At 72.4% G+C, this 55,328-nt stretch carries 49 protein-coding genes and 1 rRNA gene; 18 read left to right on the top strand and 32 right to left on the bottom strand.

The genetic code is table 11. The annotated features are described in order from the left end of the window. Nucleotides 1-61: ribosomal RNA gene (locus ACTYVM_RS16845) — 16S ribosomal RNA — on the bottom strand; the annotation flags it as partial. Between the two features lie 830 nt (nt 62-891). Here ACTYVM_RS16845 and trpS point away from each other — a divergent pair. After that, nucleotides 892-1,893 (top strand): tryptophan--tRNA ligase, encoded by a 1,002-nt coding sequence (trpS, locus tag ACTYVM_RS16840; RefSeq protein WP_445526655.1) that lies wholly within the window; start codon nt 892-894, stop codon nt 1,891-1,893. A gap of 47 nt (nt 1,894-1,940) precedes the next feature. On the opposite strand, the gene proC is transcribed toward trpS, so the two are convergent. The 6 genes from proC to ACTYVM_RS16810 all read right to left on the bottom strand — a co-directional run bounded on the left by proC (nt 1,941) and on the right by ACTYVM_RS16810 (nt 6,240). Beyond that, nucleotides 1,941-2,750, bottom strand: a complete 810-nt coding sequence (gene proC / locus ACTYVM_RS16835) for a pyrroline-5-carboxylate reductase (protein ID WP_445526654.1) — start codon at nt 2,748-2,750, stop codon at nt 1,941-1,943. An 89-nt stretch (nt 2,751-2,839) separates the two neighbouring features. Continuing rightward, nucleotides 2,840-3,613 (bottom strand): ABC transporter permease, encoded by a 774-nt coding sequence (locus ACTYVM_RS16830; protein WP_445526653.1) that lies wholly within the window; start codon nt 3,611-3,613, stop codon nt 2,840-2,842. Next, a complete protein-coding gene (locus ACTYVM_RS16825; protein ID WP_445526652.1) occupies nt 3,610-4,422 on the bottom strand; it encodes an ABC transporter ATP-binding protein in 813 nt (270 codons plus the stop codon). The genes ACTYVM_RS16830 and ACTYVM_RS16825 overlap by 4 nt, the downstream gene beginning before the upstream one ends. Before the next feature lie 58 nt (nt 4,423-4,480). Beyond that, on the bottom strand, nt 4,481-5,257 hold the full coding sequence (locus ACTYVM_RS16820) for a class I SAM-dependent methyltransferase (RefSeq protein WP_445526651.1): 777 nt from the start codon (nt 5,255-5,257) through the stop codon (nt 4,481-4,483). Between the two features lie 86 nt (nt 5,258-5,343). Continuing rightward, nucleotides 5,344-5,847, bottom strand: a complete 504-nt coding sequence (locus ACTYVM_RS16815) for an EamA/RhaT family transporter (RefSeq protein ID WP_445526650.1) — start codon at nt 5,845-5,847, stop codon at nt 5,344-5,346. Between the two features lie 42 nt (nt 5,848-5,889). After that, entirely contained in the window at nt 5,890-6,240 is a 351-nt protein-coding gene (locus ACTYVM_RS16810) for an SH3 domain-containing protein (protein ID WP_445526649.1), read from the bottom strand. A 181-nt stretch (nt 6,241-6,421) separates the two neighbouring features. Here ACTYVM_RS16810 and ACTYVM_RS16805 point away from each other — a divergent pair, with 181 nt between their 5' ends. Next, nucleotides 6,422-8,638, top strand: coding sequence for a serine/threonine-protein kinase (locus tag ACTYVM_RS16805; RefSeq protein WP_445526648.1), 2,217 nt, complete (start codon nt 6,422-6,424; stop codon nt 8,636-8,638). Between the two features lie 59 nt (nt 8,639-8,697). On the opposite strand, the gene ilvD is transcribed toward ACTYVM_RS16805, so the two are convergent. The 4 genes from ilvD to ACTYVM_RS16785 all read right to left on the bottom strand — a co-directional run bounded on the left by ilvD (nt 8,698) and on the right by ACTYVM_RS16785 (nt 13,177). Then, nucleotides 8,698-10,551: a dihydroxy-acid dehydratase gene (ilvD, locus tag ACTYVM_RS16800; RefSeq protein ID WP_445526647.1), complete on the bottom strand. Its 1,854-nt coding sequence runs from the start codon at nt 10,549-10,551 to the stop codon at nt 8,698-8,700. A gap of 206 nt (nt 10,552-10,757) precedes the next feature. Next, nucleotides 10,758-11,363, bottom strand: coding sequence for a TetR/AcrR family transcriptional regulator (locus ACTYVM_RS16795; RefSeq protein WP_445526646.1), 606 nt, complete (start codon nt 11,361-11,363; stop codon nt 10,758-10,760). Further along, entirely contained in the window at nt 11,360-12,187 is an 828-nt protein-coding gene (locus ACTYVM_RS16790) for a sugar phosphate isomerase/epimerase family protein (RefSeq protein ID WP_445526645.1), read from the bottom strand. The genes ACTYVM_RS16795 and ACTYVM_RS16790 overlap by 4 nt, the downstream gene beginning before the upstream one ends. A gap of 63 nt (nt 12,188-12,250) precedes the next feature. Then, nucleotides 12,251-13,177, bottom strand: coding sequence for a Ppx/GppA family phosphatase (locus ACTYVM_RS16785; RefSeq protein ID WP_445526644.1), 927 nt, complete (start codon nt 13,175-13,177; stop codon nt 12,251-12,253). A 107-nt stretch (nt 13,178-13,284) separates the two neighbouring features. Here ACTYVM_RS16785 and ACTYVM_RS16780 point away from each other — a divergent pair, with 107 nt between their 5' ends. Next, on the top strand, nt 13,285-14,115 hold the full coding sequence (locus tag ACTYVM_RS16780) for a DUF3109 family protein (protein ID WP_445526643.1): 831 nt from the start codon (nt 13,285-13,287) through the stop codon (nt 14,113-14,115). 99 nt (nt 14,116-14,214) lie between these two features. On the opposite strand, the gene ACTYVM_RS16775 is transcribed toward ACTYVM_RS16780, so the two are convergent. Beyond that, nucleotides 14,215-16,041, bottom strand: a complete 1,827-nt coding sequence (locus tag ACTYVM_RS16775; protein WP_445526642.1) for a hypothetical protein — start codon at nt 16,039-16,041, stop codon at nt 14,215-14,217. 221 nt (nt 16,042-16,262) lie between these two features. Between ACTYVM_RS16775 and radA the strand changes: the two genes are divergently transcribed. Both radA and disA read left to right on the top strand, forming a co-directional pair. Further along, nucleotides 16,263-17,672: a DNA repair protein RadA gene (gene radA, locus ACTYVM_RS16770; protein ID WP_445526641.1), complete on the top strand. Its 1,410-nt coding sequence runs from the start codon at nt 16,263-16,265 to the stop codon at nt 17,670-17,672. A gap of 82 nt (nt 17,673-17,754) precedes the next feature. Further along, complete coding sequence (gene disA / locus ACTYVM_RS16765; protein WP_445526640.1) at nt 17,755-18,879, top strand: DNA integrity scanning diadenylate cyclase DisA; 1,125 nt, start codon at nt 17,755-17,757, stop codon at nt 18,877-18,879. Between the two features lie 203 nt (nt 18,880-19,082). On the opposite strand, the gene ACTYVM_RS16760 is transcribed toward disA, so the two are convergent. Further along, nucleotides 19,083-19,955 (bottom strand): hypothetical protein, encoded by an 873-nt coding sequence (locus ACTYVM_RS16760; RefSeq protein ID WP_445526639.1) that lies wholly within the window; start codon nt 19,953-19,955, stop codon nt 19,083-19,085. Nucleotides 19,956-20,157: 202 nt separating this feature from the next. On the opposite strand from ACTYVM_RS16760, the gene ACTYVM_RS16755 reads away from it, so the two are divergent. From ACTYVM_RS16755 to cseC, 5 genes are all read left to right on the top strand, one after another. Then, nucleotides 20,158-21,144, top strand: a complete 987-nt coding sequence (locus ACTYVM_RS16755; protein ID WP_445526638.1) for an HhH-GPD family protein — start codon at nt 20,158-20,160, stop codon at nt 21,142-21,144. A gap of 402 nt (nt 21,145-21,546) precedes the next feature. Continuing rightward, nucleotides 21,547-22,086, top strand: a complete 540-nt coding sequence (locus tag ACTYVM_RS16750; RefSeq protein WP_445526637.1) for a SigE family RNA polymerase sigma factor — start codon at nt 21,547-21,549, stop codon at nt 22,084-22,086. Then, the gene (locus tag ACTYVM_RS16745) at nt 22,074-22,739 is read left to right on the top strand and encodes a hypothetical protein (RefSeq protein ID WP_445526636.1); all 666 of its coding nucleotides are present in this window, start codon (nt 22,074-22,076) and stop codon (nt 22,737-22,739) included. The genes ACTYVM_RS16750 and ACTYVM_RS16745 overlap by 13 nt, the downstream gene beginning before the upstream one ends. Before the next feature lie 183 nt (nt 22,740-22,922). Continuing rightward, nucleotides 22,923-23,624: a two-component system response regulator CseB gene (cseB, locus tag ACTYVM_RS16740; RefSeq protein ID WP_445526635.1), complete on the top strand. Its 702-nt coding sequence runs from the start codon at nt 22,923-22,925 to the stop codon at nt 23,622-23,624. Between the two features lie 11 nt (nt 23,625-23,635). Continuing rightward, on the top strand, nt 23,636-24,985 hold the full coding sequence (gene cseC / locus ACTYVM_RS16735; protein WP_445526634.1) for a two-component system sensor histidine kinase CseC: 1,350 nt from the start codon (nt 23,636-23,638) through the stop codon (nt 24,983-24,985). A gap of 175 nt (nt 24,986-25,160) precedes the next feature. On the opposite strand, the gene ACTYVM_RS16730 is transcribed toward cseC, so the two are convergent. Then, nucleotides 25,161-26,723, bottom strand: a complete 1,563-nt coding sequence (locus tag ACTYVM_RS16730) for an MDR family MFS transporter (protein WP_445526633.1) — start codon at nt 26,721-26,723, stop codon at nt 25,161-25,163. A 150-nt stretch (nt 26,724-26,873) separates the two neighbouring features. Here ACTYVM_RS16730 and ACTYVM_RS16725 point away from each other — a divergent pair, with 150 nt between their 5' ends. Then, a complete protein-coding gene (locus tag ACTYVM_RS16725) occupies nt 26,874-27,470 on the top strand; it encodes a TetR/AcrR family transcriptional regulator (RefSeq protein WP_400037267.1) in 597 nt (198 codons plus the stop codon). Between the two features lie 59 nt (nt 27,471-27,529). Here the strand turns inward: ACTYVM_RS16725 and ACTYVM_RS16720 are convergent, their stop codons facing one another. Both ACTYVM_RS16720 and ACTYVM_RS16715 read right to left on the bottom strand, forming a co-directional pair. Next, nucleotides 27,530-28,108, bottom strand: a complete 579-nt coding sequence (locus ACTYVM_RS16720) for a M23 family metallopeptidase (RefSeq protein ID WP_445526632.1) — start codon at nt 28,106-28,108, stop codon at nt 27,530-27,532. A 434-nt stretch (nt 28,109-28,542) separates the two neighbouring features. Further along, nucleotides 28,543-31,068, bottom strand: a complete 2,526-nt coding sequence (locus tag ACTYVM_RS16715; protein ID WP_445526631.1) for an ATP-dependent Clp protease ATP-binding subunit — start codon at nt 31,066-31,068, stop codon at nt 28,543-28,545. A 452-nt stretch (nt 31,069-31,520) separates the two neighbouring features. Between ACTYVM_RS16715 and ACTYVM_RS16710 the strand changes: the two genes are divergently transcribed. Further along, complete coding sequence (locus ACTYVM_RS16710) at nt 31,521-32,243, top strand: SCO3374 family protein (RefSeq protein ID WP_445526630.1); 723 nt, start codon at nt 31,521-31,523, stop codon at nt 32,241-32,243. Here the strand turns inward: ACTYVM_RS16710 and ACTYVM_RS16705 are convergent. The 10 genes from ACTYVM_RS16705 to ACTYVM_RS16660 all read right to left on the bottom strand — a co-directional run bounded on the left by ACTYVM_RS16705 (nt 32,222) and on the right by ACTYVM_RS16660 (nt 40,578). Next, entirely contained in the window at nt 32,222-32,557 is a 336-nt protein-coding gene (locus tag ACTYVM_RS16705; RefSeq protein ID WP_390833760.1) for a histone-like nucleoid-structuring protein Lsr2, read from the bottom strand. The genes ACTYVM_RS16710 and ACTYVM_RS16705 overlap by 22 nt on opposite strands. 217 nt (nt 32,558-32,774) lie before the next feature. Next, the gene (locus tag ACTYVM_RS16700) at nt 32,775-33,308 is read right to left on the bottom strand and encodes an amino-acid N-acetyltransferase (protein ID WP_400037276.1); all 534 of its coding nucleotides are present in this window, start codon (nt 33,306-33,308) and stop codon (nt 32,775-32,777) included. A 9-nt stretch (nt 33,309-33,317) separates the two neighbouring features. Then, nucleotides 33,318-33,770, bottom strand: coding sequence for a BlaI/MecI/CopY family transcriptional regulator (locus ACTYVM_RS16695; protein WP_445526659.1), 453 nt, complete (start codon nt 33,768-33,770; stop codon nt 33,318-33,320). Nucleotides 33,771-33,939: 169 nt separating this feature from the next. Beyond that, nucleotides 33,940-34,128: a hypothetical protein gene (locus ACTYVM_RS16690; RefSeq protein ID WP_445526629.1), complete on the bottom strand. Its 189-nt coding sequence runs from the start codon at nt 34,126-34,128 to the stop codon at nt 33,940-33,942. A gap of 54 nt (nt 34,129-34,182) precedes the next feature. Beyond that, on the bottom strand, nt 34,183-35,028 hold the full coding sequence (locus ACTYVM_RS16685; protein WP_445526628.1) for a hypothetical protein: 846 nt from the start codon (nt 35,026-35,028) through the stop codon (nt 34,183-34,185). Nucleotides 35,029-35,104: 76 nt separating this feature from the next. Then, nucleotides 35,105-35,902, bottom strand: a complete 798-nt coding sequence (locus ACTYVM_RS16680) for a type III pantothenate kinase (RefSeq protein WP_400037283.1) — start codon at nt 35,900-35,902, stop codon at nt 35,105-35,107. 5 nt (nt 35,903-35,907) lie between these two features. After that, the gene (gene nadC / locus ACTYVM_RS16675; RefSeq protein ID WP_445526627.1) at nt 35,908-36,885 is read right to left on the bottom strand and encodes a carboxylating nicotinate-nucleotide diphosphorylase; all 978 of its coding nucleotides are present in this window, start codon (nt 36,883-36,885) and stop codon (nt 35,908-35,910) included. Between the two features lie 5 nt (nt 36,886-36,890). Continuing rightward, nucleotides 36,891-38,621, bottom strand: a complete 1,731-nt coding sequence (locus ACTYVM_RS16670; RefSeq protein ID WP_445526626.1) for an L-aspartate oxidase — start codon at nt 38,619-38,621, stop codon at nt 36,891-36,893. Then, complete coding sequence (gene panC / locus ACTYVM_RS16665) at nt 38,618-39,628, bottom strand: pantoate--beta-alanine ligase (RefSeq protein WP_445526658.1); 1,011 nt, start codon at nt 39,626-39,628, stop codon at nt 38,618-38,620. Before panC ends, ACTYVM_RS16670 begins: the two co-directional genes overlap by 4 nt. An 8-nt stretch (nt 39,629-39,636) precedes the next feature. Beyond that, entirely contained in the window at nt 39,637-40,578 is a 942-nt protein-coding gene (locus ACTYVM_RS16660) for a Rossmann-like and DUF2520 domain-containing protein (protein WP_400037292.1), read from the bottom strand. Nucleotides 40,579-40,781: 203 nt separating this feature from the next. Here ACTYVM_RS16660 and ACTYVM_RS16655 point away from each other — a divergent pair, with 203 nt between their 5' ends. Together ACTYVM_RS16655 and ACTYVM_RS16650 are read left to right on the top strand one after the other, a co-directional pair. Then, nucleotides 40,782-42,062, top strand: coding sequence for a threonine aldolase family protein (locus ACTYVM_RS16655; protein ID WP_445526625.1), 1,281 nt, complete (start codon nt 40,782-40,784; stop codon nt 42,060-42,062). Between the two features lie 341 nt (nt 42,063-42,403). Then, the gene (locus ACTYVM_RS16650) at nt 42,404-43,510 is read left to right on the top strand and encodes a DUF5937 family protein (RefSeq protein ID WP_400037296.1); all 1,107 of its coding nucleotides are present in this window, start codon (nt 42,404-42,406) and stop codon (nt 43,508-43,510) included. Here the strand turns inward: ACTYVM_RS16650 and ACTYVM_RS16645 are convergent. From ACTYVM_RS16645 to ACTYVM_RS16635, 3 genes are all read right to left on the bottom strand, one after another. Then, nucleotides 43,507-44,190, bottom strand: a complete 684-nt coding sequence (locus ACTYVM_RS16645) for an AAA family ATPase (RefSeq protein ID WP_445526624.1) — start codon at nt 44,188-44,190, stop codon at nt 43,507-43,509. The two genes, ACTYVM_RS16650 and ACTYVM_RS16645, sit on opposite strands and share 4 nt — an antisense overlap. A 32-nt stretch (nt 44,191-44,222) precedes the next feature. Continuing rightward, the gene (locus tag ACTYVM_RS16640) at nt 44,223-44,894 is read right to left on the bottom strand and encodes a response regulator transcription factor (RefSeq protein ID WP_445526623.1); all 672 of its coding nucleotides are present in this window, start codon (nt 44,892-44,894) and stop codon (nt 44,223-44,225) included. Between the two features lie 74 nt (nt 44,895-44,968). Next, nucleotides 44,969-46,174 carry a sensor histidine kinase gene (locus ACTYVM_RS16635; RefSeq protein ID WP_445526622.1) on the bottom strand — a complete coding sequence of 402 codons (1,206 nt, stop codon included), beginning with the start codon at nt 46,172-46,174 and terminating at the stop codon, nt 44,969-44,971. A gap of 243 nt (nt 46,175-46,417) precedes the next feature. Between ACTYVM_RS16635 and ACTYVM_RS16630 the strand changes: the two genes are divergently transcribed. Then, a complete protein-coding gene (locus ACTYVM_RS16630; protein ID WP_445526657.1) occupies nt 46,418-47,398 on the top strand; it encodes an SAM-dependent methyltransferase in 981 nt (326 codons plus the stop codon). On the opposite strand, the gene ACTYVM_RS16625 is transcribed toward ACTYVM_RS16630, so the two are convergent. Further along, nucleotides 47,363-48,514, bottom strand: coding sequence for an NADH-quinone oxidoreductase subunit D (locus ACTYVM_RS16625; protein ID WP_445526621.1), 1,152 nt, complete (start codon nt 48,512-48,514; stop codon nt 47,363-47,365). The two genes, ACTYVM_RS16630 and ACTYVM_RS16625, sit on opposite strands and share 36 nt — an antisense overlap. 31 nt (nt 48,515-48,545) lie before the next feature. Here ACTYVM_RS16625 and ACTYVM_RS16620 point away from each other — a divergent pair, with 31 nt between their 5' ends. Next, nucleotides 48,546-49,052: a PH domain-containing protein gene (locus ACTYVM_RS16620; RefSeq protein ID WP_400037306.1), complete on the top strand. Its 507-nt coding sequence runs from the start codon at nt 48,546-48,548 to the stop codon at nt 49,050-49,052. 68 nt (nt 49,053-49,120) lie between these two features. Continuing rightward, a complete protein-coding gene (locus tag ACTYVM_RS16615) occupies nt 49,121-50,443 on the top strand; it encodes a PH domain-containing protein (RefSeq protein ID WP_445526656.1) in 1,323 nt (440 codons plus the stop codon). 89 nt (nt 50,444-50,532) lie between these two features. On the opposite strand, the gene ACTYVM_RS16610 is transcribed toward ACTYVM_RS16615, so the two are convergent. Together ACTYVM_RS16610 and ACTYVM_RS16605 are read right to left on the bottom strand one after the other, a co-directional pair. After that, on the bottom strand, nt 50,533-51,924 hold the full coding sequence (locus ACTYVM_RS16610) for a hypothetical protein (protein WP_445526620.1): 1,392 nt from the start codon (nt 51,922-51,924) through the stop codon (nt 50,533-50,535). Between the two features lie 161 nt (nt 51,925-52,085). Continuing rightward, on the bottom strand, nt 52,086-53,213 hold the full coding sequence (locus ACTYVM_RS16605; protein WP_445526619.1) for an alpha/beta hydrolase: 1,128 nt from the start codon (nt 53,211-53,213) through the stop codon (nt 52,086-52,088). A 228-nt stretch (nt 53,214-53,441) separates the two neighbouring features. On the opposite strand from ACTYVM_RS16605, the gene ACTYVM_RS16600 reads away from it, so the two are divergent. After that, nucleotides 53,442-55,253 (top strand): phosphatidylglycerol lysyltransferase domain-containing protein, encoded by a 1,812-nt coding sequence (locus tag ACTYVM_RS16600; RefSeq protein ID WP_445526618.1) that lies wholly within the window; start codon nt 53,442-53,444, stop codon nt 55,251-55,253. The last annotated feature ends 75 nt before the right edge of the window (nt 55,254-55,328 follow it).

Below are 55,328 nucleotides of genomic sequence, written 5' to 3'. Positions count from 1 at the left end.
CTTGCATGTGTTAAGCACGCCGCCAGCGTTCGTCCTGAGCCAGGATCAAACTCTCCGTGAATGTTTTCCCGTGATCGGGATGAACACCACGAGAGCGGAACCGGGAGGAGGAATAGTCCTCTCGGTTCACAGCGTCCTCGCTGTGTTTTTCAAAGGAACCTCGTCCCAGCAGATGCTGGAGACGGGGTATCAACTAATCTGGCGTTGATTTTTGGCACGCTGTTGAGTTCTCAAGGAACGGACGCTTCCTTCGTACTCACCCTCTCGGGCTTTCCTCCGGGCGCTTCCCTTCGGTGTTTCCGACTCTATCAGATCTTTCCGATCCGATTTCCTCGGTGCTTTCCAGGTTTCCGCTCTCGCGTTTCCCTTTCCGGCGGTTCCGACTCTATCAGATCTTTTTCTCGACCTGACCCCCAGTCAGCGGGGTCCGTCTTCCCGGCCGTTGGGCCGTTCCGACGAGTGAGACTTTAGCGGATTCCCTGCTCCCGTGCGAATCGGGGGCTGCGCCCTTTCGGGCGCGGATTCCTCATTCCATGAATACGCACACCGATGACACGACAACAGACAGACTGCACGACTGTCGTCGATGAAAGGGTGGTACTCAGGAAAGGCCGCCCGGGGACCGACCGGAGTCGGGCTCTCACGTCGGGCAACTCGGAGAACACTACGTATGCAGGTGAGGTGTGTCAACTCACGGACAGACGGCACCGCGGAGCCCTATCCTGGGCACATGACTACGCGTACGTGCACCCGTCTGTGGTGGGCCGCCTGACGGCGGCCGTACTCACGTATGCATCCACGGCCGCCGCCTCGGCGGCCGTTCTCGTATCTCCCTCCAGGACTCCGGGGGCCGGCCGGCCGGGGACGGCGGCCTCGACCAGGAGGTGGAGTGTGGAGAGGACTCGGGTCTTCAGCGGGGTCAAGCCGACCGGACACCTGACGCTGGGGAACTACCTGGGCGCCATGCGGCAGTGGGCCGAGGTGGACCAGCACCGGTCGGAGGCGCTGTTCTGCGTCGTCGACCTTCACGCGCTGACCGTGGACCACGACCCGGCGCGGGTACGCAGACTCAGCCGTCAGGCGGCGACGCTGCTGTTGGCGGCGGGCCTCGATCCGGAGCTGTGCACCCTGTTCGTACAGAGCCATGTGGACGAACACGCCCGGCTGTCGTACCTGCTGGAGTGCGTGGCCACGGACGGCGAGATGCGGCGGATGATCCAGTACAAGGAGAAGGCCGCGCGCGAGCAGCAGCGGGGCGGGAGCGTGCGGCTGTCGCTGCTGACGTATCCGGTGCTGATGGCTGCGGACATCCTGGCGTACGGAACGCACGAGGTGCCGGTCGGTGACGACCAGACACAGCACGTGGAGCTGACCCGTGATCTGGCGGTGCGGTTCAACCAGCGGTACGGGCACACGTTCGTGGTGCCGAAGGCGACGCCTCCGAAGGTGGCGGCGCGGGTGATGAACCTCCAGGACCCGTCGTCGAAGATGGGGAAGTCGGACGACTCCGGTCCGGGCATCGTCTATCTGCTCGACGAGCCGGAGGTCGTGCGGAGGAAGCTCATGCGGGCGGTGACCGACAGTGGGCAGGACGTGGTCTACGACCCGCAGGAGCGGCCCGGGGTGGCGAACCTGCTGGAGATCCTGGCCGCTTGTCAGGGTGGGAACCCGGAGACCCTGGGCGGTGTATACGAGTCGTACGGCGCCTTGAAGAAGGACACCGCGGAGGCCGTGGTCGAACTCCTCAGGCCGGTACAGGCACGGCACAGGGAGCTGTGCGCGGATCCCGCTTATGTGGAAGGGGTGTTGCGCGGGGGTGCGGAGAAGGCCAGGGAGATGGCGCGGCCGAGAGTGGACGCGGCGTACCGGGCGATCGGGTTGCTGCCGGCCTGAAGTCGGGGCCGCGGGGCGGGCGGCCCGTCGGCCGCCCGGTGCCGGGGTCAGCTGTTGCCGGAGGCCAGCTCGCGGCTGCGGTCGCGGGCGGCTTCCAGCGCGGCGATCAGCGCGGCGCGCACGCCGTGGTTCTCCAGTTCGCGGATGGCGTTGATCGTCGTACCAGCCGGCGAGGTGACGTTCTCACGGAGTTTCACGGGGGGCTCCCCGCTGTCGCGGAGCATCACCGCGGCGCCGATCGCGGACTGGACGATCAGGTCGTGGGCCTTGTCCCGGGGCAGGCCGAGGAGGATGCCCGCGTCGGTCATGGCCTCGACCAGGTAGAAGAAGTAGGCAGGGCCCGAGCCGGAGAGGGCGGTGCAGGCGTCCTGCTGGGCCTCCGGGACGCGGAGCGTCTTCCCCACGGCGCCGAAGATCTCCTCGGCGTGGGCGAGGTGCTCGGTCGTGGCGTGGGTGCCGGCGGAGATGACGGACATGGCCTCGTCGACGAGGGCGGGGGTGTTCGTCATGACGCGGACCACCGGGGTGCCGGAGGCCAGGCGCTCCTCGAAGAAGGAGGTGGGGATGCCCGCGGCACCGCTGATGACCAGGCGGTCGGCGGGGACGTGCGGGACGAGTTCGTCGAGGAGGGTGCCCATGTCCTGGGGCTTGACGGTGAGGATCAGGGTGTCGGCGGTCTTCGCTGCTTCCGCGTTGGTGACCGGGGTGACTCCGTGTCGGGCGCGGAGTTCTTCGGCACGTTCCGGACGGCGGGCGGTGACCAGCAGGTCGGCGGGTGTCCAGCCGCCTCGGATCATTCCGCTGAGCAGGGCTTCGCCGATCTTTCCGGTGCCGAGAACTGCGACTTTCTGGCTCATGGGATTCATCCTCGCACCGGTGGTCAGGGGTACGGGTGCTCTGTCCGGCTGGCGGGACACCCTCCGGTCCCCTGGGGCTGTGCGGTGCGCTATGCGGTGCGCCGCCTGAGGGTGGCCGCCCCCAGGCCGAGGACGAGCAGGGCGCAGCCCGCGACGACCAGAACGTCGCGTACGAACGTCGTCGTGACCTCGGTGTGGCGCAGGACCTCGTTCATGGCGTCGACCGCGTAGGACATCGGGAGGACGTCGGAGACCGCTTCCAGGGCGGGGTGCATGTCGGACCGGGGAGTGAACAGGCCGCAGAGGAGGAGCTGGGGGAAGATCACCGCCGGCATGAACTGGACCGCCTGGAACTCGGAGGCGGCGAAGGCGGAGACGAAGAGGCCGAGGGCGGTGCCGAGCAGGGCGTCGAGGAGGGCGACCAGCAGGAGCAGCCAGGGCGAGCCGGTGACGTCCAGGCCGAGGATCCAGACGGCCAGTCCCGTGGCCAGCGCGGACTGGATGATCGCGAGGGCGCCGAAGGCGAGGGCGTAGCCGGCGATGAGGTCGCCCTTGCCGAGCGGCATGGCGAGGAGTCGTTCGAGGGTGCCGGAGGTGCGTTCGCGCAGGGTGGCGATCGAGGTGACCAGGAACATGGTGATCAGCGGGAAGATGCCGAGGAGCGAGGCGCCGATGGTGTCGAAGGTGCGCGGGCTGCCGTCGAAGACGTAGCGCAGCAGGAGCAGCATCACGCAGGGGACCAGCAGCATCAGCGCGATGGTGCGCGGGTCGTGGCGGAGCTGGCGCAGGACCCGGGCAGCGGTGGCGGTGGTCCGGGCGCTGCTCAGAGCGCGGGGGGCGTGAGGTGCGGTGGTCGCGCTCATCGTGCTGTCTCCTTGGTGCGGCCCGCGGCGGCCGCCTCGTCGACCAGGTGCAGGAAGGCCGCCTCGACGGTCTCGGCGCCGGTGCGGGCCCGGAGTGCTTCGGGAGTGTCGTCGGCGAGGATTCGGCCCTCGCGCATGAGGAGGAGGTGGTGGCACCGCTCCGCCTCGTCCGTGACGTGGGAGGAGACGAGGAGGGTGGCGCCTCGGGTGGCGGCGATGTCGTGGAAGAGGTTCCACAGGTCGCGGCGCAGTACGGGGTCGAGGCCGACGGTCGGTTCGTCGAGGACGAGCAGTTCGGGGGTGCCGAGGAGGGCGACCGCGAGGGAGACGCGGCTGCGCTGGCCGCCGGAGAGGTTGCCGGCCAGGGCGTCGGCGTGGCCGGTGAGGTCGACGTCGGCGATGGCCCGGCTGACGTTGTCGCGGCGTCGTTCGGCCGCCGCGCGGCCGGGGTCGAGGATCGCGGCGAAGTAGTCGAGGTTCTGGCGGACGGTCAGGTCGTCGTAGACGGACGGGGCTTGGGTGACGTAGCCGATGCGGTTGCGGAGGGTGGCGTGGCCGGCGGGCAGGCCGAGGATCTCCAGGGTGCCGCCGACCTTGGCCTGGGTGCCGACGACGGCGCGCATGAGGGTGGACTTGCCGCAGCCGGAGGGGCCGAGGAGGCCGGTGATGCGGCCGCGCGGGACGGTGAAGCCGAGGCCCCGCAGGACGGTGCGGGGGCCTCGGGCGACGGTGAGGGCTTCGGCTCGGACGGCAGCGGTCTCGGCACCGGTTTCGGGGTGGGGTGGTGGCCCCGAAGCAATATTCATCATGTGATGATTAATGCGCGCCGAAGGGGGCGCCGTCAAGTGAGGTGGGGGATGAGCCGCGTCAGGGTGCGGTGGCGACGAGGAGGAACACGTCGTAGGTCTCCTCGACCATGCCGTCCGGGAAGGTCCGCAGCAGGTGCTCGCGCTCCTCGGCGAGGAAGGCGGCCCGGCTCTCCTCGGGGCAGACCAGGAAGAACGAGTGGCTGCCGAGGTTGGCGAGGTGGGTGTCGACCGTGACCCGCCGGCTCCAGCGGACGTCGCGGCGGGTGAAGCGGAGGCGTCCGCTCGGGTCCGCCTTCGAGCGGTCGGCGGCCGCCGCCTTCTCGGCCCCGGAGTCGACGCGGAAGAAGTGGCGGGCGCGGTCGTTCTCCCTCGCGATCCACTCGATGTCGACGGCGTCCGTGTTCCACCACAGCGCCAGGGATCCGCCCGGACGCAGGACGCGCAGGGCCTCGGGGACCGACTGGGCCGGATCGGTCCAGTGCCAGGCCTGGGCGTAGGTGAGGAAATCGGCGCAGGAGTCGGCGAGAGGGAGGGCGTTGCCGCTGCCCCGCACGAGGGGGATGTCCGGGAGGCCGCGGCGGAACTGGGCCGCCATGCCTTCGCCCGGCTCCACGGCGAGTACGTCGGCGCCGCGCTCGTGCAGCAGGGCGGTCGAGATGCCGGTACCGGCACCGACGTCCGCGACGCGGGCACCGGCGAGGGGGCGGCCGGCGAGTTCCTCCAGCGCGTCGAAGAGGGCGGACGGGTAGGAGGGGCGGTTCGCCGCGTACTGGGCGGCGGCGGCGTTGAAGGAGTGGGCCCGGTCGGCGTCGGCAGGCGGCTGGAATGCGGTCATACGGCCATCCTGGGACCGCACGACCGGTCCGGGACAGGGGGTTTTCGGCGGCGCGGACCGGATCGCGGACCGCGCTCCCTCTGCGGTCAGGAGCGGCGGCGCTTCTTGGACGGGTTGCCCGAACGCCGGGTGGCCCGGCGTTCGAACTGTTCGCGGGCCTGCCGGTACTCCTGGCGGTGCAGCTTCTCGCCGGGGGCCTCGCTGAGCGAGCGGAAGAAGTAGGCGAGGAGGGAGCCGATGAATCCGATGGCGAGCAGGCCGCGCAGGGAGGCCTGGCGGTCGGGGTCGGGGCGCTTGCGAAAGCCTTCCCAGGCGTGGCCGAAGGCGAGCGCGCTGCACACCGCGAACATCACCACGACCAGGAGTTCCACGAAGGCGCCCGAGCCGGCGATCTGGAGTCCCTGGTAGGCGAAGCGGAGCACGAAGCAGGAGGCGGCGGCCGCGGCCAGTGAGCCGGCGGCGACCCCGACACGGCGGGCGGTGTAGCCGTTGTCGTGGTTCACCCAGGTGGTGCCGAAGAAGCGCAGGGGCTCGGGGCGGGGCCCTGCGGAGCCCGCGGGGGTGTCCGGGGTGCCGTTGTCATCGCTCACAGGTCGATTATGGCTCCGGGGCGCCCGCGGGCTCCGTCGGGATCAGCCGCAGCGTGCGGTGACGTAGCCGTCGCTGCCCGTCTTCACGTAGGTGTCCGAGACGTACTGGCCGCTCGCGATGTTGTTCCAGATGTTCGACGTGCCGTAGTAACCCGAAACCGTCGTACCCGGCGTCTGGCAGTAGATCGGCACCTGCGCGCCCACACTCAGCGTGCGGACGATGCCGTATCCGGTGCCGGGACCGCTGCGGACGTTGAGCTGGACACCCGGCGCGACCGGGTAGTAGTTCACGGCTGCCGCGGTCGCGACGGCCGTGGCCGCCTCGCCGCCGGTCTGCTCGACCTGGTCCCCGGCCCTCTCCCCGACACGTTCCTCGGCACGGTCGACAGACATGTGAAACCTCCCCCGCTGCACCCCATGACTGCCATGGGCCTCATGTGATTCCCCGTTGACGCGTTGCGAAACACTGCACGTGAATCGCACAGGGAGAACCGCAAGCCGCCTCGGTCCGGTTCGGGTCATCGACTAGGCTCCGTGCGTCGCACGCGCGAACGAGCAGCACGGGGGGCGGTCCATGACGGCAGAGCACCGCACCGGTGCGGGCGCGGGAGCGGAACTTCCGGAGTACGCCGGTCACTACCGCCTCGAGTCGTGGCTGGGCTCCGGCGGCATGGGCGACGTGCATCTGGCCCGCAGCACCTCCGGGCTGAGGCTCGCGGTGAAGGTCGTCCACGCCCAGTACGCCTGGGACCCCGAGTTCAGAGGGCGGTTCCGGCAGGAGGTGGCGGCGGCCCGACGCGTCAGCGGCGCCTTCACCGCACCCGTCGTCGACGCCGACCCGGAGGCCGAACGGCCCTGGATGGCCACCCTGTTCATTCCCGGGCCCACGCTCTCGGACGAGGTGAAGCGGAACGGGCCGCTGCCTCCCGCCCAGTTGCGGCGGCTGATGGCGGGACTCGCCGAGGCGCTGCGCGACATCCACCGGGTGGGTGTCGTCCACCGCGATCTCAAGCCGAGCAATGTGCTGCTCGCCGAGGACGGGCCGAAGGTCATCGACTTCGGCATCTCCCGTCCAAAGGACAGCGAACTGCGCACTGAGACCGGCAAGTTGATCGGTACTCCGCCGTTCATGGCACCCGAGCAGTTCCGCAGGCCGCGGGAGGTCGGGCCGGCGGCGGACATCTTCGCGCTCGGCTCCGTGCTGGTCCACGCGGCGACCGGGCGGGGGCCGTTCGACTCCGACAGCCCGTACATCGTCGCCTACCAGGTCGTGCACGACGAGCCCGATCTGACCGGCGTGCCGGAGGACCTGGTGCCGCTCGTGCTGCGCTGTCTGGCCAAGGAGCCCGAGGACCGGCCCACCCCGGACGAGATGATGCGGGAACTGCGCTCGGCGGCCGCCTCGTACGACACACGGGCGTTCGTACCGGAGCGGCCGACGCCTGAGTCCGGTACACACTCCGAAACCGGTGGGAGGGACTCGGGGACCAATGGGACGGACGCGGCCAGTGACCGCGGCGGTGAGGTGTCCACCGACAAGTCCCGTCCCCGGAAAGCCGAGAAGGAACCGCGGGGCCGTACGGGACGGGGGTCCGGGCGGCTGACGGGGATCCTGTCCGGGCGGCACCCGCGCTCACGGCGGCTCGCCATGGCCGCCGGGGCGCTCGGACTGGTCGTCGGCGTCGGACTCACCACGGTCCAGCTCCTCGACGTCGGAGTGTTTCCGCACAGCACACTGCCCGGAGCCGCTTCGGCCGCGTTCTCCGAGTGGGTGGCCAAGCCCGTGGCCGGCGAGGGCACCCCCCAGTGCTCGTACGGAGCCGGAAAGCTGATCTGCGCGCGGCCCGGAGTGGTCTACGCCCTCGATCCGGCGGACGGAAACCTGCTGTGGCGGCACTCCGTGCCCAAGATGCTCACCGGCATGTCGCCGGTCGTCGCGGGGGGCCTGGTGCAGCCGATGGCGGACCACGGCCGGCACCTGGAGGCGCTGGACCCAGACTCGGGCAGGCCGAGCTGGCAGTCGGACGTTCCGGCGTACAGCGGAGTGCAGTGCGCCGGCGGCATGGTGCTGCTCACCGGCACCGACGGGCTGGTGCGGGCGGTCGACGCCGCCTCGGGTGAGACCAAGTGGAGCCGGCCGGTGCCCGGTATCCCGCTGCCGCACTTCTCCGCGTTCGCCGGGGATCCGCTGGCGTACGCGGTGACCACCTCGGCCGACGGGGCGGACACCCGGGTCCTCGCGGTGGACCCGGTGACCGGCGACGTGCGGTGGGAGGCCCGGCTTTCCGGAACGCTGACGCCCGTCGGCAGCCGGAACGGCTCCCTCGTCCTGCTCTCCTCCGATCCGGTCTTCGGGCGGACCGACGCCGTGATCCGCTACACGCCGCGGACCAGGACGTCAGTCCGGGTCGCGCTGTCCGTGCCCCGCGACTCGGCGCAGGCGAGCGTGCACGGCGACGTGGTGCACCTGCTGGGCGGCGGTGGCTCACTGGACGCGGTCGACCTGGCGGCACGGAAGGTGCGGTGGCGGCTGGAGACGGCCGTGAGCCGGGGTTCGGCGCCGATCGCCGACGCCGATCACGTGTACCTCCTCGCCGGGGACGGACGGCTGCTGGCGGTCGGGGCCCGCAACGGGCAGATCGTCGGCCAGACCCGGCCGCGGCTCGGCACGCGCTCGGACCGGGTCGTGGCGGACCTGCCCACGCCCGTGATCGTCAAGGGCCGTGTCTACGTCGGCGCCCCCGACGGCACCGTCTTCGCCGTGGACGGTCACGACCTGTCGTCCTGGTGACCTGACGAAGGGGCCGCCTCGAAGGAGGCGGCCCCGCGGGTCCTCATGGGTCGGTGGGATCAGCCCAGCTTCGACACGTCCCGCACGGCGCCCTTGTCGGCGCTGGTGGCCATGGCGGCGTAGGCCCGCAGCGCCGCCGACACCTTCCGGTCGCGGCCCCTGGGGGCGTACGCGCCGTTCACGGCCTGCTCACGGCGGGACAGCTCCGCGTCGTCGACGAGCAGCTCGATCGAGCGGTTCGGGATGTCGATGCGGATACGGTCGCCGTCCTCGACGAGCGCGATCGTGCCACCGGAGGCCGCCTCGGGCGAGGCGTGGCCGATGGACAGGCCCGAGGTGCCGCCGGAGAAGCGGCCGTCCGTGATCAGCGCGCAGCTCTTGCCCAGGCCGCGGCCCTTCAGGTACGAGGTCGGGTAGAGCATCTCCTGCATGCCGGGGCCGCCCTTGGGGCCCTCGTAGCGGATGACGACGACGTCGCCCTCCTTGATCTGCTGGGTGAGGATCTTCTGGACGGCCTCCTCCTGCGACTCGCAGACGACGGCCGGGCCCTCGAAGGTCCAGATCGACTCGTCGACGCCCGCGGTCTTCACCACGCAGCCGTCCACGGCCAGGTTGCCCTTCAGCACCGCCAGACCGCCGTCCTTGGAGTAGGCGTGCTCGGCGGAGCGGATGCAGCCGTCGGCGGCGTCGGTGTCCAGGGCCTCCCAGCGCTCGGACTGGGAGAACGCCTCCGCCGACCGCACGCAGCCGGGGGCCGCGTGCCACAGCTCGACCGCCTGAGGGGACGGGGAGCCGCCGCGCACGTCCCAGGTCTTGAGCCAGTCCGCCAGGGAGGGGCTGTGCACCGCGTGCACGTCCTCGTTCAGCAGGCCGGCCCGGTGCAGTTCGCCGAGCAGGGCGGGGATGCCGCCGGCGCGGTGCACGTCCTCCATGTAGTACGTGCGGTCCTTGGCGACGTTCGGCGCCACCTTGGCCAGGCACGGCACCCTGCGGGAGACGGCGTCGATCTGCTCCAGGCCGAAGTCGACACCGGCCTCCTGGGCCGCCGCCAGCAGGTGCAGGATCGTGTTGGTGGAGCCACCCATCGCGATGTCCAGGGCCATCGCGTTCTCGAAGGCCGCGAAGGTGGCGATGTTGCGGGGCAGGACCGTCTCGTCGTCCTGCTCGTAGTGGCGGCGGGTGATGTCCATGACCGTGCGGGCCGCGTCCTCGTACAGGGCGCGGCGGGCGGTGTGGGTGGCGAGGACCGAGCCGTTGCCCGGCAGGGACAGGCCGATCGCCTCGGTCAGGCAGTTCATCGAGTTGGCGGTGAACATGCCGGAGCAGGAGCCGCAGGTCGGACAGGCGTTCTCCTCGATGCGGAGGATGTCCGCGTCGGAGACGTTGTCGTTGGCGGCGTCCGCGATCGCGTCGATCAGGTCGAGCGTGCGGACGGTTCCGTCGACCAGCGTGGCGCGGCCGGCCTCCATGGGGCCGCCGGAGACGAAGACCGTGGGGATGTTCAGGCGCAGGGCCGCCATCAGCATGCCCGGGGTGATCTTGTCGCAGTTGGAGATGCAGATCAGGGCGTCGGCGCAGTGCGCCTCGACCATGTACTCGACGCTGTCCGCGATCAGGTCGCGCGAGGGCAGCGAGTAGAGCATGCCGCCGTGGCCCATCGCGATGCCGTCGTCGACCGCGATGGTGTTGAACTCGCGCGGGATGCCGCCCGCCTCCCGGACCGCGTCGCTGACGATCCGGCCGACCGGCTGGAGGTGGGTGTGGCCGGGCACGAACTCCGTGAAGCTGTTGGCGACCGCGATGATCGGCTTCCGGCCGATGTCCGCACCGGGTACACCGGAGGCGCGCATCAGGGCGCGGGCGCCCGCCATGTTGCGGCCGTGGGTGACTGTGCGGGACCTCAGCTCGGGCATCGTCGCTCGCTCCTTCGGGATGTTCCGCCGGGCAGCAGGGAGTCCCGGCAGAGTTCTGGCTCAGTCGAGCGTACGCCGGTCATCCAGGGATCGGGACGCGCTGTCCGGAATACGGGACGCGTGTCTCGATGCGGAGGGGACGCGTGCCTCGACGCGACGCAACGCCTGGCTCGATGCCGCGGGACGCCGGGGAGGCCGTCCGGGCGTCACTCCCCCGTGAGATGCCGCTGCACCATCGGTGCCACCCGGGCGATGACCTGCTCCACGTCCGCCGTCGCCAGCGGCTCCACCTTGATCACGTATCGCAGGATCGCGCACCCCACCAGCTGCGCGGCCGCCAGTTCGGCGCGCAGCTCCGCGTCGGGCAGGTCGAACCGGCCGGCGATGCGCCGCAGCAACTGCGAGACGATCAGGCGGCGGAAGACGGCGGCCGCGGCGTCGTTGCTCAGCGCGGAGCGGACGATCGCCAGCAGGGGCGTACGGGTGGCCGGTCTCTCCCAGACGCCGAAGAAGAACCGGGCGAACCGCTCTCCGACGCCGTCGAGCGGGCCCTCGACCAGTGCCTCCGGCGCGCTCAGCGCGGGCGCGAAGACGACCTCGATCGCCGCCTCGAACACCTGCTCCTTGGTGCCGAAGTAGTGGTGGACCAGGGCCGAGTCCACCCCGGCGGCCTTGGCGATACCGCGTACCGACGTCTTCTCGTAGCCGCGCTCGGAGAACTCCTCGCGGGCCGCGGTCAGGATCCGGTCGCGGGTGTCGGCGGCCTCCTCGCGGCGGGGGCGGCCGCGGCGGCGGGCGGTGGTACCGGTCATCGCCGCGGCACCTTCACCGCGGAGGCCAGGTGCAGCCGGGTGAAGGCCAGGGCCTCGGCGAGGTCGGCCTCGCGCTCGGCGGTGGACATGGCCCGGCGGGTGTTGACCTCGATGACGACATGGCCGTCGAATCCTCTGGTGGCGAGACGTTCCAGCAGCTCGGCGCAGGGCTGGGAGCCGCGGCCCGGCACCAGGTGCTCGTCCTTCGCCGAGCCCCTGCCGTCGGCGAGGTGCACATGGCCGAGCCGGGCGCCCATCCGGTCGACCATCTGGAGGGCGTCGGTGCGGGCCGTCGCGGCGTGGCTGAGATCGATCGTGAAGTGGCGGTAGTCGTCCTTGGTGACGTCCCAGCCGGGGGCGTACGCGAGCATCTCGCGGTCGCGGTAGCGCCAGGGGTACATGTTCTCCACCGCGAAGCGCACGTCCGACTCGCTCGCCATCCGCCAGACACCGGCGACGAAGTCGCGGGCGTACTGGCGCTGCCAGCGGAAGGGCGGGTGGACCACGACCGTGCTCGCGCCGAGCTTCTCCGCGGCCGCCCTGGCGCGCTGGAGCTTGGTCCAGGGATCGGTGGACCACACCCGCTGGGTGATCAGCAGGCAGGGAGCGTGCACGGCGAGGATCGGGATGCGGTGGTAGTCGCTGAGTCTGCGCAGCGCCTCGATGTCCTGGCTGACCGGGTCGGTCCACACCATGACCTCGACGCCGTCGTATCCGAGGCGTGCGGCGATCTCGAAGGCCGTCGCCGTCGACTCCGGATAGACGGAGGCCGTCGAGAGAGCGACCTTCGCATCCGGGATGCGTACGGGTTCGGGTTCCACCACGAGGGACAGGTTACGGGGTGCGGCAGGTGGGGGCGGGGCCCGCGGACGCCGTTGTGGCCTTCGTCATCCCATGTGGTCGAGGCGCCGCAGGATCACGCCCTCCCTGAGGGCCCAGGGGCAGATCTCCAGGCTTTCCACGCCGAAGAGGTCCATGGCCCCCTCCGCGACCATGGCGCCCGCCAGGAGCTGTCCGGCGCGGCCGGCGGAGACGCCGGGGAGCTCGGAGCGCTCGCCGGACGTCATGCCGGACAGCCGCGGCACCCATGACTCCAGGGACTCCCGCTTCAGCTCGCGCTGGACGTAGAGCCCCTCAGCGGAGCGGGGGGCGCCGGCCAGCCGTGCGAGCTGCTTGAAGGTCTTGGAGGTGGCGACGACGTGGTCGGGGGCGCCGAACCGGCTGAACTCGCCGACCGTCCGCGCGATCTCGGTGCGGACATGACGGCGCAGCTCCCTGACGTCGTCCGGGGTGGGCGGGTCGCCGGGCAGCCAGCCGGCGGTGAGCCGGCCCGCGCCGAGCGGCAGCGACACGGCCGCGTCGGGCTCCTCGTCGATGCCGTAGGCGATCTCCAGTGAGCCGCCGCCGATGTCCAGGACCAGCAGTTTCCCGGCCGACCAGCCGAACCAGCGGCGGACGGCGAGGAAGGTGAGACGGGCCTCCTCCGCGCCGCTGAGCACCTGGAGCCTGACCCCGGTCTCCTCCTGCACGCGCGCGAGGACGTCGTCGGCGTTGCCCGCCTCCCGCACGGCGGAGGTGGCGAACGGCAGCAGGTCCTCGACGCCCTTGTCCTCGGCGGCGCGGAGCGCTTCACGGACCACGGCGACGAGTCGGTCGACGCCGTCGGAGCCGATCGCGCCGCTCGTGTCGAGAAGCTGCGCGAGCCGCAGTTCGGCCTTGTGGGAGTGCGCGGGCAGCGGGCGCGCGCCGGGGTGCGCGTCGACCACCAGCAGATGCACCGTGTTCGAGCCCACGTCGAGGACACCGAGTCTCATGTACGGAACGCTACTGCCACCTGGAACGCCGTCCGTCCGCGGCGCCCCGCGCGAGGCACCGCTCGGGAGGGTCCCGGCACGGATGCCCGGCGACTTACCCTGGACGGGTGCCAAAGACGAAAAAGGCGAAGACCGATAAATCGGCGAACCCGGCGAAAGCAGTGAAGCCGAAGAAGCGGGGCGCGGAATCCGACGAGAAGGGGCTCGACTTCGCGCGCGCGTGGGTGGAGTTCCCGGATCCGGCGGACGACGAGCAGGTCTTCCGCTGTGATCTGACATGGCTGACCTCTCGTTGGACCTGTGTCTTCGGAAGCGGCTGCCAGGGCATCCAGGCGGGCCGCGCGGACGACGGGTGCTGCACCCTGGGCGCCCACTTCTCCGACGAGGACGACGAGAAGCGGGTCGCCGAGCACGTGGCGAGGCTCACACCGGACATCTGGCAGAACCATGCCGAGGGCACGGCGAACGGCTGGGTGTCCGAGGACGACGAGGGCTCCCGGCAGACGCGTCCCTTCCAGGGCTCGTGCATCTTCCAGAACCGGCCCGGCTTCGCGGGCGGCATGGGCTGCTCGCTGCACATCCTGGCCCTGAGAGAGGGCCGCGAGCCGCTGGAGACGAAGCCGGACGTGTGCTGGCAGCTGCCGATCCGGCGGACCTTCGAGTGGATCGACCGGCCCGACGACACGCGCGTGTTGCAGGTGTCGATCGGGGAGTACGACCGCAGGGGCTGGGGTCCGGGCGGTCACGACCTGCACTGGTGGTGCACCTCGGCGACGTCGGCGCACGGCGCGGGCGATCCGGTGTACGTCTCCTACCGGGCCGAGCTGACCGAGCTGATGGGCAAGGCCGGCTACGACCGCCTGGTCGAGCTGTGCGAGGAGCGTCTGGTCTCCGGGCTGCCGCTGGTGGCGCCGCATCCGGCGGATCCGGTCGCCTGATCGGCCGTCGGGCGCCGCGGCAGCTCGCCGGAAGGCGCCGCCGGCGTCCGGGTCCGACCGCCGCCGGCGGCCCGCGGTGGACGCGCCGGCGGTCGCGGCTCATGACCGGCGACCGCCCGCAAAGGCCGGGGCCGGACACCCGCGGTCGTGCTTGGCGTGCCGGCCCTGGCCGTCGCACGTCCTCCCCTCACGCCGTCCTCCCCGCCGTCCCTCGGACGGGCCCGGCATGTCGCCGCCCGCGGACGGCGGGGGCGGGCTGTCCGGGTCGGTCGGCGACGGATCGGTCGGCGTGGGTGTGGGCGTGGGGTCGCTCGACGACGGCGGGTCGGTCGGCGTGGGGGCGGAATCGGAGGGTGCCGGAGTGGTCGGAGTGGGGCGCGGACCGGACGTCACCGGCGGGTCGGCCGGGCGCTTGGGCCCCGCTCCGGAGGGGTTGGGCGCGGTGCCGTAGCCGTCGATGGAGACGACGGCACCGGCCGGCGCGATCGCCATCCGCGCGCTCCAGCGGCCGGAGGGCTCGCGCAGGTGGTCGACGTACACCTTGATCGTCAAGGACTCACCGGGCTGGAGGGTTCCCGACGAGCGGCTCGGATAGAGCCAGGGCGCCCCGGTGGACGCGGACCAGTGGACCGGGCCGGGCCCGGCGGCGGTGAGCGTGATCAGGGTGGTGTCGCCGGCGTTGTCGGCGCTCACCGTCAGACCGCCGTCCCGGTCGCCGGTGCCGATGACGCTGATGACCTCCACGGAGACGTCGGGCCGCCCGCTCGTGCCGGAGCGGCCGGTGGGCCCGGGCCCCGCGTTGCCGGTGTTCTCGTAGCCCCGGCCGGCCCCCTCGCCGCCCAGGACGCCCGGGCCGTGCCCCTCGTGCGCGCCGGCGGCGGAACCGTCAGGGCCCCCCTCGGCCGGGCTGCCGCGGTAGGCGGCCCACAGGGCCAGCACCGGCGCGGCCACCACCGTGGCCACCACCGTGGTCGTGACCGCACGCGCGCGGAGGCGGTCCCGGCGGGCGGCGCGGTCCTTGGGGTCCATCGGGAAGCCGCGCCGGTCGAAGCGGGGAGCGGTGCCCCGCGCGCGTGGGTGGTGGGCGAGGGCCTTGTGCAGGGCCGCGCGGGGCGCGGGCAGCACGGGCAGCTCGGCGGGGGTGACGGTGGCGCCGGGCCACTGACCGGGCAGGGCACGCTCGGCGGTGCGGCGGCAGCGCGGGCAGTCGTCGACGTGCCGGACGAGCTCGCGCCGCAGCGCCGTGCCGAGCACGAGCCGGCTGTCCCCGGTGAGGCGGGACACACTCGGGCAGGTGCCGGTCTCCACCACGGCGAGCGCCGCGCGGGTGCGCTCCACCTCGCAGGCGGCCGCGGCGAGCAGTTCCCGCGCGCCGGCGAGGTCCGTGCCGAGGACGGCGGCGACCTCGTGCGCGGCGAGGTGGTGGCGTACGGCGAGTTCGAGCGCCTCGCGCTGCTCCGGGGTGGTGCCGGCGGCCTCCGGCCAGGCGAGCAGGGCGAGTTCGCGACGCCGCTCCCGCCGGACCTCGTCGGACACGGGTGGCGGCACGGCCTCCGCGGCCGCGTTCCGGTCGCCGCCGGTGCGGCCCGCGGCGTGCGTGCCCGGACGTTTCTGCTTGGCCTCGGCGAGCTTGCGCAGACACGCCCAGCGGGCCAGCGCGTACAGCCAGGCCCGGCGCTCGCCCGCGGTCCCGGGGCCGCGCTGCCCGCGCCGCTCGGCGAACGCCAGCGCGTCCCCGAGGGCGGCGGTCGCCGCCTCGTGGTCGCACAGCACGGACAGGCAGTAGGTGAACAGGCCGTCGAGATAAGGCTCGTAGCGCGCGGGCGGGCGCCCTGCCACGGCCTGCGCGGCAGCGCGGTCGCGTGCTTCGCGGTGCGCCCGGTGCGCACCGGGCGTGCGGGTCGAGGTGTCCGGGCTGCTGCTCATCACCTGTGCGACCGTAGGCGGCGCGGGATCGTCCCTCCGTGCACCTTGAGCACTTTTAATCCGTACGGGTGAAACGATCCCTCGTAAGAGGAGTGAACCTCGGATTCCGCGACCCGTTCGAGTGCGCCCGCCCGGCGACGGCCGGGCACGCGGGGCCGGCTCGGGTCCCGGCGAGGACGGCGACGGCCGGGCTGTCGGTGCCGGCCGCTACGGTTTTCCCCATGGCTGCCCGTACCAAGACCACCAAGGACCGCCCGTCCTACCGCTGCACGGAGTGCGGCTGGCAGACGGCCAAGTGGCTCGGCCGCTGCCCCGAGTGCCAGGCCTGGGGCACGATCGAGGAGTACGGCACGCCCGCGGTCCGTACGACGGCGCCGGGCCGGGTCACCACCTCCGCCGTGCCCATCGGCCAGGTCGACGGCCGTCAGGCCACGGCCCGCTCCACCGGCGTGCCCGAGCTCGACCGGGTCCTGGGCGGCGGGCTCGTCCCCGGTGCCGTCGTCCTCCTCGCGGGCGAACCCGGCGTCGGCAAGTCCACCCTGCTGCTCGACGTGGCGGCGAAGTCCGCGAGCGACGAGCACCGCACGCTCTACGTCACGGGTGAGGAGTCCGCGAGCCAGGTCCGCCTGCGCGCCGACCGCATCGGCGCCATCGACGACCACCTGTATCTGGCCGCCGAGACCGACCTGGCCGCCGTCCTCGGCCACCTGGACGCGGTCAAGCCCTCCCTGCTCGTCCTCGACTCGGTGCAGACGATCGCCTCGCCCGAGATCGACGGCGCGCCCGGCGGCATGGCGCAGGTGCGGGAGGTCGCGGGCGCGCTGATCCGCGCCTCCAAGGAGCGCGGCATGTCCACGCTCCTGGTGGGCCACGTCACCAAGGACGGCGCCATCGCGGGCCCGCGCCTTCTGGAGCACCTGGTGGACGTGGTGCTCCACTTCGAGGGCGACCGGCACGCGCGCCTGCGCCTGGTCCGCGGCGTCAAGAACCGCTACGGCGCCACGGACGAGGTCGGCTGCTTCGAACTGCACGACGAGGGCATCACGGGTCTGGCCGACCCCAGCGGCCTGTTCCTGACCCGTCGGGCGGAGCCCGTGCCCGGCACCTGCCTGACCGTCACCCTGGAGGGCCGCCGCCCCCTGGTCGCGGAGGTGCAGGCGCTCACCGTCGACTCCCAGATCCCCTCCCCGCGCCGTACGACGTCGGGCCTGGAGACCTCCCGGGTCTCGATGATGCTGGCGGTGCTGGAGCAGCGGGGCCGGATCAGCGCGCTGGGCAAGCGGGACATCTACTCGGCGACGGTGGGCGGGGTGAAGCTCTCCGAGCCGGCCGCCGACCTCGCGGTCGCCCTCGCGCTGGCGTCGGCGGCGAGCGACACCCCGCTGCCGAAGAACCTCGTCGCGATCGGCGAGGTCGGTCTGGCGGGCGAGGTCAGACGGGTCACCGGCGTGCAGCGCCGGCTCGCCGAGGCCCACCGCCTGGGCTTCACGCACGCCCTCGTGCCGGGCGACCCGGGCAAGGTCCCGCCCGGGATGAAGGTCCTGGAAGTGGCCGACATAGGGGACGCGCTGCGGGTCCTGCCCCGCTCGCGTCGCCGGGACGCCCCACGGGAGCAGGAGGACCGCCGGTAGACTTTGCCCTGGTCTCGCCCGTCCGTACGAACCGAGTGTGCGAAACGGCAGCGCCTGAAGAACCTGCGACCGGAGGAGTGCAGTGGCAGCCAACGACCGGGCAGCAGCTCCCGGAAAGTCCGGCGGGAGTTCCGGCGCCGATGGCCTGATGCGCGCCTCCCTGAGCGCCGTGGCGCCTGGCACGGCCCTGCGGGACGGCCTCGAGCGGGTGCTCCGCGGCAACACCGGCGGACTCATCGTGCTCGGCTGCGACAAGACCGTGGAGTCGATGTGCACGGGCGGTTTCGTCCTGGACGTCGAGTTCACGGCGACCCGGCTGCGGGAGCTGTGCAAGCTGGACGGCGGCATCGTGATCTCGTCCGACCTGTCGAAGATCCTGCGGGCGGGCGTGCAACTGGTCCCGGACCCGACGATCCCGACCGAGGAGACCGGCACCCGGCACCGTACGGCGGACCGGGTGAGCAAGCAGGTCGACTTCCCCGTGGTCTCGGTCTCGCAGTCCATGCGGCTGATCGCCCTCTACGTCGACGGCCAGCGCCGCGTCCTGGAGGACTCCGCGGCGATCCTCTCCCGCGCCAACCAGGCCCTGGCGACCCTGGAGCGCTACAAGCTCCGCCTGGACGAGGTGGCGGGCACGCTGTCCGCGCTGGAGATCGAGGACCTGGTGACGGTCCGGGACGTCTCGGCGGTCGCGCAGCGCCTGGAGATGGTGCGCCGTATCGCCACCGAGATCGCCGAGTACGTGGTGGAGCTGGGCACCGACGGCCGTCTCCTGGCCCTCCAGCTCGACGAGTTGATCGCGGGTGTGGAGCCGGAGCGCGAGCTGGTGGTGCGGGACTACGTTCCGGAGCCCACCGCCAAGCGCTCCCGCACGGTCGAGGAGGCGCTGGGCGAACTGGACAAGCTCCACCAGGCCGAGCTGCTCGAACTCCCCGCCGTAGCCCGCGCGCTGGGCTACACCGGCTCCCCGGAGACCCTCGACTCGGCGGTCTCCCCGCGCGGCTTCCGCCTGCTGGCCAAGGTGCCCCGGCTGCCCGGCGCCATCATCGACCGCCTGGTCGAACACTTCGGCGGCCTGCAGAAGCTGCTCGCCGCGAGCGTCGACGACCTTCAGACGGTGGACGGCGTGGGCGAGGCGCGGGCGCGGAGCGTCCGCGAGGGCCTGTCGCGGCTGGCGGAGTCGTCGATCCTGGAGCGCTACGTCTGACCGGCGCCGGCCACGGCCGACCGGCTCGGGCCTCTTCGCTCACCTTCGGCCGCTTCGGCCACTTCACCCGCTTCACCTGCTTCGACCGCCCTCGGTCCGGTCCGCTCCGGTCCGCCTCGACGCGCCTCGGACCGCCCCGTCCGCCTCAACGCGTCCCGGTCAGGCCCAGCCCGCCTCGACGCACCTCGGTCAGCCCGGCCCGCTCAGTCCTCCGACAGCACGAACGACGTGCGCAGCTTCGCGTACCCCGGCACCTTCGCCTCGACCAGATAGGTGCCCGCCCGGGCCGAGCCGGCCGGCGGCGTCGCGCACTGCGGGGCGCTCGGCTTGCGGTCCCACCGGACGGTGTACGTGATGTCGCTGCCCGCCGGCACCCGGTACAGCCGGCTCCCGGCCGTCCCGGGGCAGTCGGCCGAGGACCAGTAGGCGGCGCTGCTCTCGGCCTGGCTGATCGTCACCACGGCGGACTTCGGCCCGAGGTCGACCTTGCAGTCGCCGCCGGAGGAGTTCACGGCGGTCAGCTCGAACTCCGGCGTCTGGCCGGGCCCGTAGGAGTTGTGGACGCTGCGCAGCGTCAACTTGACGGCTCCGGCGGTGCAGTTGGGCAGCGTGCTGCCGGCCGGCAGCACCGCGCCCGGACCGCCGCCGCTCTTGCCGCCGCCGTCCCCGCCGCCGGTGGACCCGTCGGAACCGGCGCCGTCTCCGTTCCCGCCCCCGCCGGCGCCGTCCGAACCGCCCGTGTCGCCGGTGTCACCGGTCCCCGACCCCGATCCTGGCCCTGATCCCGATCCCGGCCCCGATCCACTGGAGTCACCGCCGCCGGACTCGTCCCGGCCGCCGGGGTGTTGGCTGATCGCGGGCCCGGAGCCGGAGGGCCCCGGCGTGATGGTCGAGGTCGAGGGCCCCGGATGCTTGCCGTCCGCTCCGTCGCCGTTGGTCTTGCGGCTCCCGCCCGCCAAGGGGACGAGCCAGGCGATCAGCAGCGCCAGCAGCGCGACCACGGACAGCATGACGAGCCGCCGTCGCCAGTAGATGGAGGCGGGAAGCGGACCGACCGGATTGCGCAGAGATCCCACGGCCCAAACTGTACGAGAGATCGTCGGCTTCCCCGGCCCCACCCGCCGGGCCGAGGACAATTTTCCGGATCATCATCAGAGCAACGTCCGTACCCGCGGGCCCCTTTGATCCCGCCGTGACCGCCCGGACACGGTCCGCGACGACACCGGCCCGCGCCGGGTCACACGGCCGCCCACCCCCACGTGGCAGGATCGGAAGGCCATGACTGCGCCCACACTGCCCCCGCACAGCAGCCCCGACACCCCGGCCCACGCCACCGACGCCCGTCCGGCCACCGGCACGCCCACCGGCGCCGAGGCCTCGGGCACCTCCCTCGGACCGACCCTGCACACCCAGGTCATCGCCTGGTTCGACGACCACGCCCGCGACCTGCCCTGGCGACGCCCGGACGCCGGCGCCTGGGGCGTGATGGTCAGCGAGTTCATGCTCCAGCAGACGCCGGTGAGCCGTGTGCTGCCGGTCTACGAGCAGTGGCTCGACCGCTGGCCCCGGCCCGCCGACCTCGCCAAGGAGGCTCCGGGCGAGGCCGTCCGCGCCTGGGGCCGGCTCGGCTACCCGCGCCGTGCCCTGCGCCTGCACGGCGCCGCGGTCGCCATAACGGAACGGCACGGCGGCGACGTACCCACCGAGCACGCGCAACTGCTCGCCCTGCCGGGCATCGGCGAGTACACGGCCGCGGCGGTCGCGTCCTTCGCGTACGGCCAGCGGCACGCCGTCCTGGACACCAACGTCCGCCGGGTGCTGGCCCGCGCGGTCACCGGTGTGCAGTACCCGCCGAACGCCACCACCGCCGCCGAACGGCGTCTGGCGCGCGCCCTGCTGCCCGAGGACGAGGGGACCGCGGCCCGCTGGGCGGCCGCCTCCATGGAACTCGGCGCGCTGGTGTGCACGGCGAAGAACGAGTCGTGCCCGCGCTGCCCGATCGCCGCGCACTGCGCCTGGCGGCTGGCGGGCAAGCCCGCGCACGACGGGCCGCCGCGCCGCGGGCAGACGTACGCCGGCACGGACCGGCAGGTGCGCGGCAAGCTCCTCGCCGTGCTGCGCGAGGCCCACGCACCCGTCCCGCAGCCGGTGCTCGACCGGGTCTGGCACGAGCCGGTCCAGCGGGCCCGGGCCCTGGACGGGCTCGTCGCGGACGGCCTGGTGGAGCCGCTGCCGGGCGGACTGTACCGGCTGCCGCTGACCTGACCCCTCACCTGACCCCCAGTCACCTCGTGTCCGGCACCCGACACCTGACACCGCGCATCCGACACCCCTCGCCTGATCCACGGTCACCTCACAGGCCGGCCATGGGTTCAGGGCGTGTCGCGGGTGTTCGTGTCACGCACCTACGCCTCACTCGGCCCTCCAAATCACCCTCAAAAGGGACAAATTAGGGCACTGCCTTACCCCGCTCCTACTTCCGTTACACAACCGACGTACAGCCGAGGGCTGGTCGCAGGCTGCCTCGGACAACGCCGTGACAACGCCTCCGTACCTTCAGTTGCGTGCCTGACGGGCACCGGACGGCTGCCGACCACAGCCCGTCCGCTCAGGACGTGGAGACCGGCGGCAGGCGGGTCGGGAAACGGGGATCGGAGGCGGTCGTACATGGCGCAGGGTGAGGTGCTCGAGTTCGAGGAGTACGTGCGTACCCGGCAGGACGCGCTGCTGCGCAGTGCGCGCCGGCTGGTCCCGGACCCGGTCGAAGCCCAGGACCTGCTCCAGACGGCACTCGCACGGACCTACGGGCGCTGGGAGGGCATCGCCGACAAGCGGCTCGCGGACGCCTATCTCCGCCGCGTGATGATCAATACGCGTACCGAGTGGTGGCGGGCCCGGAAGCTGGAGGAGGTCCCCACCGAGCAGCTCCCGGACGCCCGGGTCGAGGACTCCACCGAGCAGCACGCCGACCGTGCGCTCCTCATGGACATCCTGAAGGTGCTCGCGCCCAAGCAGCGCAGTGTCGTGGTGCTGCGACACTGGGAGCAGATGTCCACGGAGGAGACGGCCGCCGCCCTCGGCATGTCCGCGGGAACGGTCAAGAGCACGCTGCACCGGGCGCTCGCCCGGCTCCGCGAGGAGCTGGAGGCCCGCGACCTGGTCGCACGCGCGCTGGAGCATGAGGAGCGGGAGCGTTGCGCGGCCTGACCGGCAGGGGTACGTGTCCCGGGCCCAGCCGGGCCCGGGACACCTTCAAGGCGGCGATCACGGCGACGACCGTGCTCGCCGCCCTCGCCCTTTCGGCGTCCGCCTGCGGTACCGGGGGGACCGGCGCGCGCGACGAGGGCCCGGCCCACGCCGGCTCGGCCCCGGGCACCGTCCCGGCCCCCTCCCCCGACCCCACCGGCCGGGCCCAGCGGTTGGACCCGGTCCGGCTGATCGAGGACGACCCGCACGTCTCGGCCGCGGTCAAGCGCGGCCTCAAGCCGTGCGTGGCCGACGAGTACCCCGTCGACGTGTCGTACGGGGACCTGACCGCGGGGTCGACCGAGGACATCGTCATCAACGTGCTGACCTGCGGAGACGCCGTGGGTGTGGGGGCCTATGTGTACCGCGAGCAGGGGGGCCGGTACGAGAACGTCTTCGCGGCCGAGGAGCCCCCGGTCTACGCGGAGATCGACCGCGGCGATCTCGTGGTGACCAAGCAGGTGTACGCGCGGGGGGACCCGGTGTCGAGCCCGTCCGGCGAGGACGTGATCACGTACCGCTGGACGGCGGGCCGGTTCGTCAAGGAGTTCAGCACCCGCAACGAGTACAGCACGGCCGTCGGGGGCGGCCCGACGGCGTCCCCCGGCCGCTGACGACGGCGTGGCGGACCCCGCGGCGGCGGCCGCGCAACAATGGGCGGGGGCGCGAGACGAACGGGCACGTCCGCCGCGGGCGCGCGCGCCTGCGACCGGTTCACCATGGGACGGGGCCGACGCGCGCCCGTACGGTGGGGCGGACCGCACGACGAGAAGCACACGAGGACTGAGAGCACCCGGATGACAGAACAGACCCACGTCCTGTTCGTCGAGGACGACGACGTCATCCGCGAGGCCACACAGCTCGCCCTGGAGCGGGTCGGCTTCGCGGTCACGGCGATGCCCGACGGGCTGTCGGGCCTGGAGGCGTTCCGGGCGAGCCGGCCCGACATCGCTCTGCTGGACGTCATGGTCCCCGGCCTCGACGGGGTCAGCCTGTGCCGCCGCATCCGCGACGAGTCGACCGTTCCGGTGATCATGCTGTCCGCGCGGGCGGACTCCATCGACGTGGTGCTGGGCCTGGAGGCGGGCGCCGACGACTACGTGACCAAGCCGTTCGACGGCGCCGTCCTGGTCGCCCGCATCCGCGCGGTGCTGCGCCGCTTCGGGCACGCCGGAGGCGTCCGGGCCGACGCGGAGCGCGCCGCGGTGGACGGCGGGGTGCTGAGCTTCGGCGACCTGGAGGTCGACACCGAGGGGATGGAGGTGCGCCGGGCCGGGCAGCCGGTGGCGCTCACGCCCACGGAGATGCGGCTGCTGCTGGAGTTCTCCTCGGCTCCGGGCACGGTGCTCTCCCGGGACAAGCTCCTGGAGCGGGTGTGGGACTACGGCTGGGGCGGCGACACCCGCGTGGTCGACGTCCATGTGCAGCGGCTGCGTACGAAGATCGGCCAGGACCGCATCGAGACGGTCCGCGGCTTCGGCTACAAGCTGAAGGCCTGAGCGGGGCGGTCATGCCGGGGATCTCACGGCGCCTGCTCCCCGAGCGCCTGGGGCGCGCGGACATCCGTACGGGGCTGAGGTGGAAGCTCAGCGCGGCCATCGCGCTGGTCGGCGCGCTGGTGGCGGTCGCGCTCAGTCTGGTCGTGCACAACGCCGCCCGGGTGTCGATGCTGGACAGCGCGCGCGACCTGGCGGACGAGCGGGTCCAGATCGCCCAGCGCAACTTCGAGCTGTCGGGGCGGCCGAACTTCCCCGGCATCCGGATCGACGATCCGGAACTGCCCTCCGAGCTGCGGGAGAAGGTCGAGCAGGGGCGGCGGGCGACCTACGTCGCCGACCACACCGGCAAGCTGCCCGACATCTGGGCGGCGGTACCGGTCAAGGACGGCCACGTGCTGTCCCTGCACACGCACTTCACCGACCGCAGCACGAACATCCTCAACGACCTCGACCAGGCCTTGGTCATCGGCTCCATCACGGTCGTCCTCGGCGGCAGCGCGCTGGGGGTGCTCATAGGGGGCCAGCTCTCGCGCCGGCTGCGCAAGGCGGCGACCGCGGCCAACCAGGTCGCCAAGGGCGAGACGGACGTACGGGTCCAGGACGCCATCGGAGGCGTCGTACGCGACGAGACCGACGACCTCGCGCGCGCGGTGGACGCGATGACGGACGCCCTCCAGCAGCGTCTGGAGGCCGAACGCCGGGTCACGGCGGACATCGCGCACGAGCTGCGCACTCCGGTGACCGGGCTGCTGACGGCGGCCGAGCTGCTGCCGCCCGGCCGGCCGACGGAGCTGGTCCTGGACCGCGCGAAGGCCATGCGCACGCTGGTGGAGGACGTGCTGGAGGTCGCCCGGCTCGACGGCGCCTCGGAGCGGGCCGAACTCCAGGACATCGTGCTGGGCGAGTTCGTCACCCGGCGGGTGGCCGCGAAGGACCCGGACATCGAGGTCCGCGTGGTGCACGAGTCGGAGGTCACCACCGATCCGCGGCGTCTGGAGCGGGTGCTGTTCAACCTGCTCGCCAACGCCGCACGGCACGGCAGGCCGCCGATCGAGGTGACCGTCGAGGGCCGGGTCATCCGGGTACGCGACCACGGCCCCGGCTTCCCCGAGGACCTGCTCGCCGAGGGTCCGAGCCGGTTCCGCACCGGCAGCAGGGACCGCGCCGGGCACGGCCACGGCCTCGGCCTGACCATCGCGGCGGGTCAGGCCCGCGTCCTCGGCGCCCGTCTGACCTTCCGCAACGTCCGCCCCGCGGGTGCCCCGAAGCACATCCCGGCCGAGGGCGCCGTCGCCGTCCTGTGGCTCCCCGAACACGCCCCGACGAACACGGGCAGCCATCCCCTGCTGCCGGGGCAGTGACGCGGCGGCAGAGCGGGCGGACGGCGGGGCGGCAGGCATGCCGAGGGCCCGTGGAAGTCCGCTCCCGGCGGATCTCCACGGGCCCTCGCTCACGTTCGGCCCGGGCGGTCGGACGGTCCGCGCCGTGCGACCGCGGCTCGGACGGTCAGGCGGCCTCCGCCACGTCCTGACGTGCCTACGCCTCGCCCGCGCCGGACCGGTCCTTCGCGGCCGGTCCCGCTCCCCTCAGCGGAACCTCCTTGACGAACACCGCCGCGACCAGCGCGACCACCGCCACCACGGCGCCCAGCAGGAACGCCGAGTGCGTGCCGGCGGACACCGCGTGCTGGTAGGCCTCGCGGGCCTGGGCCGGAAGCTTGGCGAGGCTCGCCGCGTCCAGCTGCGCGGACTGCTCGGTGATCCCGCGGCCCAGGGCGCCGGCGCGCTCGGCCATCACGTGCTGGACGCGGTTGTTGAACAGCGCGCCCATGATCGCGACGCCGAAGGAGGAGCCGAGCGTACGGAAGAGGGTGGTGGACGAGGACGCCACGCCCATGTCCTTCAGCTCCACGCTGTTCTGCGCGACCAGCATGGTGATCTGCATCAGGCAGCCCATGCCCGCGCCCAGGACGGCCATGTAGAGGCCGGAGGTGAGGCGGGTGGTGCCGGTGTCCAGGAGGGACAGCAGGTACAGCCCGGTGATCATCAGGACGCTGCCGACGACCGGGAAGACCTTGTAGCGGCCGCTGCTGGTGGTGACCCGGCCCGCGACCAGCGACACGACCATCATGGCGGCCAGCATCGGCAGGAGCAGCAGACCGGAGTTGGTCGCCGAGGCGCCCTGCACCGACTGCTGGTAGAGGGGCAGGAACAGCACCGCGCCGAACATCACGAAACCGGTGATGAAGCCGATCAGCGACATCAGGCTGAAGTTGCGGCTGCGGAAGATGTGCAGCGGCACGATCGGCTCGGCGGCCTTGCCCTGCCAGAGCACGAACCCGACGAGCGCGACGACGCCGATCGCGATGAGCTCCATGATCCGCGCCGAGGCCCAGGCGTACTCCGAGCCGCCCCAGGTGGTGACGAGCACGATGGAGCTGATGCCGACGGTCAGCAGCACGGCGCCCAGGTAGTCGATCCGCGCCTCGGAGCGCTTCTTCGGCAGGTGCAGCACGGCGCTGATCGCGACGAGTGCCACCGCGCCGAGCGGGAGGTTGATGTAGAAGGACCAGCGCCAGCCCCAGTTGTCGGTGATCGTGCCGCCGACCAGGGGGCCGCCGATCATCGCGAGCGCCATGACGCCGGCCATCATGCCCTGGTACTTGCCGCGCTCCCGCGGCGGTATCAGGTCGCCGATGATGGCCATCACACCGACCATCAGGCCGCCCGCGCCGAGGCCCTGGATGGCGCGGAAGCCGATCAGCTCGCCCATGTTCTGGGCCATGCCGCTCAGCGCGGACCCGAGCAGGAAGATGACGATCGAGGTCATGAAGGCGCCCTTGCGCCCGTACATGTCGCCGAGCTTGCCCCACAGCGGCGTGGACGCCGCGGTCGCGAGGGTGTAGCCGGTGACCACCCAGGACAGGTGCTGAAGACCGCCGAGCTCACCGACGATCGTCGGCATCGCGGTGCCCACGATCATGTTGTCGAGCATCGCGAGCATCATCGCGATCATGAGAGCGAGCAGGACGACCCGCACGCTCCTGGGTTGTTTGCCTGCCTGCGCCGCTTCCGGCTCGGCTTTCGCGGTCAACGCCATCCGTCCCGCTCCCCCAGTCGACTGGTACTTACTTGCCGCCCGGCAAGTTGGCTACACTCTGGAAAGTAGACCCCCAACTAGCCGGTCGTCAAGTAAGTTTTGCCGACCCACCGGCAGGCAAGGTGTCCAGGGAGCTCGAGGAGTACGAGGATGGACGTCACGATGGACGGCACGAGGCAGCAGCGCCGCGGGAACACCCGCCAGCGCATCCAGGACGTGGCACTCGAACTCTTCGCCGAGCAGGGCTACGAGAAGACCTCCCTGCGCGAGATCGCCGAGCGCCTCGACGTCACCAAGGCGGCCCTGTACTACCACTTCAAGACGAAGGAAGAGATCCTCGTCAGCCTCTTCGAGAGCCTCACACGGCCGATGGAGGACCTGATCGAGTGGGGCCGGAGCCAGCCGCACACGCTGGAGACCAAACAGGAGATCGTCCGCCGTTACGACCAGGCGCTCGCCGACGCGGCGCCGCTGTTCCGCTTCATGCAGGAGAACCAGGCGACCGTGCGGGAGCTGCGCATCGGGGACACCTTCAAGGACCGGATGCGCGGCCTGCGGGACATCATCATCGACCCGGGCGCGAGCCTGGTCGACCAGGTCCGCTGCGTCAGCGCCATCTTCACGCTGCACGCCGGGATGTTCGTCATGCAGGACCTCGAAGGCGACCCCGCGGAGCGGCGCAAGGCCGTCCTCGAGGTCGCCGTCGATCTGGTGACCCAGGCGCACCGGGGCGCGCACGCGCCCTGACACGCCATGGCCGCCCGCTGTCGTTCAGCGGGCGGCGGCATGGTGCGGCGTCGGGCCGGTCAGACGGACACGCCGTGCGAGCGCAGGTAGGCCAGCGGGTTGACCGCGGATCCGTAGTTCGGGGTGGTGCGGATCTCGAAGTGCAGGTGCGGGCCGGTGGAGTTGCCGGTGCTGCCGGACAGGGCTATGTGCTGACCGGCGGCGACGATCTGGCCGATGCGCACGTCGACACGGGAGAGGTGGGCGTACTGGGAGTACGTCCCGTTGGCGTGCTTGATGACGACGGCGTTGCCGTAGGCGGGGCCGTCGCCGGCGCCGTTGGGGCCGGCCTTGACGACGGTGCCGCCGTGCACGGCGACGACCTTGGTGCCGGTCGGCACGGCGAAGTCCTGGCCGCTGTGCTTGTGCACCCAGTGACCGCCGGCCTGGTTGAAGCCGGCGCTGAGCGCGAACTGCTTCACCGGCGCCGTCCAGGCGGCGGCCGACTGCGTGACGCCGGCGGTGGGGGCCGCCGTGGTCGCGGCGGACGCTACTCCCGCACCCATCGCGACCGAGACCCCCAGACCGGCGGCCAGGACGGCGGCGCGGGTACGGAGCTTGGTCGCACGGGCGGAACGGGACGTGGCGCGCTGGAACATCGAAACCTCTGGGGGTGGGGGGCAGGGAAGCCACCCGGACGCATGTGCCTTCGCCGGGCGGGCCATCCCTTGGTAACCCGACCGGTCACCGACGCCCAAACACCCCCACTACGACGGAAAGTAGTAAGAGCGGGTGGTGTCGTACGCCTCTTGACGTCTCCCTCATTCAGAACAAATGCCCTGAAGAGACCCCTTTCCGGACCATTCAACTGTCCCGAATATCCGCTTTTTCACCCCCTGTCCCCCACTAAGCGTCGTAGTACGCGTCGGAGTACCTGTGTGCCTTGTCACCGGAGAGCGGGGGTGGGCGCCGTTTCCGCGTGACGGGGGCCATGTGGCCCGCCTCTCACCGGGCGGCCGTATCGAACCGCGCACACACACGCGAGAGGGGCCGGTGCCCGAAGGCGCCGGCCCCTCTCGGTTGCCGCTGAGGCTTACGCCTCCTTGCTCAGGTTCGGTCCGGATCCACCGGCCGCCTGCTCGATCGGCGGGACGTCCGGCAGCGCGGACTTCTCCTCACCGCGGAAGGTGAAGGTCTGGGACTCGCCCTCGCCCTCGGTGTCCACGACCACGATGTGACCGGGGCGCAGCTCGCCGAAGAGGATCTTCTCCGAGAGCGTGTCCTCGACCTCGCGCTGGATGGTCCGGCGCAGCGGCCGGGCGCCCAGAACGGGGTCGTAGCCCTTCTTGGACAGCAGCTCCTTGGCGGACTGGGAGAGCTCGATGCCCATGTCCCGGTCCTTCAGGCGCTCGTCCACCTTGCCGATCATCAGGTCGACGATCCGCAGGATGTCGGCCGGCGTCAGCTGCGGGAAGACCACCACGTCGTCGACGCGGTTGAGGAACTCGGGCCGGAAGTGCTGCTTGAGCTCGTCCGACACCTTGTTCTTCATGCGCTCGTAGTTGGTCTTCGTGTCGCCCGAGGCGGCGAAGCCCAGGTTGAAGCCCTTGGAGATGTCCCGGGTGCCGAGGTTGGTCGTCATGATGATGACCGTGTTCTTGAAGTCCACGACCCGGCCCTGGGAGTCGGTCAGGCGACCGTCCTCCAGGATCTGCAGCAGCGAGTTGAAGATGTCCGGGTGGGCCTTCTCGACCTCGTCGAACAGGACGACCGAGAACGGCTTGCGGCGCACCTTCTCGGTGAGCTGGCCGCCCTCCTCGTAGCCCACGTAGCCGGGGGGCGAACCGAAGAGGCGGGAGACCGTGTGCTTCTCGCTGAACTCCGACATGTCGAGGGAGATCAGCGCGTCCTCGTCGCCGAAGAGGAACTCGGCGAGCGCCTTGGACAGCTCGGTCTTACCGACACCGGACGGGCCGGCGAAGATGAACGAGCCACCCGGACGCTTCGGGTCCTTCAGACCGGCGCGCGTACGGCGGATCGCCTTGGAGAGCGCCTTGACGGCGTCCACCTGGCCGATGACCCGCTTGTGGAGCTCGTCCTCCATGCGGAGCAGGCGGCTGGACTCCTCCTCGGTCAGCTTGAAGACCGGGATGCCGGTGGCCGTGGCGAGGACCTCGGCGATCAGCTCGCCGTCGACCTCGGCGACGACGTCCATGTCGCCGGCCTTCCACTCCTTCTCGCGCTTGGCCTTGGCGGCCAGGAGCTGCTTCTCCTTGTCGCGCAGGGAGGCGGCCTTCTCAAAGTCCTGCGAGTCGATCGCGGACTCCTTGTCCCGGCGGACGGCGGCGATCTTCTCGTCGAACTCGCGCAGGTCCGGCGGCGCGGTCATCCGGCGGATGCGCATCCGGGAGCCGGCCTCGTCGATCAGGTCGATCGCCTTGTCCGGCAGGAAGCGGTCCGAGATGTACCGGTCGGCCAGGGTGGCGGCCTGGACCAGCGCCTCGTCGGTGATGGAGACGCGGTGGTGCGCCTCGTACCGGTCGCGCAGGCCCTTGAGGATCTCGATCGTGTGCGGCAGGGACGGCTCGGCGACCTGGATGGGCTGGAAGCGGCGCTCCAGGGCCGCGTCCTTCTCCAGGTGCTTGCGGTACTCGTCCAGGGTGGTGGCACCGATGGTCTGCAGCTCGCCGCGGGCCAGCATCGGCTTGAGGATGCTCGCCGCGTCGATGGCGCCCTCGGCGGCACCCGCACCGACCAGCGTGTGCAGCTCGTCGATGAACAGGATGATGTCGCCGCGGGTGCGGATCTCCTTGAGCACCTTCTTCAGGCGCTCCTCGAAGTCACCGCGGTAGCGGGAGCCGGCGACCAGGGCACCGAGGTCCAGGGTGTAGAGGTGCTTGTCCTTGAGGGTCTCGGGCACCTCGCCCTTGACGATGGCCTGGGCGAGGCCCTCGACGACGGCGGTCTTGCCGACGCCGGGCTCACCGATCAGCACCGGGTTGTTCTTGGTACGGCGGGACAGCACCTGCATGACCCGCTCGATCTCCTTCTCGCGCCCGATGACCGGGTCGAGCTTGGACTCGCGAGCGGCCTGGGTGAGGTTCCGGCCGAACTGGTCGAGGACCAGGGACGTCGAGGGCGTGCCCTCGGCAGGGCCGCCGGCGGTGGCGGTCTCCTTGCCCTGGTAACCGGAGAGCAGCTGGATCACCTGCTGCCGCACCCGGTTGAGGTCGGCGCCCAGCTTGACCAGGACCTGGGCGGCGACGCCCTCGCCCTCACGGATCAGGCCGAGCAGGATGTGCTCCGTGCCGATGTAGTTGTGGCCCAGCTGGAGGGCTTCCCGGAGCGACAGCTCCAGGACCTTCTTGGCACGGGGGGTGAAGGGAATGTGGCCGGAGGGGGCCTGCTGGCCCTGGCCGATGATCTCCTCCACCTGCTGGCGGACCGCCTCGAGCGAAATCCCGAGGCTCTCAAGGGCCTTGGCGGCGACACCCTCACCCTCGTGGATCAGGCCCAGGAGGATGTGCTCAGTGCCGATGTAGTTGTGGTTGAGCATCCGGGCTTCTTCCTGAGCCAGGACGACAACCCGCCGCGCGCGGTCGGTGAACCTCTCGAACATCGTTAATCGCTCCTCAGAGCGGTCAGGCAGTGGGGGGAACTTCCCCTCCCTGTCCTTCCGCAGCTTAGTCCCGCAAGCGGGGACCGCTCATTCCAACTGCCGACACCGGACCGAGAACCAACGCTGCCTCCTGACCCTGAACGCCGACATCTGCTCCAACCTGATGGTGCGAGACGATGTTCCCGCAGGCCAGGCAGTTACCCCAGTCGCCAGTACGCCGATGGCGAACGTGAGACTCCTCTGCCCGGGTGCCGCCTGCGTGTCGCCCCCTCCCACTAGGCATGTCTTACCCGCACCGACTGACATTGCATGCCGGGTGCCCGGGTTCCCTCAGCTATGGGCGAACAACCTCGCGCCCTTTCCGAACCCCGCGAACCCCTCTCGCCCGGCACACTTCGCGCACCCATTGATACCGAGCGTAACTCCGACGGGTTTCGGGCGGTTTCTCAGGCATGGTCGGCAGTCCTTCCACGGTCCCCGTTCCGGTCCCCTCTCCCCGTGCTCCCCGTTCTCCCCGTTCTCCCCATTCCCCCCTGTCCCCGCGTCGACCGCCGGAGTCCGGCGACGCGGCGCGGCACCGGCGGCTTTGGCGGCACTGGTACGAGAACGAGCTGGGCTGGGCCACGGCGCCCGGGGCGCCGGTCCGACTTGTCGTGGGCCGCCGTTTCGACGTCCTGGACGTGCCCGCCGAGGCCGGACGTGGGGCGCTGCGCCATCTGGGGCCCGGCTCTCCGGTGGCCGTGCGGGGGGACCGGATGCGGCTGCTGGTCGCCGCGGGCAGCGCGGAGGAGCTGCCGGGGCTGCTGGAGTGGCTGGAGTGGGGCCCGTCGGCGCTGGACCTGGACGTGGTGGCGCTGGGCGCGGGCGCGCTGATGGACGCTCCGCCGCCCCCGGGCGCCGGTCCGCTCGGGCCGCGGCCGCTCAACCCCGGCCGCTCCGGTTCACAGGGGGCCGCCGTGTGGCTGCGGCCCCCCGGGGCTGGGCGCGAGGTCGAGGCCTCGCTGCCGACACTGTCGGCCGTGGGGGGTGGTGGGGGCACCCCCGATCTCGTACGCCTGGTGGACACGGTGGCGACACACGTCCACCGGATCCGGCTGCGGCGCGCGTGCGCCCAGCCGTTCCCGTTCCGCGAGGGGCTGACACAGGCCCCTGATCAGCCGTTGGCCTTCTCGTAGGCCTCGCGAATGGACGCGGGGACCCGGCCGCGGTCGTTGACCTCGTAGCCGTTCTCCTTCGCCCAGGCGCGGATCTGCGCGGTGTCCTGACCGCCGCCGGAAGCGGCGCGCGCCTTTCCGCGTCCGCCCGAAGCGCGGCCCCCGGTGCGCCGGCCGCTCTTGACGTACGGCTCGAGAAGGCCACGAAGCTTGTCCGCATTGGCGGTGGTGAGATCGATCTCGTAGGTCTTGCCGTCCAGCGCGAACGTCACGGTCTCGTCCGCCTCGCCGCCGTCGAGGTCGTCGACAAGAAGGACCTGAACCTTCTGTGCCACCGGATTTCCTTTCATCGATAACGTGAGGATCGGGGATGGTCGGTGTCCGCCGATTCGCCGTCCCCTGTTATATGCAGTGCAGCAGTACATCGGAAAGCAAACCGCTTTTGCGGGAAAAACACAAACCCCTGGGAGAGACCGGGCACTCACTCCGTCCGGAAACATGCGCGTTTCGGACATAGGGAACGCGGGCACGCCGGGCCGGGCGGAATGTGGATCACAGATGCAGAAGCATCCGGCTGTTGCCCAGGGTGTTCGGTTTCACTCGTTCGAGACCGAGGAACTCCGCGACGCCCTCGTCATAGGAACGCAGTAGCTCCGCGTACACATCGGCGTCGACGGGCGTCTCACCGATCTCCACGAAGCCGTGCCTGGTGAAGAAGTCCACTTCGAAGGTCAGACAGAATACGCGGCGAACACCGAGCCTGCGTGCCGTCTCGAGCAACTTCTCCAGCAGCCGATGTCCGACCCCGGCGCCCTTCAGGCCCGGCTTCACCGCGAGAGTGCGCACTTCCGCCAGGTCTTCCCACATCACGTGCAGTGCGCCGCAGCCGACGACCTCGGCGTTGTCGTCCCGTTCGGCGACCCAGAACTCCTGGATGTCCTCGTAAAGCGTCACCGTCGCTTTGTCGAGCAGGATGCGCCCGCGAACGTAGGCGTCCAGCAGTCGACGCACTGCGGGGACATCGCCGGTCCGGGCCCGTCGGACAGTGATGGCTTTTGCGGTCTCTTCGGGACGTTCTACGGACATGAGCGGACGCTATCGCCCGCGGCTGTCCCGTGCCGAGCCGGGGTTCTCGTCACGGGTTTCCGGAGCTCGGGCGGTATCGGGAGCGCGGGCGGTTTCCGGGACTTCGGCGGCGCCGGTTCCCCGGAGGGCGCCTTCGGCGGTGCCTTCGACGATGCGTACGGCATCCCGCAGGGCCTGCCGCTGTTCGTCACTCATCATCCCGAAGAAGGCGACCAGGGCGGCGGCGGCGTTGTCGCTCTGCGACCAGGCCTCGTTCATCAGTGCGGCGGCGTAGGCGGCGCGGGTGGAGACGGCCTCATATCGATAGGCCCGGCCCTCGGCTTCGCGGCGCACCCAGCCCTTGTGATGGAGATTGTCCAAAACGGTCATCACCGTGGTGTACGCGATGGACCGCTCCCGCTGAAGATCTTCCAGGACTTCCCGAACGGTCACCGGGCGGTTCCACTTCCACACCCGCGTCATGACCGCGTCTTCGAGTTCTCCCAGGGGCCGAGGCACAACTCAGCACCCTAGTGGGAGATCCCGGCAATGGCGTGCCGAACATACGCTTTCGGCTCAAACACGAACGAAAAGGGCGTACGGCCTTGCGATGAGGGTGTCCTCACGCGGGGGCCGTACGCCGTCGGCCGTGTCAGGCGTCGGTGGACGCGCCCGCCCCGGAGGCCTGGGGGCCGCTCTGCGCACGCGCGAGGGCGGCGTCCACGGCGGCGTCCTCCTTGGCCTTGGCGGCCCCGCCCTGGGTCTTCACGATCACCCTGACCAGAGCGATGAAGAACGCGGCCATGACGATCGGGGGAACAAGTGCGGAGACGTAGTCCATGGATCCAGAGTAGCCATGGCGGCGGGACAAACAGGGGCGGGGTGGCCCGGAGCGTCACACCGCCGCGAGGCGCTGCTGCGGCTTTCCGGAGGGCGGGCCCGGCTTGCGCCGCGGAAAGACCTCGCCCGGCGTGGGCACGGGCCGCCGGGCGGGCTTCGGCGCGGGCGCCGCCCCGGGTCGCGCGGGGGCGGGCCGCTCCCCCGGCTTCACGGCGGGCTTCGGGGCGGGCTTCCCGTCCCCACCTTCCCCGGCTTCCCCGGCTTCTCCGCCTTCCTGGCCTTCCTGGCCTCCCTGGCCTTCCTGCTGCCGCCCCTCCCGGTCGACCGGCGGCCCTCCCGCGACCGCCCGGAGCGCGCCGCGGGAGGCCCCGACGGCCGGCGGGGCGTCTCCGGCCGGCCGGAGGAGGCCGGACGGGTGGGCGGGGTCGGTCGGGTGGGCGGGGTCGGTCGGGGCGGGCGGTTCGGCGGGGACCGGCCGGACGGCCGGGACGGGACGTGCGGAACCGGGCGCGGGAGGGGGCGCCGAGGGCGGAACGAGCGTCCGGCAGCGGCGCAGGAGGGCCGCGGCGACCGGGTCGCCGCGCAGGGCGCACAGGGCGGCCAGGTCGTCGTCCGTGGGCCGGTGGCCCGCACCCAGGCACTCGGCTAGAAGCGCGAGGTAGCCGGCGGCCGCACCGGGGAGGGCGGCGCGGTACCGGGCGAGATCGGCCACCAGGAACGCGCGCAGCCGGACACCCTCGTGCATCGCCTCGTCGAGTGACTCGGCGAGCCGGCGACAGTCCTGCACGTCTTCGGTGCTGGCGGGACGGGGCTGAAGGGCGAGGGCGAGGGCGCGGCGAAGCACGAGCAGCTCCTCCGCGCCGAACGCCATGCCGCCGCGGGTTCCGTATGGCGTAGGCATAGGCCGACGATACGCGCTAATCAGACAAATTCGACATAAGGCGCGAGTGTGGCGTGTGGGGGTGTCGCCGCCCCGCTCAGAGGCGCGACACGTTCCGCTCGTAGACCAGTCGTAGCCCGATGAGGGTCAGCCACGGCTCGTGCTCGTCGATCAGCGCGGACTCGCCGAGCACCATCGGCGCCAGCCCGCCCGTCGCGATCACCGTCACGTCGTCCGGATCCTCGGCCAGCTCCCGGGCCATCCGGCTGACCACGCCGTCGACCTGCCCGGCGAACCCGTAGATGATGCCGGCCTGCATCGCCTCGACCGTGCTCTTGCCGATCACGCTGCGCGGCCGGGCCACCTCGATCTTCCGCAGCTGCGCCGCCCTGACGCCCAGCGCCTCGACGGAGATCTCGATGCCGGGCGCGATGACCCCGCCGACGTACTCCCCGCGCGCGCTGACCGCGTCGAAGGTCGTCGCCGTACCGAAGTCGACGACGATCGCCGGGCCGCCGTACAGCTCGTTCGCCGCCACCGCGTTGATGATGCGGTCGGCGCCGACCTCCTTGGGGTTGTCGAAGAGGATCGGCACGCCCGTCTTGACGCCGGGTTCGACGAGCACGGCGGGCACGTCGCCGTAGTGCCGGCGCGTCACCTCGCGCAGCTCCTGGAGCACCGACGGCACGGTCGCGCAGATCGCGATGCCGTCGATGCCCTCGCCCAGCTCGTCGCCGAGCAGCGGGTGCATGCCCATCAGGCCCTGGAGCAGCACCGCCAGCTCGTCTGCCGTGCGGCGCGCGTCGGTGGAGATGCGCCAGTGCTCGACGATGTCCTCCCCGTCGAACAGGCCCAGTACGGTGTGCGTGTTGCCGACGTCGATCGTCAGAAGCATGGCCGTCACTCCGCCTCGCGCAGGTCCAGGCCGATGTCCAGGATCGGCGAGGAGTGGGTCAGGGCCCCGACGGCCAGGAAGTCGACACCGGTCTCGGCGTACGCCCTGGCGTTCCCCAGGGTCAGCCGGCCCGACGCCTCCAGCTGCGCCCGGCCGCCGACGAGGGCCACCGCCTCCTCGCACTCGCCGGGCGTGAAGTTGTCCAGCAGGATCAGATCGGCGCCGGCGTCCACGACCTCGCGCAGCTGGTGCAGGGTGTCGACCTCGACCTCGATCGGCACGTCCGGGAAGGTCTCCCGTACGGCCTTGAAGGCCTGCCCCACACCGCCGGCCGCGACCACGTGGTTGTCCTTGACCAGGGCCGCGTCCGACAGCGACATGCGGTGGTTCACACCGCCGCCGCAGCGGACGGCGAACTTCTCCAGCGACCTGAGGCCCGGCGTGGTCTTGCGCGTGTCGCGCACGCGCCCCTTGGTGCCCTCCAGGGCGTCCGCCCAGGCGCGCGTGGCGGTCGCGATGCCGGACAGGCGGCACAGCAGGTTGAGCGCGCTGCGCTCGCCGGTCAGCAGGTCACGCGTGCGCGTGGTGACCGACAGCAGCTTCTGCCCGGCCTCGACGCGGTCGCCGTCCTCGACGTGCCGCTCGACCTCGAACTCGTCCGCGCAGACCACCGAGAGCACCGCCTCGGCGACCCTGAGGCCGGCCACCACGCCCGCCTCGCGCGCGGTGAAGTCACCCGTGGCCACGGCGTCCTCGGGGATGGTCGCGACCGTCGTCACGTCTACGCCGTGGTCCAGGTCCTCCTGGATGGCGAGGTTCGCGATGTCCTCGACCTCGAGGGGATCGAGTCCGGCGTCGGCCAGGAGCTGGGCGAGCGCGGGGTCGAGCCCGCACTCCAGGTACTCCTCGTCGGTGTCCGCGCCGCAGGCACAGCCGTCGCCGCAGCCGCCGTTCGAGGCGAGGGGAAGGTTTTCGCTGCTCACTTGTGTCACTGCTCCAGGGGACGCGGGGCCGGAGCCCCGGGGCGGGTCGGGGGGAACTCTGCGGTGTCCGTGGTGTGCACGGCGGGAGTGCTGTCGGGATTCAGCCGTACGACGATGTGGCGGCGCCAGTGGGTGTCGTCCCGCTCGGCGCGGTCCTCGCGCCAGTGGCAGCCGCGGGTCTCCTCGCGCAGCCGGGCGGCGGCGACCAGGGCACCGGCCACGCACAGGAGGTTCGTGGCCTCCCAGGTGTCGACGCCCGGCTCGGCGGTCTTGCCGTCCTCCTCCAGGGCCGAGCGGGCCTCGGTGTGCAGCCGCTCCAGCCGGCCGGCGGCCCGGGCCAGCGACGCGGCGGACCGCAGCACACCCGCTCCCCCGGTCATGATCCGCTGGATCGCGAACCGGGTCTCGGGGGCGAGCAGCGGGTGGGCGGGCGCCCCGGTGTGCGGGACGGGTTCCGGCACGCGCGCGTGCAGGCCGTTCTCCGCGTGCTCCCGCGCGATGTCGGCGGCGATGCGCTCGGCGTAGACCAGGCCCTCCAGGAGGGAGTTGGAGGCGAGGCGGTTGGCGCCGTGCACGCCCGTGCAGGCCACCTCACCGCACGCGTACAGGCCCGGCACGGTCGTCCGGCCGTGGGAGTCGGTGCGCACGCCTCCGGAGGCGTAGTGGGCGGCCGGCGCGACCGGGACGGGCTCGGCGACCGGGTCGATGCCGTGGGCGCGGCAGGCGGCCAGGATCGTCGGGAAGCGGTGCTCCCACATGTCGGCGCCGAAGTGCCGGGCGTCGAGGAACATGTGGTCGGTGCCCTGCTCCCGCATCCGTCGCGTGATGCCCTTGGCGACGATGTCCCGCGGCGCGAGTTCGGCCAGTTCGTGCTGCCCGGTCATGAAGCGCACGCCGTCGCCGTCGACCAGGTGGGCGCCCTCGCCGCGCACCGCCTCGGAGACCAGGGGCTGCTGGCCCTCGGCGTCCGCGCCGAGGAAGAGCACCGTCGGGTGGAACTGCACGAACTCCAGGTCGGAGACCTCGGCGCCCGCGCGCAGGGCGAGCGCCACGCCGTCGCCGGTGGAGACGGACGGGTTCGTGGTCGCGGAGAAGACCTGGCCCATGCCGCCGGTCGCGAGGACCACCGCGGGCGCGTGCACGGCGCCCACGCCGTCGTGCCGGCCCTCGCCCATGACGTGCAGGGTCACGCCCGCGGCGCGGCCCTCGGCGTCCGTGAGCAGGTCCAGCACGAGCGCGTTCTCGACGGTGTGCACACCACGCGCGCGCACCGCCTCGACGAGGGCGCGGGAGATCTCCGCCCCGGTCGCGTCGCCGCCCGCGTGCGCGATCCGGCGGCGGTGGTGGCCGCCCTCGCGGGTGAGCTGGATGCCGCCCTCGTCGTCGGTGTCGAAGTGCGCGCCGGTGGAGATCAGCCGCCGTACGGCGTCGGGGCCCTCGGAGACGAGGATCCGTACGGCCTCCTCGTCGCAGAGGCCGGCGCCGGCCACCAGGGTGTCGTCCAGGTGCTGCTCGGGGGTGTCGCCCTCGCCGAGGGCCGCGGCGACGCCGCCCTGGGCCCAGCGGGTGGAGCCGTCGTCGAGGCGGGCCTTGGTGACGACGACGGTCGTCAGGCCGGCCGCCTCGCAGCGCAGGGCGGCGGTGAGGCCGGCGACGCCGGAGCCGACGACCACGACGTCCGCCGTGATGGACCATCCGGGCGCGGGCGCGTGCAGTCGTATACCGGTGCTGGTCACGAGACGGCTCCCAGGGTTCCGAAGGTGAGCGGGAGGTTGTCGATCAGCCGGGTCGCCCCGATCCGCGCGGCGACGGCGAGGACGGCCTCGCCGGTGAAGTCGTCGCCGATCTCGGTGAAGTCGGACGGGTCGACCAGGGCCAGGTAGTCGAGTTCCAGCGGCGGGTCGAAGCGCGCGGCCTCGTCCAGGACCAGCTGGGCGGCCGCGCGGACGGCAGCGGCGGCGCCCGGGGAGGCCTTGGCGACGGCCGCGGCGTCGGCCGCCGCGCGGGATTCCCCGAGGGCGCTGAGGGCCTCGGCACGCGCGCGCGTGGAGGGCACTTCCCGGGCCCGCGCGCGCAGCGCCTCCTGCGCGGCGTGCCGGTCGCGGCCCGCGAACAGGGCCTGGGAGAGGGCCAGCGCGGTGTGCCGCTCCTGCGGGGAGAGGTAGCGGTTGCGGCTGGACAGGGCCAGCCCGTCGTCCTCGCGCGCGGTCGGCACGGCGACGATCTCCACCCCTGTGTTGAGGTCGCGCACCATGCGCCGGATCAGGGCGAGCTGCTGGGCGTCCTTCTGCCCGAACAGGGCCACGTCGGGGCGGGTGAGGTGCAGCAGCTTGGCGACGACGGTGAGCATGCCGTCGAAGTGCCCGGGCCGGCTGGCGCCCTCCAGCCGCTCGCCCATGGGTCCGGCGGTGATCCTGACCTGCGGCTCGCCGTCGGGGTAGACCTCTTCGACGGACGGCGCGAACACGGCGTCGGCACCCGCCTGACCGGCCACCTTGAGGTCGGCCTCCAGGGTGCGCGGGTAGCGGTCGAGGTCCTCGCCCGCACCGAACTGGAGCGGGTTGACGAAGACGGTGACGATCACGAAGCCCTCGTCGCCGACGTGTGCGCGGGCCGCGCGGACCAGGGTGGCGTGGCCCTCGTGCAGGGCGCCCATGGTCATCACGACGGCGGTGCGGCCCCGGGCCGCGTGGTGGTCGCGCACGGACGTCAGGTCACCCACCGTGGGAGCGAGTTCGAGCATGCGACGGCTCATCGGTCTTCACCGTTCTCGGGGTTCTCGGGCAGGTTCGTGCTCCCGGCGAGTACCCCTAGCAGGTCCTCGGCCAGTTCGGGCTTGAGCAGCCCGTGGGCGAGCGCGCGGTCGGCGGTGGCGCGGGCCATCGCCAGGTAGCCGGCGACGGTCTGCGGAGCGTGCCGGCGCAGTTCGGCGACGTGGGCGGCGACCGTACCCGCGTCGCCCCGCGCGACCGGGCCGGTCAGGGCCGCGTCGCCGGAGCGCAGCGCGTTGTCCAAAGCGGCGCCCAGGAGCGGGCCGAGCATCCGGTCGGGGGCCTCGACGCCGGCCTCGCGCAGCAGTTCCATGGACTGGGCGACCAGCGTCACCAGATGGTTGGCGCCGAGGGCGAGCGCCGCGTGGTACAGCGGCCGCATCTCCTCGGCGATCCACTCCGGCTCGCCGCCCATCTCGATGACCAGGGCCTCGGCGGCCAGCCGCAACTCCTCGGGAGCGGTGACGCCGAAGGAGCAGCCGGCCAGCCGCTGCACGTCGACGGGCGTGCCGGTGAAGGTCATCGCCGGGTGCAGGGCCAGCGGCAGCGCGCCCGCGCGCAGGGCGGGGTCCAGCACCTTCGCGCCGTACCGCCCGGAGGTGTGCACGAGCAGCTGCCCGGGCCGTACGGCGCCGGTCTCGGCGAGGCCGGCGACCAGTCCGGGCAGGGTGTCGTCGGGCACGGTGAGCAGCACCAGGTCGGACCGTTGGAGCACGTCGGCGGGCGGCACCACGGGCACGTCGGGGAGCATCAGCCCGGCCCGCCGCCTGGAGGTGTCGGAGACCGCGGAGACGGCCACCGGACGGTGCCCGGCGAGCTGGAGGGACGCGGCGAGCGCGGGGCCCACCCGGCCGGCGCCGACGACACCGACGGCGAGCCGCGCGGGGCGGTCCCTGGGGTCTGCTTGTTGGCTACTACTCACGCGACGGTGACCTTCCCGTTCCAGTCCGCTCGGGGTACCGGACGATTTCTCGTCATGTTAACGCGATCGGTTCCGGGGCAGTCCGGTCGTCCCCGGCCCGTGCGACCGCCGCACGCCGCGGGACGGACCACGGGACGGGAGACGACCGGCCGCGGGGAAATTCGGGTACCCGCCGAGTCCCCGGACGCGCGATGATCCCGGGCATGAGTGATACGGCGGAGCAGGACGCACGGGACGCGCGGTTCGAGGACCGGGCCTCGGACGGGGAGCGGGCCTCGGACGACAAGCCGGTCCCGGAGGGGGAGCAGGTCTCGGACGACGGGGAGCAGGTCTCGGACGACGAGCGGCGCAAGCGGCTCCGGGAGCGGCGCGCAGCCGCGTGCCGAAGCGCGAAGCACGTGCTGGCGCGCCCCGGGTTCCTGGGGACGCTCCGGGAGCGGCTGGCGCTGCTGGACGGGGCGCGGGAGGTGTACGACCTCGACGAGGCGTCGGACATGTACGGCAACGGCATCGTCGAGGCCCTGGAGGACAAGGTCGCCGGCCTGCTCGGCAAGGAGGCCGCCGCCTTCTTCCCGACCGGCACGATGGCCCAGCAGGTGGCCCTGCGCTGCTGGGCGGGCCGCACCGGTGTCCCCGCGGTCGCGCTGCACGCGCTGGCCCATCCCGAGGTGCACGAGCGGCACGCCCTGAGCGAGGTCGCCGGACTGCGTCCGGTGCATGTGACGAGCGAGCCCCGCCAGCCGACCCCCGAGGAGGTGCGCGCCCTCGACGAGCCCTTCGGGACGCTGATGCTCGAACTGCCCCTCAGGGACGCCGGCTTCCTGCTGCCCACATGGGAGGAGCTCGTCGAGCTCGTGGACGCGGCACGCCGGCGGGACGCGACGGTGCACTTCGACGGAGCGCGCCTGTGGGAGTCCACCGTGCACTTCGGCCGGCCGCTGGACGAGATCGCGGACCTGGCCGACAGCGTGTACGTGTCGTTCTACAAGTCCCTCGCCGGTTACGGCGGCGCCGTGCTCGCCGGTCCGAGGGACCTGGTGGAGGAGGCCAAGGCCTGGCGGCACCGGTACGGCGGCAACGTCTTCCAGCAGTTCCCGACGGCGCTGTCGGCACTGGTCGGACTGGAGCGGGAGCTGCCCCGGCTGCCGGAGTACGTGCGGCACGCGCGCGTGGTGGCCGCCGCGCTGCGCGAGGGGTTCGCCGCGGCCGGGCTGCCGTGGAGCCGCGTCCACCCGGCCGAGCCGCACACCCACGAGTTCCAGGTCTGGCTGCCGTACGGGGCCGACGCGGTGGCCCGGGCCGCGATCCGGACCGCCGAGGAGACGGGCACGATGCTCTTCGCCGGCGGCTGGGACGCCCCGGTCCCGGGCCTGGCCCGCACGGAGGTCTCCGTCCGGGCCGAGGGCCTGGGATGGACCGCGGAGGACGTACGCGCGGCGGTGGCGGACTTCACCGCCCGCCTCCACGAGGAGACCGACGGCTAGTGCCGCACCGCTCCCGGCACGCCACGCCCGCCCACGGCCCGGCCGCCTGCTCACCGACGCCGGCCGTGCGACACCGGCCGCACGCAGCCGACGGCACGGGCGGGCCGCCGTGTCGTCGGCAGGCCCCGGGCCGGGCCAGGCGTCCCGGCGCCCGCGCCGAGCCCGCAGGCGTCGGGCGTAGGCAGCGGGCTCGGCACGGGTGGCCGTCCTGGGGGCAGGAGGGCCCCCGGGAGGGGGAGCCACGGGAGGCCGCCGTGCGCGCAGGTCGGGTCTGGGCCAGGCCCGGGCATCCGTGGCACCGGCAGTGCCGCGTTGTCAGTGGGTGCGGGCACCATGGGGGCATGAGTGTGCGGATCGACATCGCGGGGCTGCGGCAGGAGAGAGTGGCCGTCGTGCCCGCGCCCCTGGCCGAGCTGTGCATGGCGCTGCACGTGCTGTCCGAGCCGGGGCACCACCCCGGTCTCCAGGGCTGGGTGACCGGCGTCACCGCCGGGCTCGACTCGCATCTGGCCGACCGGATGTGCGAGGCGGACTTCCTGTGGCGGACGACCTTCTCCGACCTCTTCCTGCCGTGCGCGGGCATACCCGGCGGCTCCACGCTCCCGGGCGCGACCCTCGCCGACGACCTGGACATCCTCGACAAGCTGTCCGACGAGCAGTTCGTGGACGCCGCCCTGGAGTTCACCTGCGCCCTGCCGTACGGCCTGCCGGGCCCGGGCCCGCTCGCCGACGCCGGGCTGCGCCGCCGCGCCCTGGAGCTGGCCGCCGCGCGCGGGCCGCAGCAGGTGCGCTTCACCGAGCGGCTGCTCGCCGACCCGCCGCGCATCAGGGCCTGGCTGCGGCAGTTCCTGGAGGACTGCGACGAGGCGTTCTTCGCGCAGACCTGGTCCCGGCTGCACCGGCAGCTCGCGGCCGACACCCGGCACAAGACGGAGCTGCTGCGCCGCAGGGGCCTGGCCGAGGCCCTGTCGGCGGTGTCCCCGGCGGTGGCGCTCGACGAGGCGGCCGGCCGGATCACCGTCGACAAGCTGGGCGAGGGCCGCACGGCCACGGCGGAGGGCGGCCTGCTGCTCGTACCGACGAGCCTGGGCCGGCCCCATCTGATGGTGCTGCACCGGTACGGCTGGCAGCCGGTGCTGCACTACCCGGTCGGCTCCCCGGAGCTGGCCGCCCCGCCCTCGGTGGAGCAGCTGACCCTGCGCATGACCGCCCTGTCCCACCCGGTGCGGATGCGGCTGTGCCGCAGCCTGGCCCGCAGCGCGTTCACCACCAGCGAGCTGGCCCAGGTGCACGGCATGACCGCGCCGGAGATTTCCCGGCACCTGAGCGTGCTGAAGAAGGCGGGCCTGGTCACCACCCGGCGCCGGGGGCGCTACGTGCTCCACCAGCTGGACGTCACCACGGTCGCCCGGCTGGGCAGCGACTTCCTCGAAGGGGTGCTCCGCTAGGGCGTGTTGCGCGGGTCCTGGTCTTCCGGGCCGGGCAGGCGGCGGGGGCCGTCGAACCGGATGTGCCGGACGCCGACCTTCGCCTGCCGCAGCCGCGTCCGCAGCGGGCCCTCGGTGTTGGGCCGCAGCGTCAGGCCGGCCAGGACGGCTATCCGGTCCGCGGTCTTCGGCACGGTCGAGTGGTCGGTCCACAGGTGCTCGGCGAACTCCGGCGCGCGCAGCCGCTCGAGGCAGTCGTCGAGCTGCCGCACGGCCCAGCTCTCCCTGCCCGCGGCGACGTTCTTCCCGGCGACATACCCGACGAGGTGTCCGAACCCCCGCTCCCGCAGCCGCTTCAGCACGGTCTCGCGTTCCGCGAGGAGCGTGAAGTGCCGTACGTCGTGGCCCAGTTCGCGCAGCCGCCCGACAGTTTCGGCGAACTGGCCGGCGTCGGTGACGGTCATGGGGGCGATCACGACCCCCTCGCGCCGGGTGAGGGCGAGGTCCAGGACCTCCACCACCCCTTGCCGCCAGGACGCCAAGTCCCGGAAGTCCTCGCGCAGTTCGGGCGGCAGCATGCGGCGCAGGCCGAACCCGGCGTGCTCGGGGTCGCAGACGACACTGCCGGGCAGACGGCGCTGGATCTCGTGTGCGGTCTGTGTCTTGCCGCCCCCGAAGGGGCCGTTGATCCACAGGAGCATGCGCAGACCTTACCGACGGCCGGGGACGCCGTTCAGCCGTGTCCGCCGGCCCGGACGAGCCCCGTCTCGTAGGCCAGGACCACCACCTGCACCCGGTCCCTCAGCCCCAGCTTGGTCAGGATGCGGCCCACGTGGGTCTTCACCGTCGCCTCGGACAGCACCAGCCGGGCGGCGATCTCGCCGTTCGACAGGCCCTGCGCGACCAGGACCATGACCTCCCGTTCGCGCTCGGTGAGCCGTTGGAGCTCCTTGTGCTGCGGCTCCTTGCCGCCCGTGGGCAGCATCGGGGCGAACCGGTCGAGCAGGCGGCGGGTGGTGGAGGGGGCGACGACGGCGTCACCGCTGTGCACGGAGCGGATCGCGGCCAGCAGGTCGCCGGGCGGCACGTCCTTGAGCATGAATCCGGAGGCACCCGCCTTCAGCCCGGAGAAGGCGTACTCGTCGAGGTCGAAGGTGGTCAGGATGAGCACCTTCGGCGGGTCGGGCTCGGAGCAGATGCGGCGCGTGGCCTCCACCCCGTCCAGCTTCGGCATGCGCACGTCCATCAGCACCACGTCGACGGCGGTGGCGCGCAGCACCTGGAGTGCCTCGACGCCGTCGCCCGCCTCCGCGACGACCTCCATGTCCGGCTGGGCGGCGAGCACCATCCGGAATCCGGTGCGCAGCAGCACCTGGTCGTCGACGAGCATCACGCGGATCGTCATCGGGGTCCTCTTCCATTCGGTCGTCGGCGGGTGGGGCGGGTGCGTGACAGGTGTCAGCAGGATGTGCGCCGGCGTCAGTGCACCGGTTTGAGCGGCAGCAGGACGCTGATGCGGAAGCCGCCGCCGGGGCGCGGACCCGCGTCCAGGGTGCCGCCCACCATGCCGACGCGTTCGCGCATGCCGATCAGACCGTGCCCCCGGCCGTCGGCGCCGCCCTCCTCGTACAGCTCGTGCGGTGCGCCCTGGCCGTCGTCCTCGACGAGCAGTCCGAGGCCGTCGTCGAAGTAGACCAGGCGCACGCTCGCGCCCGCGTTCGGCCCGCCGTGCTTGCGGGTGTTGGTGAGGGCCTCCTGCACGATGCGGTACGCGGTGAGCTCGACCCCGCTGGGCAGCGGGCGCGGGGTGCCCTCGATCCTGAAGTCGACGGGCAGGCCGGAATCCCGGCACTGCTCGACGAGATCCTCGATCTGGTCGACGTCGGGCTGCGGCACGTACTCGCCGCTCTCCTGGTGCTCGCCGGTGCGCAGCACGCCCAGCAGGCGGCGCATCTCGGCGAGGGCCTGGCGACCGGTGGAGGAGATCGTCTCCAGGGCCTTCCTGGCCTGGTCGGGCGCGGCGTCCAGGACGTAGGCGGCGCCGTCGGCCTGCACCACCATCACCGACACGTTGTGCGCGACCACGTCGTGCAGCTCGCGCGCGATCCGGGCCCGCTCGGCGGCGACCGCGACCTTGGACTGCGCCTCGCGTTCCTTCTCCAGACGGGCGGCGCGCTCCTCCAGCTGCGCGAAGTAGGCGCGGCGGGTGCGCATGGAGTCGCCGAGCACCCAGGCGAGGGCGAACGGCACCGTCTGGAAGACGGTTATCGCGACGTTGCCCAGGGCGCTCGCGTCGTGCTGCGGCCAGTGCATCTGCGCGAGGGTCGCCGCGCACAGCCCGCCGGCCAGGGCGAACCGGGAGGCCCAGCGGGTGCCGATCGCGGCGACCGTGTAGATGATCACCAGCATGGCGAAGTTGGCGACCATCGTCTCGACGTCCAGGACGAGCTGTGCCACACCCGCCGCGCCCGCCAGCACCAGCATCTTCTCGGGCTCCCGGCGGCGCAGTGCGACGACCACGCAGAGCACGAAGGACAGCGCCAGGGCCGCACCGACCGAACCGTGGTGGCCGGGCGTCCCGTTGATCCTCGACACGCTCGCGCCGGAAAGCCCGAGGAGGATGAGGGCCCAGAAGCCGTCCACCCACGTCGGGTGCCTGCGGAGGAAGTCATAGAGGCGCTGCACGTAACCCAGAGTAGGGAAGCGCCACTGGTGCAGGGGTCAACCGAAGGGCCGATCCGCACGGGGTCCTCGTACTCCCCAAGGTGGATGCAGTGATCACTTGTGCGCCTCGCTCCGGCGGACGGACCCTAGGCTGTCGGGGTGGCGGACGACACGGCGGACAGCACCGCGCGCACCACGGCGCGGAACGCGGCGGGCGGCCGCGCCGAGGAGTGGCGCGGCTGGGGGGCGGCGACCGAGGAGGCCCTGTACGGGCCGGACGGCTTCTACCGGCGGCCCGAGGGGCCGGCCGGTCACTTCCGTACGTCCGTGCACGCCTCGCCGCTGTTCGCTCGGGCCGTGGCGCGGCTGCTGTGCCGGGTCGACCGGGCGCTGGGCCGCCCGGCGGCGCTCGACTTCGTCGACATGGCGGCGGGGCGGGGCGAGCTGGCCGCGGGCGTGCTCGCGTCGCTGCCGGCGGACGTGGCGGCACGCACGCGCGTGCACGCGGTCGAGATCGCCGCCCGGCCGGAGGGCCTGGACGACCGGATCGCGTGGTCGGGGCAGGCCCCGCGGCGGATCACCGGGCTGCTGTTCGCCAACGAGTGGCTGGACAACGTGCCGGTGGAGGTCGCGGAGGTGGACGCCGCGGGCGTACCCCGGCAGGTCCTCGTACGGCGGGACGGCGCCGAACGGCTCGGGGAGCCGGTGTCGGGCGCGCAGGCACGGTGGCTGGCCCGGTGGTGGCCGCTGCCCGCCGAGCAGGGCCTGCGCGCGGAGATCGGGCTGCCCCGCGACACCGCCTGGGCCGCCGCCCTCGCGCGCGTCGAACGGGGCCTGGCGGTCGCCGTGGACTACGCGCACACGGCCGGCGCGCGACCACCCTTCGGAACGCTCACCGGCTTCCGGGAGGGCCGGGAGACGGCGCCGGTGCCGGACGGATCGTGCGACATCACGGCGCACGTGGCCCTGGACGCGTGCGCCGCGTGCGCGCCTGCGGGAGCCCGCCTGCTGACGCAGCGCGAGGCCCTGCAGGCCCTGGGAGTCACCGGCGCACGTCCCCCGCTCGCTCTCGCCTCCACGCGCCCCTCCGAGTACGTGCGCGCCCTCGCGCGCGCCGGGGAGGCCGCCGAGCTCACCGCGGCGGGCGGGCTCGGCGACTTCGGCTGGCTGGCACAGGCGGCCGGCCTCGCCGAGGCGGACGCGGCGGCCCTACTTGTCGATGTCCCCGACCACGAAGAACATTGACCCCAGGATGGCCACCATGTCCGCCACCAGCGTGCCCGGCAGCAGCTCGGTGAGCGCCTGGATGTTGTTGTACGACGCCGAGCGCAGCTTCAGCCGGTACGGGGTCTTCTCGCCCTTGCTGACCAGGTAGTAGCCGTTGATGCCGAGCGGGTTCTCGGTCCACGCGTAGGTGTGCCCCTCAGGCGCCTTGAGGACCTTCGGCAGCCGCTGGTTGATCGGGCCGGGCGGCAGGTCGGCCAGCCGGTCCAGGCAGGCGTCGGCGAGGTCCAGCGCGTTGTGGGTCTGCTCCAGCAGGCACTCGAAGCGGGCCAGGCAGTCGCCCTCCTGCCGGGTGACCACCTTCAGGGTGTCCTGCACCTGCCCGTACGCCAGGTACGGCTCGTCGCGGCGCAGGTCGAAGTCGACGCCCGAGGCGCGCGCGATGGGGCCGCTCACGCCGTAGGCGTGCACGGCCCGCGGCGTCAGGACGCCCACGCCCCGGGTGCGTCCCCGGAAGATCTCGTTGCCGAGCACCAGGTCGTCGAAGACGTCCATGCGCGAGCGCACGGCGGCCACCGCGGCACGCGCGCGCGTGGCCCAGCCGGCCGGCAGGTCCTCCTTCAGACCGCCGACCCGGTTGAACATGTAGTGCATCCGGCCGCCGGAGACCTCCTCCATGACGTTCTGGAGGACCTCCCGCTCCCGGAACGCGTAGAAGACCGGGGTGATGCCGCCCAGCTCCAGCGGGTAGGAGCCGAGGAACATCAGGTGGTTGAGCACCCGGTTCAGCTCGGCGAGCAGGGTGCGCGTCCACACCGCGCGCTCGGGCACCTCCATGCCGAGCATCCGCTCCACGGCGAGGACCACGCCCAGCTCGTTCGAGAAGGCCGACAGCCAGTCGTGGCGGTTGGCCAGCATGATGATCTGGCGGTAGTCCCGGGCCTCGAACAGCTTCTCGGCGCCGCGGTGCATGTAGCCGATCACCGGCTCCGCGCGCGTGATGCGCTCACCGTCCAGCACCAGCTTCAGCCGCAGCACGCCGTGCGTGGACGGGTGCTGCGGCCCGATGTTGAGCACCATGTCGGTGCTCTCCGCGGCGCCGCCGATCCCGACCGTGGTCTCCGTCGTAGGAGTCATGGACACAGTGTCTCGTACGTACGCTTGCCCCATGGAAACGGGGAGCCGGGAGGACGAACGGGCGGCGGCCGGGGACGAGCCGGCGTGGCGGGCGTTGCCGCGCGGCCTCCTGCGCATGCGCCGGCTGCTGCTGGTGGTGTGGATGGGCCTGTTCGCCCTGGCCGCGGGACTGCTGCCGGGCCTGCTGGCCGGGCCTGCCTGGTCGGGGTTCGCCCTGCTGCCGCTGGCGCCGGCGGCATGGGGCTGGGTGCTGCTCGGCCGCAACTGGCGCTCGTGGCGGTACACCGAGCGCGCCGACGACCTGCTGATCAGCCGGGGCGTGCTGTGGCGCGCGGAGACCATCGTGCCGTACGGGCGGATGCAGCTGGTCGAGGTCACCTCCGGGCCCGTCGAGCGGCACTTCGGGCTGGCCACCGTGCAGCTGCACACGGCAGCCGCCGCGACCGACGCGACCATCCCCGGCCTCGACCCGGCCGAGGCGGAACGGCTGCGCGACCGGCTCACCGAACTCGGCGAGGCACGATCGGCGGGGCTGTGACGGCGGCGGGGGGCGAGGACGCCGTACGCGAAGAGGCGGTGAGCGACGGCGGCACACCCGATCAGGCCGTGAGCGGCGCCGCCCTACGCGAGGAGCGGCCCGTGACCGAGCGGCGGCTGCATCCCGTCACGCCCCTGAGACGGGCGTGGGCGCCGGTCGCCGTCCTCACGGGCTGGGCCGTGCACGACCCCGCCCAGGCGCAGCGGCACCTGACGCGGCTGACGACGACCACGCTGCTGGTCGGGCTCGCGGTCGTCATACCCGTGGCCGCCCTCTACGGCTTCCTGTCCTGGTGGTTCACGCACTTCGCGGTGACCGACACCGAACTGCGCATCCGCACCGGGCTGTTCTTCCGCCGCACCGCGCACATCCGGCTGGAGCGGATCCAGGCCGTGGACGTCACCCGGCCGCTGCTCGCGCGGGTCGCGGGTGTGGCCAAGCTGAAAATCGACGTCATAGGGACGGACAAGAAGGACGAACTCGCCTTCCTCGGCGAGGAGGACGCCCGGGCGCTGCGCGCCGAACTGCTCGCCCGCGCGGCCGGGTTCGCGCCCGAGACGGCGCACGAGGTCGGTGAGGCACCGGCGCGGGAACTGGTGCGCGTACCCGCGCGCGTGATCGCCGTCTCGCTGCTGCTGACCGGCGCGACCTGGGGTTCGCTCGTCGCCGCGGCCGTCGTGCCGCCGCTGCTGTGGCTGGCCACCCACAGCCTGTGGACGGTGCTCGCCGCCGTCGTGCCCCTGCTCGGCAGCGCCGTGGCGAACAGCGGGGGGCGCTTCGCCGCCGAATACGACTGGGTCGTGAGCGAGTCGCCCGACGGGCTGCGGATCGACCGGGGGCTGCTGGACCGCACGCACGAGACGGTGCCGCCGGGGCGGGTGCAGACGGTCCGGATCGTGGAGCCCTTGCTGTGGCGGTGGCGCGGCTGGGTGCGGGTCGAGCTGGACGTCGCCGGGTCGTCGAACTCCGTACTGCTGCCGGTCGCTCCGCGGAAGGTCGCCGAATCGGTGATCGCCCAGGTCCTGCCCGGGGTGACGGTGCCGCAGGCCGCCGGCCTGCTCCGGCCGCCGCGGCGTGCCCGGTGGTGCGCGCCGGTGTGGTGGCGCGGGCACGGGATCGCCGTCACCGACGCGGTGTTCGCCGCGCGGCACGGGCTGTTGCGGCGCCGGCTCGCGCTGGTGCCGCACGCGAAGGTGCAGAGCGTGCGGCTGCGGCAAGGGCCGTGGCAGCGCGTGTGGGGCCTCGCCGTGGTGCACGTGGACAACGGGGCCGACAGGACCGTGACGGCCCGTCTGCGGGACGCGCGGGAGGCGGCCTCGCTGCTGCGGGCCCAGGCGGAGAGGTCACGCACGGGCCGCCGGAGCGCGCGACCGGACCGGTGGATGACCTGACCGCCGAACGAACCGAGCGGTGGACGACCTGAGCGGTGGACGACCTGAGCGCGACGCCGGGGGGGGTGCCCGGCGTCGCGGAAGGGGCGTCAGGAGGCGGCGGTGCGCAGTCCCGGAAGGTCGATCCGTTCCGTCTCGTCATGGGCCGTCAGGTCGATGATCTGACGGTCGGCGGTCGACGCGTCGGCGTCGGCCGGCTTGTACTGGGACTCGGCCTCCGCCTTGTGCAGCGCGAGCGCCTCCTGGCCCACGACGTCGACGAGGTCGTCGTTCTGGACGGTGCCCGGCTCGGTGGCCGACGTGTCCTTCTTCGTGCCGAAGAAGTCGAAGCCGCCCTCGACCAGCGGGCGCCGCGCGGGCGCGGCCGGTACGACGGCCACCGCGGTCGGCACGGCGAAGTGCCCGTAGGGCAGCCGCGGCGCGGGCCGGGCCGGCTCGACCGCCCTGGCGGAGGGGGCGGGTGCGCCCTGCTCGCCCGGATCGGCCGCGGTGGTCCCGGCGGCGGATTCGGCCACCTCGGTCGCCTCGGTCGACGCAGTCGCCTCGGTCGCCTCGGCCGGGGCATCCCGGTCGGCGGAGTCGGCCGACTCGGACGACTCGGACGGCTCCGTCGAGCCGGTCGGCTCGGACATGGCCACAGCGTGCTCGGACGTCTCGCCCGGCCCGGTCTCCCGCTCGGGGTCCGGGTCGGCGTCGCCGCCCGCCGGTACGACCGTCTCCCGCACCGGATCGGCCTGCGACCCGGCGTCGTCCTCGCCGGCCGGGTCAGTCGTCACGGTCTCGTCCGTCCGCTCCGCCCTGGCGCCGGCCTTGCCCAACCGCGACAGCGCGGCCTCGGCGCGCAGGTACAGCTCGGATCCCTCCGGGGAGAACACGCCGGGGGCCGCGGCCTCCGGCTGCTTCTCGGCGGGGCCGCCGCCGGCGGCCCCGGTGGCGAGCGCCGCCGACTCGTGCGTGCCCCTGCCCTCGACATCCGCGACGTCCGGGGCTGCCGTCGGCGCGGCGGGCAGCGCGAGCATGTCGGAGCCGCTCTCGATCTCCAGCAGCCGGCGGCCCTCCAGCGCGCTCGCGCGCTCGGTCTCCGCCGTGGCGTACCGTCGCAGCAGTGCCGCGTGCTCGTTGCGCAGCCCCTGGAGTTCCGCGCGCCTGGCGCGCAGCTTCTGCTCGAGGCGGCCGCGCAGTTCGCGGGACTCCTCGAGGTCGGTCTCGAGTTCGGCGACCCGTTCCTCGAATCGCCACTCGTCGCTCGCACGCGCGCGCGTGAGATCGGCCACCCGCTGTCCGGCCTGCAGGTCCCAGCGGCGCATGACGACCGCGCCGAGAACAGTGGTCACCGCGGCGGTTCCGGCGAGCGACCGCAGCACCACCGCGTCCGTGAACACCCAGGGACCGAGAGCGAAGACGACAGCGACGCCGGCGATCGCCGAAGGAGGCAACAGCCTGTGCAGGGGTGGGGAATGGCGGTGACGTCCACGTGACATGGCCAGAAACTTACCGCGCGTACGCGAATCATGCCGGGCCGCCCCGCAAAAAGACAGCCGTAACGAAACCTTCCTGCGTCAGCGGGAGTTCCGACCGTGTTTTTCTTGACTTCTTCCCGCGCCTTCCCGCGACTTCCGGAGCCGTTTCAGCAAGATCGTTTTCAGCGGTCGCCCAGCAGGCCGCTCATCCACTGCAACGCCGCCGGGATCTCGCGCCGCCAGGTGTTGAAGTTGTGGCCGCCGCTGTCGAGGATGATGGACGCGATCCGGGTCCTGTTCGTCGCCTTCACCGCGTTGATGAACCTGAGCGTCGACCGGTAGTTGCCCTCGCCGACCTTGCTGCTGGTGACCAGCAGCGAAGTGTTGGGCGCCGGCCGGTGCTTGATGCTCCACAACAGATCGGCGCGGTTCCGCAGATTGCTGTCCTTGTGGAAAAGATCGCCCGTGGTCGGATCAGTGGGCGCCTTGTAGTACGGGGACAGGCCCGCGCCCGCGGCATAGACCTCGGGATGGTGCATCGCGAGTTTCAGCGCGCAGTAACCGCCCGTGGAGTCGCCGACGATGCCCCAGCTGCCCGGTTTCCTTCCGACCCGGTAGTGCGCGAGAACCGCGTCCGGCAGATCCTTGGCGAAGAACGACTCGGCCTGCGGGCCGCCCGGGATGTCCACGCACTCCGTGTCACGCGGCGGGGCCACCGTCGGCCGCAGCATCACCAGGATCATGGGCTGCATCCGCCCGGTCCTGGCGAGTTCCTGCGCGGTGTACGGGTAGCGCAGCTTGCTGATCAGCGCCTGCGCGGTGCCCGGGTAGCCGGTGAGGACCACGGCCGCCGGGAAGGTGCGGGTCTGGTACCGCGGCTGGAAGTACTCCGGCGGCAGGTAGACGTACGCGGGCGTGCCGATGTGGGTCGTACGGCCCACGATGCCGACCTCCTGGATCTGGCCGGAGACGTCCGGCCGGTCGCCGTCGCCCAGCCGCACCTGCTGGGTGTCGATCACCCGGAGGGGGCCGCCGGCACCGCCGCGCGTCGAGCCGTCCATGACGACCCCCGGGGTGTTCTCCTGCCCGAGCAGGTCCGCCCAGCTGGCGTAGAAGCCGAAGGCCTGGTTGGCGGCGAGTCCGACGCAGGCGAAGAGCACCACCTGGGTGGCCAGCAGCAGGCCGACGCGGCCGGTCACCGCACGCCAGGTACGGCGGGCCAGGCGCGGCCAGAGCCACACCGTGCCGACGAACAGCAGCACGGCGCAGAGGACCGCCAGTACCAGCACTTTGTTGCTCGTGAGACCCATGGGCTCTTTCCTGCCTGAACTTCGCGCCCAGGGCCCGCCGACGCGTCCTTGCGAGGGCTTGCCCTGGGCTTTCCCTGCCCTTTGTCCCGACTTTCCGGTGGGGAGTGAACCTTTCTCCCCGAGACACCGTCCTAGAGGGCGCAATGTCGCCGGATGCCCGGATCGGCACCGGATTCAAGGTCTCTCGCAGAACTACGGGATGCGATGTCTGTCAGGGTAGATGGGGAAATGTCGGACGGGGTTCCGCGCCGATCGAGCAGGGTGCGGCGCATACTGCGCGGCCCACGCCCCGAGGCCGTCCCCGCGCTGGTCGCCAGGGCCTGCGCGGTCGTCGGCCTCCTGGACATCGCCGCGGGTGTCTTCCCGCGCTTCCGGCACAGCCGCATGCACGCCCTGGCCGAGGTGCTGCCGGGCTCGTTCGGGCCGTTCGCCGCGGCGCTCTCGCTCAGCGTGGGCGTACTGCTGCTGCTGCTCGCGCACGGCCTGAGGCGGCGCAAGCGGCGGGCCTGGCGCGCGGCCGTGGCCCTGCTGCCGGCCGGCGCGGCGGCGGAGTTCGTCTACCGGCACTCCGTCGTCGGGGTGGTCATCTCGCTGGCGCTGCTCGCGCCGCTGCTGGTTCACCGCGGCGAGTTCGCCGCGCTGCCGGACCCTCGCAGCCGCTGGCGGGCGCTGGCCAACTTCGTCCTCATGAGCGCCGGCTCGCTGGCTCTGGGCATGATCATCGTCAGCGTGCACACGCACCGCATGGTCGGCGACCCCAGCGTGGCGGACCGGCTGACCCATGTCCTCTACGGCCTGACCGGCTTCGAGGGCCCGGTGGACTACCGGGGCAGCACCTCCTGGACCGTCGCCTTCTCCCTCGGCGCCCTCGGCTGGCTCACCGCGGTCACCACCGCCTACCTGGCCTTCCGCCCCGAGCATCCGGCGGCGCGGCTGACCGAGGAGGACGAGACCAGACTGCGCGAGCTGCTGGCCCGGCACGGCGCCCGCGACTCCCTCGGCCACTTCGCGCTGCGCCGCGACAAGGCGGTCGTGTTCTCCCCCAGCGGCAAGGCGGCGGTGACGTACCGCGTCGTCTCCGGCGTGATGCTCGCCAGCGGCGACCCCATCGGCGACGTCGAGGCCTGGCCGGGCGCCATCGAGCGCTTCATGGACGAGGCCAAGGCCCACTCCTGGACGCCCGCCGTGATGGGCTGCTCCGAGACCGGCGGCGAGGTGTGGACGCGGGAGACCGGCCTGGACGCCCTGGAACTGGGCGACGAGGCGGTGGTCGACGTCGCGGATTTCTCGCTCGCCGGACGTGCGATGCGCAACGTCCGCCAGATGGTCAAGCGCATCGAGCGAGCCGGCTACGAAACACGGGTGCGGCGCATCCGTGACCTCGGCGACACCGAGCTGGAGCGCGTCCGGCGGGCCGCCGAGGACTGGCGCGGCACCGACACCGAACGCGGCTTCTCCATGGCCCTCGGCCGGATCGGCGACCCGGCCGACGGCGACTGCCTCATCGCCACCGCCCACAAGCAGGACGCGGAGCCGGGCGAGTACGGCGATCTGAAGGCGATCCTGCACTTCGTGCCCTGGGGCGGGGACGGTGTGTCCCTGGACCTGATGCGGCGTGACCGCTCGGCCGACCCCGGCATGAACGAACTGCTGATCGTGGCGGCGCTCCAGGCTGCCCCGAAGCTCGGCATCACCCGCATATCGCTGAACTTCGCGATGTTCCGCTCGGCACTGGCGCGGGGCGAGAAGATCGGCGCGGGCCCGGTGCTGCGCGCCTGGCGCGGGCTGCTGGTCTTCCTCTCCCGCTGGTTCCAGATCGAGTCGCTGTACAAGTTCAACGCCAAGTTCCAGCCCCGCTGGGAGCCGCGGTTCGTCGTCTACCGCGCCTCCTCGGACCTGCCCCGCATCGGCTTCGCGGCCATGCAGGCCGAGGGCTTCGTCAACCTCGCCCTGCCGCTGCCGCGCTTCCTGCGCCGCCGATCCGCCGCCCGGAGCGCGGGCGCGCACGCGGTGACGGAACAGGACATGCGCGCGGCATGACCCCGGACCGGCCCGGGCGGAACCCCCCCCCCCCCCCCCACCACAAGGGTTTCTCCCCCTCCCCCACCCCACGAA

Source organism: Streptomyces cyslabdanicus, from assembly GCF_052663305.1.
The sequence above is the reverse complement of the archived record's forward strand: the minus strand, read 5'-3'. Positions and strand labels throughout refer to the sequence as shown.

Bases quoted from the DNA above. Each gene is read 5' to 3' on its own strand.
- ACTYVM_RS16805 (WP_445526648.1), top strand. From the start codon at position 6,422: ATGACGGCAGAGCACCGCACCGGTGCGGGCGCGGGAGCGGAACTTCCG.
- ACTYVM_RS16755 (WP_445526638.1), top strand. From the start codon at position 20,158: ATGACTGCGCCCACACTGCCCCCGCACAGCAGCCCCGACACCCCGGCC.
- ACTYVM_RS16810 (WP_445526649.1), bottom strand. From the start codon at position 6,240: ATGTCTGTCGACCGTGCCGAGGAACGTGTCGGGGAGAGGGCCGGGGAC.
- ACTYVM_RS16750 (WP_445526637.1), top strand. From the start codon at position 21,547: ATGGCGCAGGGTGAGGTGCTCGAGTTCGAGGAGTACGTGCGTACCCGG.
- ACTYVM_RS16830 (WP_445526653.1), bottom strand. From the start codon at position 3,613: ATGAGCGCGACCACCGCACCTCACGCCCCCCGCGCTCTGAGCAGCGCC.
- ACTYVM_RS16730 (WP_445526633.1), bottom strand. From the start codon at position 26,723: ATGGCGTTGACCGCGAAAGCCGAGCCGGAAGCGGCGCAGGCAGGCAAA.
- ACTYVM_RS16655 (WP_445526625.1), top strand. From the start codon at position 40,782: ATGAGTGATACGGCGGAGCAGGACGCACGGGACGCGCGGTTCGAGGAC.
- ACTYVM_RS16650 (WP_400037296.1), top strand. From the start codon at position 42,404: ATGAGTGTGCGGATCGACATCGCGGGGCTGCGGCAGGAGAGAGTGGCC.
- ACTYVM_RS16620 (WP_400037306.1), top strand. From the start codon at position 48,546: ATGGAAACGGGGAGCCGGGAGGACGAACGGGCGGCGGCCGGGGACGAG.
- ACTYVM_RS16685 (WP_445526628.1), bottom strand. From the start codon at position 35,028: ATGCCTACGCCATACGGAACCCGCGGCGGCATGGCGTTCGGCGCGGAG.
- radA (WP_445526641.1), top strand. From the start codon at position 16,263: ATGGCTGCCCGTACCAAGACCACCAAGGACCGCCCGTCCTACCGCTGC.
- ACTYVM_RS16610 (WP_445526620.1), bottom strand. From the start codon at position 51,924: ATGTCACGTGGACGTCACCGCCATTCCCCACCCCTGCACAGGCTGTTG.
- ilvD (WP_445526647.1), bottom strand. From the start codon at position 10,551: ATGCCCGAGCTGAGGTCCCGCACAGTCACCCACGGCCGCAACATGGCG.
- ACTYVM_RS16690 (WP_445526629.1), bottom strand. From the start codon at position 34,128: ATGGACTACGTCTCCGCACTTGTTCCCCCGATCGTCATGGCCGCGTTC.
- cseB (WP_445526635.1), top strand. From the start codon at position 22,923: ATGACAGAACAGACCCACGTCCTGTTCGTCGAGGACGACGACGTCATC.
- ACTYVM_RS16680 (WP_400037283.1), bottom strand. From the start codon at position 35,902: ATGCTTCTGACGATCGACGTCGGCAACACGCACACCGTACTGGGCCTG.
- ACTYVM_RS16600 (WP_445526618.1), top strand. From the start codon at position 53,442: ATGTCGGACGGGGTTCCGCGCCGATCGAGCAGGGTGCGGCGCATACTG.
- ACTYVM_RS16720 (WP_445526632.1), bottom strand. From the start codon at position 28,108: ATGTTCCAGCGCGCCACGTCCCGTTCCGCCCGTGCGACCAAGCTCCGT.
- ACTYVM_RS16715 (WP_445526631.1), bottom strand. From the start codon at position 31,068: ATGTTCGAGAGGTTCACCGACCGCGCGCGGCGGGTTGTCGTCCTGGCT.
- ACTYVM_RS16825 (WP_445526652.1), bottom strand. From the start codon at position 4,422: ATGATGAATATTGCTTCGGGGCCACCACCCCACCCCGAAACCGGTGCC.
- ACTYVM_RS16710 (WP_445526630.1), top strand. From the start codon at position 31,521: ATGGTCGGCAGTCCTTCCACGGTCCCCGTTCCGGTCCCCTCTCCCCGT.
- ACTYVM_RS16645 (WP_445526624.1), bottom strand. From the start codon at position 44,190: ATGCTCCTGTGGATCAACGGCCCCTTCGGGGGCGGCAAGACACAGACC.
- ACTYVM_RS16820 (WP_445526651.1), bottom strand. From the start codon at position 5,257: ATGACCGCATTCCAGCCGCCTGCCGACGCCGACCGGGCCCACTCCTTC.
- proC (WP_445526654.1), bottom strand. From the start codon at position 2,750: ATGAGCCAGAAAGTCGCAGTTCTCGGCACCGGAAAGATCGGCGAAGCC.
- ACTYVM_RS16605 (WP_445526619.1), bottom strand. From the start codon at position 53,213: ATGGGTCTCACGAGCAACAAAGTGCTGGTACTGGCGGTCCTCTGCGCC.
- ACTYVM_RS16785 (WP_445526644.1), bottom strand. From the start codon at position 13,177: ATGAGACTCGGTGTCCTCGACGTGGGCTCGAACACGGTGCATCTGCTG.
- ACTYVM_RS16775 (WP_445526642.1), bottom strand. From the start codon at position 16,041: ATGAGCAGCAGCCCGGACACCTCGACCCGCACGCCCGGTGCGCACCGG.
- panC (WP_445526658.1), bottom strand. From the start codon at position 39,628: ATGCTCGAACTCGCTCCCACGGTGGGTGACCTGACGTCCGTGCGCGAC.
- cseC (WP_445526634.1), top strand. From the start codon at position 23,636: ATGCCGGGGATCTCACGGCGCCTGCTCCCCGAGCGCCTGGGGCGCGCG.
- ACTYVM_RS16695 (WP_445526659.1), bottom strand. From the start codon at position 33,770: ATGACGCGGGTGTGGAAGTGGAACCGCCCGGTGACCGTTCGGGAAGTC.
- ACTYVM_RS16725 (WP_400037267.1), top strand. From the start codon at position 26,874: ATGGACGTCACGATGGACGGCACGAGGCAGCAGCGCCGCGGGAACACC.
- ACTYVM_RS16795 (WP_445526646.1), bottom strand. From the start codon at position 11,363: ATGACCGGTACCACCGCCCGCCGCCGCGGCCGCCCCCGCCGCGAGGAG.
- ACTYVM_RS16625 (WP_445526621.1), bottom strand. From the start codon at position 48,514: ATGACTCCTACGACGGAGACCACGGTCGGGATCGGCGGCGCCGCGGAG.
- ACTYVM_RS16640 (WP_445526623.1), bottom strand. From the start codon at position 44,894: ATGACGATCCGCGTGATGCTCGTCGACGACCAGGTGCTGCTGCGCACC.
- ACTYVM_RS16700 (WP_400037276.1), bottom strand. From the start codon at position 33,308: ATGTCCGTAGAACGTCCCGAAGAGACCGCAAAAGCCATCACTGTCCGA.